Source organism: Nostoc sp. DedQUE07, assembly GCF_034530975.2.
In the GTDB taxonomy this organism is placed as follows: Bacteria; Cyanobacteriota; Cyanobacteriia; order Cyanobacteriales; family Nostocaceae; genus Nostoc.
Window position 1 is genome coordinate 1 of the sequence record NZ_JAVRCC020000004.1, and the last position, 57,671, is coordinate 57,671.

Annotated in this window: 53 protein-coding genes (1 of these 53 running past the window's edge); 23 read left to right on the forward strand and 30 right to left on the reverse strand. The window is 42.2% G+C overall.

Features of this window, described 5'->3' with window-relative positions:
• Positions 1-276: 276 nt before the first annotated feature.
• The 3 genes from RMZ95_RS04100 (at position 277) to RMZ95_RS04110 (ending at position 3,907) form a co-directional block, all read left to right on the forward strand.
• Positions 277-2,115, forward strand: coding sequence for a bifunctional serine/threonine-protein kinase/formylglycine-generating enzyme family protein (locus tag RMZ95_RS04100; protein ID WP_322685502.1), 1,839 nt, complete (start codon positions 277-279; stop codon positions 2,113-2,115).
• Between the two features lie 26 nt (positions 2,116-2,141).
• A complete protein-coding gene (locus RMZ95_RS04105; RefSeq protein WP_322685501.1) occupies positions 2,142-2,603 on the forward strand; it encodes a hypothetical protein in 462 nt (153 codons plus the stop codon).
• Positions 2,604-3,217: 614 nt separating this feature from the next.
• Positions 3,218-3,907, forward strand: coding sequence for a hypothetical protein (locus RMZ95_RS04110; protein ID WP_322685500.1), 690 nt, complete (start codon positions 3,218-3,220; stop codon positions 3,905-3,907).
• Positions 3,908-4,157: 250 nt separating this feature from the next.
• Here the strand turns inward: RMZ95_RS04110 and RMZ95_RS04115 are convergent, their stop codons facing one another.
• The 18 genes from RMZ95_RS04115 to RMZ95_RS04200 form a co-directional block, all read right to left on the reverse strand.
• Positions 4,158-4,793, reverse strand: a complete 636-nt coding sequence (locus RMZ95_RS04115) for a GNAT family N-acetyltransferase (RefSeq protein WP_322685499.1) — start codon at positions 4,791-4,793, stop codon at positions 4,158-4,160.
• Entirely contained in the window at positions 4,771-5,334 is a 564-nt protein-coding gene (locus RMZ95_RS04120; protein ID WP_322685498.1) for an NUDIX hydrolase, read from the reverse strand. Before RMZ95_RS04120 ends, RMZ95_RS04115 begins: the two co-directional genes overlap by 23 nt.
• Positions 5,335-5,424: 90 nt before the next feature.
• Positions 5,425-6,183, reverse strand: a complete 759-nt coding sequence (locus RMZ95_RS04125) for a hypothetical protein (protein ID WP_322685497.1) — start codon at positions 6,181-6,183, stop codon at positions 5,425-5,427.
• A gap of 11 nt (positions 6,184-6,194) precedes the next feature.
• Positions 6,195-6,581: an oxalurate catabolism protein HpxZ gene (gene hpxZ, locus RMZ95_RS04130; protein WP_322685496.1), complete on the reverse strand. Its 387-nt coding sequence runs from the start codon at positions 6,579-6,581 to the stop codon at positions 6,195-6,197.
• 65 nt (positions 6,582-6,646) lie between these two features.
• Positions 6,647-7,900, reverse strand: coding sequence for an MFS transporter (locus tag RMZ95_RS04135; RefSeq protein ID WP_322685495.1), 1,254 nt, complete (start codon positions 7,898-7,900; stop codon positions 6,647-6,649).
• 27 nt (positions 7,901-7,927) lie between these two features.
• Positions 7,928-8,704: a sulfite exporter TauE/SafE family protein gene (locus RMZ95_RS04140; RefSeq protein ID WP_322685494.1), complete on the reverse strand. Its 777-nt coding sequence runs from the start codon at positions 8,702-8,704 to the stop codon at positions 7,928-7,930.
• Positions 8,704-9,357: an HAD family hydrolase gene (locus tag RMZ95_RS04145; protein WP_322685493.1), complete on the reverse strand. Its 654-nt coding sequence runs from the start codon at positions 9,355-9,357 to the stop codon at positions 8,704-8,706. Before RMZ95_RS04145 ends, RMZ95_RS04140 begins: the two co-directional genes overlap by 1 nt.
• Positions 9,358-9,444: 87 nt before the next feature.
• Positions 9,445-10,338 carry a DMT family transporter gene (locus RMZ95_RS04150; protein WP_322685492.1) on the reverse strand — a complete coding sequence of 298 codons (894 nt, stop codon included), beginning with the start codon at positions 10,336-10,338 and terminating at the stop codon, positions 9,445-9,447.
• Between the two features lie 319 nt (positions 10,339-10,657).
• Positions 10,658-12,037: an LLM class flavin-dependent oxidoreductase gene (locus RMZ95_RS04155; protein ID WP_322685491.1), complete on the reverse strand. Its 1,380-nt coding sequence runs from the start codon at positions 12,035-12,037 to the stop codon at positions 10,658-10,660.
• A 68-nt stretch (positions 12,038-12,105) separates the two neighbouring features.
• Positions 12,106-12,699, reverse strand: coding sequence for a glutathione S-transferase family protein (locus RMZ95_RS04160; protein ID WP_322671866.1), 594 nt, complete (start codon positions 12,697-12,699; stop codon positions 12,106-12,108).
• Positions 12,700-13,078: 379 nt separating this feature from the next.
• Positions 13,079-13,993, reverse strand: coding sequence for a TauD/TfdA family dioxygenase (locus RMZ95_RS04165; protein ID WP_322685490.1), 915 nt, complete (start codon positions 13,991-13,993; stop codon positions 13,079-13,081).
• A 63-nt stretch (positions 13,994-14,056) separates the two neighbouring features.
• The gene (locus RMZ95_RS04170) at positions 14,057-14,857 is read right to left on the reverse strand and encodes an SDR family oxidoreductase (RefSeq protein ID WP_322685489.1); all 801 of its coding nucleotides are present in this window, start codon (positions 14,855-14,857) and stop codon (positions 14,057-14,059) included.
• 29 nt (positions 14,858-14,886) lie between these two features.
• Positions 14,887-15,261, reverse strand: a complete 375-nt coding sequence (locus tag RMZ95_RS04175) for a hypothetical protein (RefSeq protein ID WP_322671863.1) — start codon at positions 15,259-15,261, stop codon at positions 14,887-14,889.
• Between the two features lie 105 nt (positions 15,262-15,366).
• Positions 15,367-16,314, reverse strand: coding sequence for a zinc-binding dehydrogenase (locus RMZ95_RS04180; RefSeq protein WP_322685488.1), 948 nt, complete (start codon positions 16,312-16,314; stop codon positions 15,367-15,369).
• Between the two features lie 368 nt (positions 16,315-16,682).
• Positions 16,683-18,068 (reverse strand): DUF4157 domain-containing protein, encoded by a 1,386-nt coding sequence (locus RMZ95_RS04185; protein ID WP_322685487.1) that lies wholly within the window; start codon positions 18,066-18,068, stop codon positions 16,683-16,685.
• A gap of 239 nt (positions 18,069-18,307) precedes the next feature.
• Positions 18,308-19,363 carry a magnesium-protoporphyrin IX monomethyl ester (oxidative) cyclase gene (gene acsF / locus RMZ95_RS04190; RefSeq protein ID WP_322671860.1) on the reverse strand — a complete coding sequence of 352 codons (1,056 nt, stop codon included), beginning with the start codon at positions 19,361-19,363 and terminating at the stop codon, positions 18,308-18,310.
• Positions 19,364-19,747: 384 nt separating this feature from the next.
• On the reverse strand, positions 19,748-21,499 hold the full coding sequence (locus tag RMZ95_RS04195) for an ABC transporter ATP-binding protein (RefSeq protein ID WP_322685486.1): 1,752 nt from the start codon (positions 21,497-21,499) through the stop codon (positions 19,748-19,750).
• A gap of 246 nt (positions 21,500-21,745) precedes the next feature.
• Positions 21,746-22,393, reverse strand: a complete 648-nt coding sequence (locus tag RMZ95_RS04200) for a hypothetical protein (RefSeq protein ID WP_322671858.1) — start codon at positions 22,391-22,393, stop codon at positions 21,746-21,748.
• Positions 22,394-22,796: 403 nt separating this feature from the next.
• Here RMZ95_RS04200 and galE point away from each other — a divergent pair, with 403 nt between their 5' ends.
• A complete protein-coding gene (gene galE / locus RMZ95_RS04205; RefSeq protein ID WP_322685485.1) occupies positions 22,797-23,795 on the forward strand; it encodes a UDP-glucose 4-epimerase GalE in 999 nt (332 codons plus the stop codon).
• Between the two features lie 198 nt (positions 23,796-23,993).
• Here the strand turns inward: galE and RMZ95_RS04210 are convergent, their stop codons facing one another.
• On the reverse strand, positions 23,994-24,695 hold the full coding sequence (locus tag RMZ95_RS04210; RefSeq protein WP_322685484.1) for a hypothetical protein: 702 nt from the start codon (positions 24,693-24,695) through the stop codon (positions 23,994-23,996).
• Entirely contained in the window at positions 24,670-25,941 is a 1,272-nt protein-coding gene (locus tag RMZ95_RS04215) for a sulfite exporter TauE/SafE family protein (protein ID WP_322685483.1), read from the reverse strand. The genes RMZ95_RS04210 and RMZ95_RS04215 overlap by 26 nt, the downstream gene beginning before the upstream one ends.
• A gap of 371 nt (positions 25,942-26,312) precedes the next feature.
• On the opposite strand from RMZ95_RS04215, the gene RMZ95_RS04220 reads away from it, so the two are divergent.
• The 5 genes from RMZ95_RS04220 (at position 26,313) to RMZ95_RS04240 (ending at position 32,898) form a co-directional block, all read left to right on the forward strand.
• Positions 26,313-27,677 carry an ABC transporter substrate-binding protein gene (locus RMZ95_RS04220; RefSeq protein ID WP_322685482.1) on the forward strand — a complete coding sequence of 455 codons (1,365 nt, stop codon included), beginning with the start codon at positions 26,313-26,315 and terminating at the stop codon, positions 27,675-27,677.
• A 45-nt stretch (positions 27,678-27,722) separates the two neighbouring features.
• The gene (locus RMZ95_RS04225) at positions 27,723-28,634 is read left to right on the forward strand and encodes a sugar ABC transporter permease (protein WP_322685481.1); all 912 of its coding nucleotides are present in this window, start codon (positions 27,723-27,725) and stop codon (positions 28,632-28,634) included.
• 3 nt (positions 28,635-28,637) lie between these two features.
• Positions 28,638-29,522, forward strand: a complete 885-nt coding sequence (locus RMZ95_RS04230; RefSeq protein WP_322685480.1) for a carbohydrate ABC transporter permease — start codon at positions 28,638-28,640, stop codon at positions 29,520-29,522.
• Between the two features lie 163 nt (positions 29,523-29,685).
• Positions 29,686-30,777 (forward strand): ABC transporter ATP-binding protein, encoded by a 1,092-nt coding sequence (locus tag RMZ95_RS04235; RefSeq protein ID WP_322685479.1) that lies wholly within the window; start codon positions 29,686-29,688, stop codon positions 30,775-30,777.
• A 1,071-nt stretch (positions 30,778-31,848) separates the two neighbouring features.
• Positions 31,849-32,898 (forward strand): M28 family peptidase, encoded by a 1,050-nt coding sequence (locus RMZ95_RS04240; RefSeq protein WP_322685478.1) that lies wholly within the window; start codon positions 31,849-31,851, stop codon positions 32,896-32,898.
• 136 nt (positions 32,899-33,034) lie between these two features.
• Here the strand turns inward: RMZ95_RS04240 and RMZ95_RS04245 are convergent, their stop codons facing one another.
• Complete coding sequence (locus tag RMZ95_RS04245) at positions 33,035-33,487, reverse strand: hypothetical protein (RefSeq protein ID WP_322685477.1); 453 nt, start codon at positions 33,485-33,487, stop codon at positions 33,035-33,037.
• 501 nt (positions 33,488-33,988) lie between these two features.
• On the opposite strand from RMZ95_RS04245, the gene RMZ95_RS04250 reads away from it, so the two are divergent.
• The 4 genes from RMZ95_RS04250 (at position 33,989) to RMZ95_RS04265 (ending at position 38,903) form a co-directional block, all read left to right on the forward strand.
• Entirely contained in the window at positions 33,989-35,659 is a 1,671-nt protein-coding gene (locus RMZ95_RS04250) for an alpha/beta hydrolase (RefSeq protein WP_322685476.1), read from the forward strand.
• Between the two features lie 1,373 nt (positions 35,660-37,032).
• The gene (locus RMZ95_RS04255) at positions 37,033-37,719 is read left to right on the forward strand and encodes a DUF6875 domain-containing protein (RefSeq protein WP_322671836.1); all 687 of its coding nucleotides are present in this window, start codon (positions 37,033-37,035) and stop codon (positions 37,717-37,719) included.
• Between the two features lie 323 nt (positions 37,720-38,042).
• Positions 38,043-38,507 (forward strand): CYTH domain-containing protein, encoded by a 465-nt coding sequence (locus RMZ95_RS04260; protein WP_322685475.1) that lies wholly within the window; start codon positions 38,043-38,045, stop codon positions 38,505-38,507.
• 18 nt (positions 38,508-38,525) lie between these two features.
• Positions 38,526-38,903, forward strand: coding sequence for a hypothetical protein (locus RMZ95_RS04265; protein WP_322685474.1), 378 nt, complete (start codon positions 38,526-38,528; stop codon positions 38,901-38,903).
• 235 nt (positions 38,904-39,138) lie between these two features.
• On the opposite strand, the gene RMZ95_RS04270 is transcribed toward RMZ95_RS04265, so the two are convergent.
• A complete protein-coding gene (locus RMZ95_RS04270) occupies positions 39,139-40,521 on the reverse strand; it encodes an aminopeptidase P family protein (RefSeq protein ID WP_322685473.1) in 1,383 nt (460 codons plus the stop codon).
• Positions 40,522-40,568: 47 nt separating this feature from the next.
• Entirely contained in the window at positions 40,569-40,835 is a 267-nt protein-coding gene (locus tag RMZ95_RS04275; RefSeq protein ID WP_322685472.1) for a hypothetical protein, read from the reverse strand.
• A 173-nt stretch (positions 40,836-41,008) separates the two neighbouring features.
• Here RMZ95_RS04275 and RMZ95_RS04280 point away from each other — a divergent pair, with 173 nt between their 5' ends.
• Complete coding sequence (locus RMZ95_RS04280; protein ID WP_322685471.1) at positions 41,009-41,809, forward strand: PhzF family phenazine biosynthesis protein; 801 nt, start codon at positions 41,009-41,011, stop codon at positions 41,807-41,809.
• Between the two features lie 8 nt (positions 41,810-41,817).
• On the opposite strand, the gene RMZ95_RS04285 is transcribed toward RMZ95_RS04280, so the two are convergent.
• Positions 41,818-42,282, reverse strand: a complete 465-nt coding sequence (locus RMZ95_RS04285) for a DUF29 domain-containing protein (protein ID WP_322685470.1) — start codon at positions 42,280-42,282, stop codon at positions 41,818-41,820.
• Positions 42,283-42,507: 225 nt separating this feature from the next.
• Between RMZ95_RS04285 and RMZ95_RS04290 the strand changes: the two genes are divergently transcribed.
• Positions 42,508-42,948: a DUF4332 domain-containing protein gene (locus tag RMZ95_RS04290; RefSeq protein WP_322685469.1), complete on the forward strand. Its 441-nt coding sequence runs from the start codon at positions 42,508-42,510 to the stop codon at positions 42,946-42,948.
• 111 nt (positions 42,949-43,059) lie between these two features.
• Here the strand turns inward: RMZ95_RS04290 and RMZ95_RS04295 are convergent, their stop codons facing one another.
• The gene (locus RMZ95_RS04295) at positions 43,060-43,674 is read right to left on the reverse strand and encodes a TetR/AcrR family transcriptional regulator (RefSeq protein WP_322685468.1); all 615 of its coding nucleotides are present in this window, start codon (positions 43,672-43,674) and stop codon (positions 43,060-43,062) included.
• A gap of 150 nt (positions 43,675-43,824) precedes the next feature.
• On the opposite strand from RMZ95_RS04295, the gene RMZ95_RS04300 reads away from it, so the two are divergent.
• From RMZ95_RS04300 to RMZ95_RS04320, 5 genes are all read left to right on the forward strand, one after another.
• Positions 43,825-45,537: a pitrilysin family protein gene (locus tag RMZ95_RS04300; protein ID WP_322685467.1), complete on the forward strand. Its 1,713-nt coding sequence runs from the start codon at positions 43,825-43,827 to the stop codon at positions 45,535-45,537.
• 35 nt (positions 45,538-45,572) lie between these two features.
• Entirely contained in the window at positions 45,573-47,090 is a 1,518-nt protein-coding gene (locus tag RMZ95_RS04305; RefSeq protein WP_322685466.1) for a pitrilysin family protein, read from the forward strand.
• Between the two features lie 318 nt (positions 47,091-47,408).
• Complete coding sequence (locus RMZ95_RS04310) at positions 47,409-48,056, forward strand: Uma2 family endonuclease (RefSeq protein WP_322685562.1); 648 nt, start codon at positions 47,409-47,411, stop codon at positions 48,054-48,056.
• 359 nt (positions 48,057-48,415) lie between these two features.
• Positions 48,416-49,360, forward strand: a complete 945-nt coding sequence (locus tag RMZ95_RS04315; RefSeq protein WP_322685465.1) for a hypothetical protein — start codon at positions 48,416-48,418, stop codon at positions 49,358-49,360.
• 48 nt (positions 49,361-49,408) lie between these two features.
• Complete coding sequence (locus RMZ95_RS04320) at positions 49,409-50,611, forward strand: alpha/beta hydrolase (RefSeq protein ID WP_322685464.1); 1,203 nt, start codon at positions 49,409-49,411, stop codon at positions 50,609-50,611.
• Between the two features lie 45 nt (positions 50,612-50,656).
• Here RMZ95_RS04320 and RMZ95_RS04325 read toward each other — a convergent pair whose 3' ends face one another.
• Entirely contained in the window at positions 50,657-51,292 is a 636-nt protein-coding gene (locus tag RMZ95_RS04325) for a hypothetical protein (RefSeq protein ID WP_322685463.1), read from the reverse strand.
• Between the two features lie 140 nt (positions 51,293-51,432).
• Here RMZ95_RS04325 and RMZ95_RS04330 point away from each other — a divergent pair, with 140 nt between their 5' ends.
• Entirely contained in the window at positions 51,433-51,864 is a 432-nt protein-coding gene (locus tag RMZ95_RS04330) for a biotin carboxylase (RefSeq protein WP_322685462.1), read from the forward strand.
• A 141-nt stretch (positions 51,865-52,005) separates the two neighbouring features.
• Here RMZ95_RS04330 and RMZ95_RS04335 read toward each other — a convergent pair whose 3' ends face one another.
• The 3 genes from RMZ95_RS04335 to upp form a co-directional block, all read right to left on the reverse strand.
• The gene (locus tag RMZ95_RS04335; protein ID WP_322671822.1) at positions 52,006-52,275 is read right to left on the reverse strand and encodes a YggT family protein; all 270 of its coding nucleotides are present in this window, start codon (positions 52,273-52,275) and stop codon (positions 52,006-52,008) included.
• 129 nt (positions 52,276-52,404) lie between these two features.
• Positions 52,405-52,758, reverse strand: a complete 354-nt coding sequence (locus RMZ95_RS04340) for a hypothetical protein (protein ID WP_322685561.1) — start codon at positions 52,756-52,758, stop codon at positions 52,405-52,407.
• 75 nt (positions 52,759-52,833) lie between these two features.
• Entirely contained in the window at positions 52,834-53,484 is a 651-nt protein-coding gene (upp, locus tag RMZ95_RS04345) for a uracil phosphoribosyltransferase (protein WP_322685461.1), read from the reverse strand.
• Between the two features lie 613 nt (positions 53,485-54,097).
• Here upp and crtH point away from each other — a divergent pair.
• On the forward strand, positions 54,098-55,588 hold the full coding sequence (gene crtH, locus RMZ95_RS04350) for a carotenoid isomerase (protein WP_322686378.1): 1,491 nt from the start codon (positions 54,098-54,100) through the stop codon (positions 55,586-55,588).
• 305 nt (positions 55,589-55,893) lie between these two features.
• Here crtH and RMZ95_RS04355 read toward each other — a convergent pair whose 3' ends face one another.
• Positions 55,894-56,526: a DUF1003 domain-containing protein gene (locus RMZ95_RS04355; protein ID WP_322686377.1), complete on the reverse strand. Its 633-nt coding sequence runs from the start codon at positions 56,524-56,526 to the stop codon at positions 55,894-55,896.
• 524 nt (positions 56,527-57,050) lie between these two features.
• Here RMZ95_RS04355 and RMZ95_RS04360 point away from each other — a divergent pair.
• Positions 57,051-57,671: the start of a serine hydrolase gene (locus RMZ95_RS04360; protein WP_322686376.1), read on the forward strand. It continues 783 nt past the right edge of the window; only the first 621 of its 1,404 coding nucleotides appear in the window; the start codon lies at positions 57,051-57,053; the stop codon falls past the right edge of the window.

The window sequence follows — 57,671 nt, forward strand, 5'->3', positions numbered from 1 at the left end:
AAAAATCCGGTTCCCTCCCCTTTGCAAGGGGAGGGTTAGGGTGGGGTAAACTAAATATTTGATACACTACCACAAACTTTTCAAACATCCTCTAATGTAACTCTCTTAAATTTTGAATTTTGAATTTTGAATTTTGAATTATATTCATCCTTATGCCCTCGTGTAAACATAGTTTTAAACACATGAATAAACTTCCGTGTTCGCTTCTCTACATAACTGTTTTCAATTAGATAATATTGGGGCTAACTTTGGAGAAGATGCTATTTCCCCCTCATTATGCAAATCTGCCAAAATCCCAATTGCTCAAATCCATTCAACTCTGATAGCAATAGATTTTGCGTGAGTTGCGGACAAAGCAACTTTGGCAAACTTCTCAGAAACCGTTACCGCGTATTAAGACTCTTAGGTGAAGGCGGATTTAGTAGAACGTATTCTACAGAAGATGTAGACAGACTAAACGCCCCTTGCGTCATCAAGCAATTTTTCCCCCAGTTCCAGGGAACAGGACAACGCACTAAAGCCGCAGAATTTTTCAAAGAAGAGGCTTTTCGGTTGTATGAATTGGGAGAAAATCATACCCAAATTCCCAGATTACTAGCTTATTTTGAACAAGGTACTAGCTTGTATCTCGTACAAGAATTTATTCAAGGAAAAACTCTTTTACAAGAAGTTCAGCAGCAAATTTATGGCGAACAACAAATTTGGGAACTTTTAGCTGATTTATTACCAGTTCTAGAATTCATTCATACCCATAACGTCATTCATCGCGATATCAAACCAGAAAATATTATTCGCCGTGCAAGTGATGAAAAACCTGTCTTAATTGACTTTGGTGGTGCTAAACAGGTAACACAAACCAGTATCGGAAGACAAGCTACGGTAATTTATACCCTTGGCTATGCCCCAACAGAACAAATGGCTGGGTTTGCTTGCCACGGCAGTGATTTGTATGCTTTGGGTGTAACTTGTGTGCGTCTTTTAACTCAATGTTTGCCCTTGCAAGATGCTTCTGGACAGATTAATGACCCTATTTATGATGCCATGAATGCTAAATGGTTGTGGCGCGAACATTTACAGAAAAAAGGTATTACTATCAGCGACGACTTAGGGAAAATTTTAGATAAATTACTCAAACATCTACCGAGTGAAAGGTATCAAACAGCAGTTGAAGTCATCAACGATGTCAAGTTTGCCACATCGAACATTGAACCTGTTGCCTTAAAAATTGTTTCGATGCCTCAACCTATATTATCGCCGCTACCACAAAAAGTAATCGTCCCATTACCGCCATTAGAAACCTTTGAATTTGATGTAGTGACAGTAGACACAGGTGGTAGAGAAGTAAACCGCATGAACTGTAATACCAACTTCTTTGTTGAAGAATTAGGTAAGTCTGTCACATTAGAAATGGTATCAATTCCTGGTGGTACTTACATGATGGGTTCACCAGAATTTGAAGGAGATGCTGACGAACGTCCACGACATCAAGTTACCGTTGAACCATTTTTTATGGGGAAATTTCCTGTAACTCAAGCACAATGGAGAGTAGTAGCAGCTTTACCCAAAGTCAAACAAGCTTTAAATCCCCATCCATCGAAATTCAAAGGTTTAGATAGACCAGTGGAAAATGTATCTTGGTATGAAGCTGTAGAATTCTGTCTCAGGCTATCAGAAAAAACTGGACGCGACTATCGTTTACCGAGTGAAGCTGAATGGGAATATGCATGTCGGGCTGGAACTACAACGTCTTTCCACTTTGGCGAAACCATTACCCCTGAGTTAGTCAGCTGCACAATGGAACCAAAAAGCAAATTCCGTAAAGAAACAACAAACGTCGGTAGTTTTGAAGTCGCCAACGCCTTTGGATTGTACGATATGCACGGGCTAGTTTGGGAATGGTGTGCTGATTCGTGGCATAACAATTATAACGACGCACCCGTAGATGGAACAGCTTGGGAAGTTGGCGGTGATATAAATCGTCGGGTGCTACGCGGTGGTTCTTGGAGTTTCAGTCCAGAACTGTGTCGCAGTGCTAGCCGTAGCTGGAATGAGTCAGACGGTGGACTGAGGGTTTGTGGCTTTAGAGTAGTATTTTCTGTAGAGGAAATTATTTAGTAATTTAAGACCAAGCTATATAAATTATGAACAATAGAATTGAGAAAGGTGACATAGTAGTTATAAATAAAAGTGGAAAACATTATCAGCAAGTGGGTGAAGTTAGTCAGGTAGATTACAATATTTTCTTTGTCAAAATAGTCTTAGTAAAATTAGGTAATCAAGAAGAAGCCTTTGAAGAAAAAGATTTGCAATTAAAAACTAAAAAGCCAAATCTACAAGAAGTTATTACATCAATAGACAAAATTTTAGAACAAGTCGATCAAATTCAGCACTTGCCGAAACAAGAGAAAGTAGAGTTACCCAACCGTTTGAAATATCTGAAATTAGATATTCCTAAACTAGATAAGCAATTGATTCAAAAAAACTTCGACAGTATAGATAAAATACTCGCAGTAGCAAGAGAGGTAGACTCTTCAGCCAGCTTTTGGCAGGAAATAGATCCTAATTTGGAGAAAATAAGCTGGTGGATTAGAACAAGTCTGTGAACTAAAAAGTAAATCGGCGAGAAAAAATCAGCTTTCTCTAGTTCTCAGCTAAGTCTGGGAATACCTATTGTAAAAATACGCCTCCTAAATTTCCAACAGAACCGCTTTTAAGGCATTACCTCTGGCTGGAAACGAAAATTTTCTCTTGTGTTTTGGTTGAAGTTGATATGTATGAGCATTGCTGTGCTTTTATCAACGTATTTATATCATTTTTTTATCATTATTACACTGAAATTATATAAGACAGTACTGCAACTCTTAATTTAAACTTATCAATAATTAAAGGTAAGCTTATGTTTGACCACTTCATAATTATTAGATTGAAGGGTAAATAATTGGTAGTGGACATAATTAAACGTAACTATATTTTTTTCATTTTCTATACTTAAAGCTTTATGTTTCATACTTTATACTTCATTCTGATGATTGATTTTTATTTGTACCTACTTACTTAACTTGGGTTTTGAAATGCCTGGTTTAAATATTGTTATTAACTGTATATTTACACAAACTTAACTTTTGCAAATATTTTTTTAGAGTAAATTTTGACTTTATAGATTAATAAAAAAGATTTTATTTTCTAAAATAAAATAAGAAGATCATCAGAAATATATATGCATTTTTTTCAGTTTGCAGGAATTCTTGGTTGTACTACAGCAGCTTTCATCTCAATAGCACCCATACAGGTAGAAGCTGCAACTTTTAAAGTGATATCTGGAGTCACCAGTATCGATCGCGATCACGAAGAGATCCTTAGTAGTATTGGGCTAAACTTGACAGGTACTAATCAGACAGTTGCACCAATTCCTAGCAATTATTTAGTTGGCTTCAACATCGACTCAGCCACTAACTTCACGTTCAGTGACGAGGGCGGTTTTACTCCGCTCTCAGGTACAATCGAGCATACTGGTACTGTTACATTCAACAATCAAATTACTGTTGGTAACTTTTCAATCGGTTTTGCTCCAGGACGTACTGTCACAGGTGCCAGCGGACTTGTTTTAAGAGATACGTTTTCTTTAAATACAATTTTGTTTGATTTGAGCGCTCCAGGACTTGTGGCATTTGATGGCCACAATTTAACCATCCCTGATGTGAAATTGTTGATTTCTCCAGAGTTTGCTAATATATTAGGCGACTCTAAATTGACCGGTTTGTTTGCTGGAACTGCACAAATTGATGCTCAAGTTGCTGCCGTCCCCGAACCTAATAGTGTACTAGCAACTTTAGTAGCAGGTGCGGCTCTTTTAGCAACTAGATTTTATACTCAAAAAATTAAATGCACCCGATCTTTTGAAGCATAGCCAACCAAAAGTTCGCTCTACAACCTAACGCTTCATCTTTTTAAAATCTCGTTCCTAGTCTTTGCTGGAATGAGACAACCCAATTATCAGGAGTGCTGAGTGAGGAATCTTACTTCTTTACTCAGCACAGGCTAAACGTCCCGCTAACGCTCAGTAAAAGTGCCCTACGATCCAAATACTTTCCGTTCTCATATTGATGCAATGGCTAACTATGTTTCCGTGAGCAGCCTCAACGTTGGTACAGAGATTATTAAACTTCTCTGCTTCTGAGATTACTTATTGTAAGAAGTTTACTTTCTGAGCGCTGCACAGCATATATATAGTGCGGTATGTTTCGCCATAGTGTCTCCTGAACGACCTTGAGTCCGTTCTTTTCAGCGACACGGCGAGAGGGGATGTTCTCTGGGCGAATCAAGGAAATGACGCGATCGCAACCCAGTACGTTAAAGGCGTAGTCTTGGCAAGTATACGCGGCTTCGGTGGCGTAACCCTGCCTTTGTTGGTCGCAGCGGACATGATAACCAATTTCAAGTTCTCGATGTCCCTCGACCTCCTGCCAAACCAGTCCGCAGTCGCCAATTACCTCGCCCGTTGCTTTAAGAACCATCGCCCATAAGCCTACGCCATGCTGTGCGTAGTTGTGGCGATGTCGGTCAATCCATTTTTCCACCATCTCGCGGTCAAAGGGCTTTGGGTAGTAGCGCATCGACTCTGCATCGCCGAGGACAAGCAGTAGCGCGTCGAGGTCAGAAACCGTCATTTCCCGCAGCAATAGGCGTTGAGTTTCCAATATCATTAGTGAATCCTCCTTTATGTCTGGTACGTAGTAAGGACTATTGACAAAGGCAACTCTAGCCAGATGACTAATAAAATTGCACTTTACCAAGTTTTTTGAGAGCGAAGAATAATGAACTAATATGTAATGTTTGCAGTAATATATTATTCTCAATACCTTCAATTACCTTTTCTAGGGGTAATAAAACTACATCAATTTGTTCTGTAACGTCTAACTTTAAATCAGCTACACATTCCACATCTGTTGCTAAAAAACAATGGGTTAAATTGGTATGAGTAGCTGGGTTTGGTGATAATATACCAGTTTCAATAAAATGATTGCTCGTGTAACCAGTTTCTTCTAATAATTCGCGTTTTGCAGCTTCTACTGGAAAAAAATCTTCAGTCTCTACAGTACCACTGGGCAATTCTAGAATTGTTTTTTTCAGACCGTGGCGATATTGCTTTACTAAAATAAGTTCTTGATTTTTGGTTAAAGCTACAACATTTACCCATGTTGGATATTCCAGAACATAATAGGGTTCAACTATTGTTCCATTAGGCATTTGGCAAGTATCAGACCGTACTGAAATCCATCTGTCTTTTACTATATGTCTAGATTTTAATAAAATCCAATCAAATGGACTTACCATATTTAAACCTCTGTTTTTCTACTTTTTACAATAATTATTTCATTGGATGCGTGTTGCTAAAATTACTGCATTTTTTGCCGTCACGCGGATTTATGTGGCAGTAATCTGATTCACCAAAACTTCTCGCAACACAACTGCTAAATCTTGCAATGCACGTTCACCATCTCCCACAAACGTTGAACCATGCATTGTCGCCAGTGTACGCGGCTTGAGAGCTGCTAATTCTTGGAGAATGCGTTGGCGCAGCCCGCCGCAGGCATCGCTATGTGTTGTATATGGTATGTAATTGGGAAAAGGACTTGCTTCATAATTGACGATTGTTTGACGGAACCGTTCAATTACATCAGACTCAGTTTTTGCTTCCACATCTCCAAAGTGGTGGAAAAGGTCTGAGCAAAACAGTGTCTTATGAGTAGTTTCAAAGAATAATCCTGCATCCCAACCGTGAGGAACTTGGGGTGTATGGTGAAACTGAAAATTATATTTACCAGTGTTTAAAACTTCAGCTTGTTGCATAATTTTGGATGGACGAATTGCAAAATCATCTACACTCACAAAGGCTGCTATAGGACTACAAACTGTCTGAGCATTTGGCGCAATGGACAGCCATTCATTCAGCGATCCACATTCATCAGCTTCAAAATGGCTAAAGCTAATCCAGCGAATTTGTGATGGGTCAATAATCTTTGCCACTGCATCATGTACTATTGAAAACATCCCCTTTAGACCCGTATGAAATAATAATGGTTCTTCATCCTTCACTAAAAACTGGATGAATTGCATATCTATTTTTGGGTCATAGGTTGAGATGCGATAGATATCTGGGGCAATTTCGGTAATGCTAGTCATAGTTTTAAAATTCACACTGGCAATAATGAAACATGGGCTGATACCACCTTCCAGCCTTCAGTAAACCTGTACCAAGTCTGGCTTTGTCGCCCGAAACGCTCTACACCATCGATAATTCGGCGAAACTCTAAAGTCACTGTTGCTGCATCTTTCCCAAAGGTGACAACCTTGAGATTCGAGATTTCTCGCTCTATTTTCGGGTTGGGTCGATTCTGACGAAAGTTACGAATTTCATCGCTACCATAGAGGTTTTCTGTGATTCCAAAGCGCACGACTTCAACCGCATCCCAAAACAAGCTATCCATCACCTCCAAATTGTTATTAAAAAGGGCTTTTTCATATTTGAGATATAAATCAGTTACTTCAGCTACAACAGTAGGGTCATTTATAGTAGTCATTGTGTTACCAATTTTTGATGTTATGGCTGATTATGCACTCTTTTAAATAGCCAGAGCTATTTTTTTTAAGCTCCTTCAGTAGGTAAATTCAGACGAACTAGATCGCGAAAGGTGGAGATTTGCTGCATAAAGAAAATTGAGCCTGCAATACAAACACTTGCACCAAGGATAACAGTATTGTTACTACCAATTTTGCTTGCTAGTGCGCCAGCTATTAAGTTACCTATAGGTACTGCGCCTGTAGATGCCATAACATAAAGACCTGTAATTTGTCCGCGATTTTCATCGCTCACCAATAACTGAAGCAAAGTACGTCCGGCAATTATTTGCAAAATAAAGCCGAAACCAGCCGCTAATAATGAAAGCAGCGAAAGCCAGAACACGCGGGATAGGGCAAAGACAATTAAGCTTACTCCCATAAAACCTATACCCAAAGCTAGAACTTTACCCGATTCCAGTACATTACTATGCTTCGTTAAATAGATACCACCTGCTAAGGTTCCCAAACTGGAAGCTGTCATCAAGAAACCGAAGGTGTTAGGGCCACCTTGCAAAATCTCCTTGGCAAAAATCGGCCCTAAAGCTAAATAAAATCCCCAGACGCAGCAAACTAAAGCCGAACCAATTAAGACTGAGCGAATTGGCAAAAACCCAAAGGCATATTTAAAACTAGTTTTTAATTCTTCTAAAGGTTTGCGCTTGGAAATAACTACTTTTCTAGATGTCAGTTGTATTGCTAGCAGGGCAATAATTACAGCGAAGTAACTGATGCTATCAATCAGGAAACACAACCCCGATCCCAGCGCTACAATCAGCAAACCTGCGATCGCAGGGCCTACCATACTCGTCACACTCACCAAGGAAGAGTATAAGGCAAAGGCATTACCGAGATTTTCCTTACTAACTGTTTCTGGAAGAAATGCCTGTCGAGTCGGAATATCGAAGGCGTTGATAATCCCTTGCAGCACACCAAGAATTGCAATGTACTCGATATTAATCGTACCGCTTAGGGCTAGCCACGTTAGAGCTAAAGACTGAAGCATTCCTAGAATTTGGGCAACTAGTAAAATTTGGTGACGATTCCAGCGATCGGCAATGATTCCACCCAGAGGAATCAACACAAGTGTGGGAATTTGGCTGGTAAAGCCCACTAGACCAAGTAACCAAGCGGAATCAGTGAGGCGATATACTAACCAACTAGTAGCCACTTGAGTCATTGATGTACCAATCAAAGAAATTGCCTGGCCTGTGTAGTACAGGCGAAAATTTCTAGAACTAAAAGCACGCAGCATGACTTGTGATTTGTTTGATGCTTCCATACATCACCCCTGAGTAGTTCCCAGTTCTTAACCGTGAATAAAAAAGTAGGCAGTCATGCTGAAGGCAACAATCATGACAAATTTCCGAATTAAGTGGGGTTCAAGTTTACGAGCATAATGGGCGCTTAAGTAACCACCAAGAGAGCCACCGACTGCCATCAAAATAGCTTGATGCCAAGCAATCACACCAGCAAAAAGAAATGGAACGATCGCAATACCATTGATACAACTCCCTAAAAATGTCTTAAAAGCATTCATTTTGTGGATACTTTTGATACCTAAAAACGTTAGAGCTGCCAGCATTAAAATTCCTATACCTGCGCCGAAGAAACCACCATAGATGGCGATCGCTAGTTGAGCCAGTACCAAATTAAACAACGGTACAGATTCCGGTGATGTATTCTGGTTTTGACGCTGCAACCACTTTTTGAACGGTTCGCCAAAGGTAAATACAACTGTTGCTAGCAGCAATAGATAGGGAATCAGCTTTTTAAAGACATCTGGCGATGTATACAACAAAGCTATGGAGCCAATCATGCCACCAACTAAACTGACACCACATAAAAGTAAAAAATCTCGTCGCTCAATGCCCAAATCTTGACGATATGCTCCAGCACTGGCTAGGGAAGCCACCCAAATTGCAGTATTATTGGTGGCGTTAGCTGCGATCGGGGCGACACCCGTAAAAATGAGAGTTGGAAAGGTGATAAAGCTTCCACCACCCGCTACAGCATTTAAGCCGCCTGCAATGAAAGCAGTACTAAATAGAAGTAAGCTATGGAAAAGTGTTAAAGATGGTGGCATTATTTACGAATTATTAATTTGGGAATATCACTTGGAGAATGGGCAATCAAGTCAGCACCATGAGCTTTTAATTCTTCCTCAGATCCATAGCCATAGGTGACACCAATTGAGGCAATTTGATGGCGCTTGGCTCCGATGATGTCATGTGAGCGATCGCCTACCATCACCACAGTAGAGGGTAAAAGTTTTTCTGTTAATAAAATATGGTGAATTAAGTCACCTTTTATGCTCCGCGTTCCGTCAATTTCACTACCATAAACACCATCAAAAAGCAATGATAAGCCAAAATATTCAATAATTTGCGTAGCATAAATATATGGTTTAGAAGTCGCAACAAAAGTTTTATAACCAGCAAAACGAATGACTTTTAGGACTTCTGCAATCTGGGGATAAAGGGAATTTTCAAATAATCCAATTGTGGCAAAGCGACGACGATATAGGGAAAGAGCCTGTTCAATTACTGTGCCATCCAAGGTATTGAGTAATTGCGAAAAGCTATCTTTCAGTGGTGGGCCAATACACCAATTTAATTCATCAGCATTTGGTGGTTTGTAACCGAGTTCAGATAGCGCATACTGAATACAACCAGTGATGCCAGGTTTCGGATCTGTTAAAGTCCCGTCAAGATCGAAGAGTATAGCGGAGAAAGGCATATTTTAATTCGTAATTCGTAATTCGTAATTAAGAAAGTAACGTTCTAAAATTACCCCATGCCCCATGCCCAATTCCCAATTCCCAATTCAACTCCTAATTTTGAGCGATTTCACAAAGCCTTCTGCACTAAGTAACGCGATCCCCAATGTGACAACACCAATCCCTATACTCTGAATCACGTTTAAAGTTTCGTTAATGGTTATCCATGCCACTAACGCCGTCAAAGCTGGACTGCTAGAGCCGATTATGGAAGCGGTAGATGCGCCAACCATCCGAATCCCGACATTGTTTAAAGTGTGTCCCAGAAAGCTAACAAGACCCGAAAAGATGCTACCAATCCATAAAGGTGTCCAGTCAAGTTGACTGCTTTTAGCTGGCCAGAACAGTAAGCTAATACCGGAGAGCAGTAGAGTGGAGGCAAAACTGATCCACGTAAAGGGAATTGGATGGAATTTTTCTAAACATTTTTGAGCAATGATGCAATAAAAGGCGTAAACGATCCCAGCGCCAAAACTAGCGAAAATACCGATCGCAATGGTATGACTGCTGTAGGTAGCAGAAGATTGGGGAATGGTGAGAGCGCTTCCCACCAGAATAATAGCCATTACTAGCCAACGGAACAATGTGGGGCGATCGCCAAAAAACTTCCAAGATAGCAGCGCTGTAAATACGGGATAGGTGAAGAAAAGGGTCAAGGCAATACCTGTGGGAATCAAGCCAATAGCAATGTAGAGTGAGGCAATATACACAAACATCAGCACCCCACAGCCAAGAGCTTGGATTAGAACATCCCTGCGAACACGGGTAAACAAGTATTGGAGTTCTGTCCAAGCAGATGGATATAGCTTGAATGATAGAGATGCCATGAATGGAACCACGAGCAGCATTCGCATGAACATCAGCAAGAATGAATTCTGCAAATCCGGTTTAAGGTATCCACCAAGTAAAAATAAACCTAGTACGAGATGTTCTGAAAACAAAACTCGGACAGTAACGTTGTGAAACGTCAAAACAAAGGAGGATAGTAGAACCGTTAAGATGCCCAACACAATAAAAAGTTTCCTTAGAGACGACTTGATTGTATTGTTAAAACCACTGGAATAACAAACCAGATGAAGTTTGAGGAAATCAAAGCCGTCGCTTCAAAAACGCTGCCAGTTGTTCAATAGACTTCTTGGAATTGTGGGGAAAAGGGTAAGGGGTAAAGGGTAAAGGTATGGAATTTTCCCAAACCCAGTAACCTTTAACCTTTCCCCAACATCTTGGCAAAAGTTACTTTTGCAAGATGTCTAATCAAAACTATGCCAAGGAACCGACGCCCACAGGTTCAGGAGCAGTCCTTGTGGTGAACTGGTTCACCGGACGGGGCAAACCAAGATTTTCACGCAAAGTACTACCTTCATACTCAGTACGAAATATTCCTCGGCGTTGCAATTCGGGAATTACCAAGTCCACGAATTCCTCTAAACCCCCAGGTAGCCAGGGCGGCATAATGTTAAATCCATCAGCCCCACCATTAACAAACCAATCTTCTAACTGATCGGCAATGTGTTCTGGTGTTCCAAGAATCGTTCGATGTCCCCGCGCTCCTGCAATCCACAAATACAGTTGTCGGATTGTTAAATTCTCTCTGCGGGCAAGATCGGTGATCAACTGCAAGCGGCTTTTGCCACCGTTGGTATCAGGCAGATCCGGCAGGGGGCCATCTAGGGGATATTTGGACAAATCATGGCCACCCACTAGCCCAGAAAGTAGGCCTAATCCGACTAAGGGATGAATCAACTCCTGAAGTTGCTCATATTTATCCTTAGCTTCCTGCTCAGTTTTACCAATTACCGGGAATACCCCAGGCATAATTTTGAGATGGTCAGGGGAACGTCCGTATTTAGCCAATCTCCCCTTGACGCTAGCGTAGAAGGCTTGAGCTTCTGCCAATGTCTGTTGTGCAGTGAAAATCGCCTCTGCTGTTTGGGCAGCTAAATCCTGTCCAGCCTCGGAAGATCCAGCTTGTACGATTACTGGATATCCCTGTGGTGGACGCGCCACATTGAGCGGGCCGCGCACTGAGAAATATTTACCCTTGTGGTGGGGAACATGCAACTTTTCTGCATCGAAGTAAATACCTGACTCCTTATTGTGAAGGAAAGCATCGTCTTCCCAACTGTCCCAAAGTTTGGTGACAACATCCACAAACTCCCTCGCCCGTTCATAGCGTAGCGAGTGTTCTAGGTGGTTTTCTTGGCTGAAATTCTGCGCTGCGGCTTCAGCAGCAGAGGTTACAAGATTCCATCCGGCACGACCACCACTTAGATAATCCAGTGATGCAAATTTGCGGGCGAGATGATAAGGCTCATCATAAGTCGTTGATGATGTCGCCACCAACCCGATATTTTCTGTCACCGCAGACAGAGCCGATAATAAGGTTAAAGGTTCAAAATGGACACTGAATTGTCCCGAACGGCTAAAAGCCTCAGCCCCTTGTCCTCTATCCCAGACGGCTAAACCATCTGCGAGGAAAAGCATATCAAATTTACCCCGTTCAGCCGTTTGTGCCAGCTGCTTATAATGTTGGAAGTTCAGACCTCCATCAGCCGGGGTGTTGGGATGTCGCCAAGCTGCAACATGATGGCCACTCCCAGGTAAAAATGCTCCGAGTTTAAGTTGTTTTTTTGTACTCATGTTTATATTTGCGAGGGCGTACTTATGCTTTTTTCGTTCTCCAGTTTGGAACAAGAAAATGTTAGTTATTAAGACTCTGGTCTTGTTGCTTGGATGGAAGGTCGTTTAGAGAATTCATCGTACCAACTAGCAAGTTTTGGATATTTCTGCCGCCATTGCAGATTGGGAAGGCGGATTTCTAGTCCAAGTGCAGAGGCGAGGGTTATATGAGCAAGTTTTGGAGTTTGGTCGAGTTTATCTGATATCTTCTCGAAGTATTCCAAAATTCTCAACGCTCGCTCACGCTCAAACTCGATCGCCCCAGGAGACTGTTCGCTGTGGGGACGCCTTAACTCCCGTACCCAGACAGCAATGCCATCTATGAACCCACCAGTCATACCTTCAAGTTGCTGTAAAAAGCCATTAGATATGTCAGCAACTAGTTTAATTTCAGGATTTAAGTGATTCAGATAGACGCAAATTATACGTGTTTCACTCAAGATAAATCCGTCGTCAGTCGCTAGAGTTGGTATTTTACCTGTAGGGTTGTAATTCAGTAGGTCGCTGTTCGGATCTCGTGCAATGACTTTTTGCGTTTCGATCTGATTGCTGAGATTCAATTCTATTATTGCTACCCGTGCAATGCGTGCATAGGGCGAGTTAGGTGTATAGAAGAGTTTCATAAAAAAGCGCGATCGTCATTACTCAGCAGAAGGTTAAGCCAGTAAAGGGCAGGGAACAGGGAAATGGAGTTCAAAGGCTCATTAATGAAGCTCAAAGCCTCATTAATGGAGTTCAAAGACTCATTAATGAAGCTCAAAGACTCATTAATGAAGCTCAAAGACTCATTAATGGAGTTCAAAGACTCATTAATGAAGCTCAAAGCCTCATTAATGGAGTTCAAAGACTCATTCACGAATATTAAACACTCGTTCACAAGTATCAAAGACTGATCTCTCTCTTATTCCCAATGCCCAATACTTCTCTACGAGAGGCTGCGCCAACGACTTCGCGGTAGTTGAGCGTAGTCGAAACTCAGTACAAGTGCCCAATGCTCAAGTACTACGCAGTCACCGCCTGACGACGGTTGTACTCAGAAGCATCTCCTTTGATAGCCTCACTTTGTTTACCATCGATGCCAACTGGGAGATCGCCGACAATTGTGACTCGTTGAACGTGGCGGGGCTGGTCGCCGTAATCTGCGATCGCATAATGTTGAGTAGCCCGATTATCCCAAAAAGCTACGTCACCAACTTGCCAACGCCACCGGACTGTGTTCTCAGGACGTGTAATATACGCTTGCAACAGCCGCAGAATATCATCTGATTCAGTTGTTGATAAGCCACGGAACTGGCGCACAAATCCGCCGATGAATAGCCCACGCTCTCCAGATTCGGGATGGACGCGTACAACTGGGTGCAGAGTCTCGTACACAGTCGAGGTGAAGACAGCCCGATAAGCCTTGGCATCTTCAGGTAAGTCAAATGCAGTTGCATAGTCGTATTTGTTGCTATGTACTGCCCAAAGTTGGTCTGCGAGATTACGCAGATGAATAGGTAAATCTTGGTATGCAGTCACCGAGTTTGCCCAGACTGTATCGCCACCAGTTGGCGGAATATCAAGCGCTCGTAAGATAGAACCGAGAGGAGGACGGTCTACGAATGTAACATCTGTATGCCAGCTATTAGCGCGGGAAGTGGTGCGGCCATAATTCAGGTCTAAGACTTCTGGATTTTCTGGCAGCGATGGTACAGTTGGGTGGGCTGTAGTGACTTCACCAAAACGACGAGCGAAAGCAACCTGTCCATCAGCATCAAGCTGTTGCTGACCGCGGAAAAATATCACTTTGTATTTGACTAAAGTCTTGCGAATATCGCTGATGATGTCATCACTAAGATTAGAACTCAGATTAACACCAATAATTTCAGCACCGATACGTCCTGCAACTGGTTTGATATCAAAGTATTGGGAACCCATGTTTTTATCTCCAAGAAGTTTATGTTTTGACAAAATGTAGAGACGCGATTCATCGCGTCTCTACTAAACACCAGGGGTAGATCCGCCATCAACGATAATCTCTGTTCCTGTAATCGATGCAGCAAGATCGGACACCAAAAATAGCGCCAGCGCGGCAATTTCTTCTGGCTGGGCGATTCTTTTTAAAGGAATACTTTGGATATTTTGTGCCTTCACTTGCTCAACAGTGATGCCTTGCGCTTGGGCGTTTTGCCGCGCTAAAGTCTCGGCACGCTCAGTAGCTGTAGCACCAGGGGAGATAGCGTTAATGCGAATGTTGTACTCGGCTAGCTCTTTAGAAATGCCCTTTGTGAAGTTCAACAAAGCAGCATTGCTTGTACCACCAGCTAGGAAGTTCGGACGAGGTGTCCGTCCTGCACCGCCGACTATATTGACAATCCGCCCATCACCGCGACTTTTTTGATGGGGAACGACGGCTCTAACTAAGCGGATATAGCCCAATAATTTTAAGTTCCAAGCATCCAAAAATAAATCATCAGTGGATTCTAGGAAAGATCCAGCACGGGCTGAACCTGCATTATTAATTAAAATATCAATCTGATTAAATTGGGACAATGTTGTGGAAACAACTTTCTCAACATCCTCTGCTTTAGTCAGATCGGCGCTGATGGCAATAACTTTAGCGCCAGAAGTTGGTAAAGACTGGATGTTAGCTACTGCATTTTCTAGTCTTTCTTGATTGCGGGCTGCGATCGCAACATTCACACCCTCACTATAAAGTGCTTTGGCAGTAGCTAAACCAATTCCCGCACTTCCTCCTGTAACGATCGCAGTTTTACCTGATAGTTTTAGTTCTAAACTCATACAAACTTACCCTCAAAAATCTAAATAATTTAATTGCGAACCAATAATATTGCTGATTGAGAGCCTGTATTGTGGACATCCAAGATGGTTTGATTTTCCCCAGAAGTGCAGCCCAGAAGTATTTTGATTTCTGTATCCCGTTTTTCCAAGTCAACACTACAAATGACGGCGGTGACTTTTTTACTAGACAAACTACCTATCCAAACATCAATATCGGCTCCATCTCCAGAGCGAGTGTTTTCCAAGTATCCATAGTCCAACGGATAAACAAAGGATGAATAACGTGGATGTGATGTCCCTTTTGGGCGATCTATCTTGAGATTACTAATGGCTACAAGCCGATCTAGTTTGAACCAAAAATCAGCATAATTCGTAGTTTTTAATTCATCATTCGTAATTCTCACCTCACAAATAAATCTGCCTGATTGCAACAAGGAAAAACATTAGTCTTTCTGAATAAATTAGTGCATGAAAAAATTAATTACGAATTACGAATTACGAATTACGAATTATTTTGAAATGTGCAATACAGCCTTGCCAGGAAAACGCCTGTCGAGTAGTTGTTGTGCTACATCAGCTATTTGTGTCCAAGAAGCTTCTAAATCAATGTGAGGATGTAACTCATCTGCTTCTACTAGACTCAAAAGCCTTTTTAGACCGACTGCTGCTGATTCAAATCTCAATTCATCGAACAGACGTAAACCATACAGGCTGACGCTACCAGTCCCAAAAAATTGAGCCGCATTGAATGTCACTTCAGCTCCCCCAGATACTCCATACAGCACAGTTTTCCCATCCTGTGCCAGTAAGCCAAGAGCTACCCCCAAAGTCTTGCCACCCACTGACTCTACAATTAGATCGTAGGGGCCGTACTCGCTGGCGGGTGAAAGGTCTTCGCCAATCACCACCGATTGCGCCCCAGCTTCTCTAACTAAAGTTTCATAGCCAGCTTGACGAATATGTGCCACAACTTGCGCTCCTGACAGTTGCGCCAACTGGATAGCGAAGTAACCTACGCCTCCTGATGCGCCTGTAACCAGAACTGTCCGACCCAAAAGTGAACCACCTTTTAACACCGCATGGTATGCAGTTAAACCAGCTACAGGTAGTGTGGCGGCTTGAGCAAAAGATACCGATGACGGCACTACTGCTAAGGCGTTAGTAGGAACAGACACGAGTTCTGCCCAAGCACCGGCCCGACGCAAGCCAACTACACGTGCCCCTTGGAGAGGCCCCGAACCATCGGCGGCGGGGATTTCCACTACACCTGCTAAGTCCCAACCAGGTTGCCAGCCAGCCTCAGCAGTCGTTGAACGTTTTACCTCTCCCCGATTGAGGGAAATTGCCGCTACCCGCACTAGAGCTTCATCTGGGGCAGGCTTTGGTGCAGTCACTTCACTCAGTGCCAAACGCCCCGGCACATTGGGATCAACAATCACAGCACGTATTTTGCTCATAAGGTTGCCCTGGCTTAGAGATTAATTTCTAGTTTGTTGGTTCGCAATGTATTCCCTGCAATAAATAATCTCGATAGATTAGCTATTTATTCTTAACTCCCAATCTGTGTAAATAGGTTAACGAGATTTAAAAACAACGGTATCTTGATAAGATTACAGTATTTTATGGTTTGTACAAAAAAAACTATCACAGACAGCCAGAAGAATCAAGCACCTTGTGGAGAAATTCGCCGTTGACACTTCTTGCACTGTAGTCAAGCCAAGTAGCTTCCCTATGATTCGGAGTTCTTTTTGTAATTTCTCAATTTGACTCCAAACAGTGTAAATGCGAAAATGATTAGCAAGTTTACGTTATGGTGTTTTCGCCTCTATTGTTGAGTTTGAACCTCTACCTTTGCATCCGATTCATCTCCACTTTGAGAAACTTTTTCTGGGCCGCACTGTACCGGAGTTACTCCTGTACCTTGAGTGAGTCCGTGTTTCGTTGTGGTGTCGTAAGCATTATTATCAGTATTTGCTTGGGCGTAAGTATCGTTAAAAATCTTGTCAGATGCTGAGGTTGTTTTGCCAAGAAGCTTTTTGTGTAAATCTTTAAAAGCCTTCTCATCAATACTAATGTGCCCATTCTCGTGTGTATCAAGAGCGCTATAAAACCTTGCCCATTCTTTTTTAACAGGTTCGCACTGTTGATCGAGTTCCGTCCAGACGGGCATTGCCTTAGTTTCTGTTACTAAGACATCTGCCTCATAGACAATTTCATCGGATTTATCTTCTGCTTGGTAAGTTTTGACATCTTTTGCGGGGGCACAAGTAACACTGCCCGCTTCGCCCTTTCCTTGTGATGTTAAGTTTGTAATTGCTTCGGTAATATTTTTTCCCGAAGCAGTAATTGTGGCATTCTTTTTGTCAATTTTAGTTGTCCCTTTTTTGGGCGGCATACCATTAGATGTCTGTTCAACAGGGGCTGGTGCTGTAGATGCATCACTTTGTTTCTGCACTTTGCCTGTCTGCTGTACCACATGGGTTAACTCATGGGCTGTCAACTCGTTATTACCAGGTGATTTCTCGGCGCTAAAGTAAACATCACTACCATGAGTAAAGGCCTGCGCTCCCAACGACTTACTCATCTGCGTAGCATTGGAGTCAGTATGTACTCGCACATCGTCGAATTTACTACCAAAGCGTGGTTCCATAAAGTTTCGCACTTCAGGAGATAACGGGCTTCCTCCACCCTTACTATTATTTAACTGACTCTCAATATTATCTTGGGTTTGGACGCTGCGATCGCTAACGCGTTGTAGTGACAACTCGGTTTGTACTTCTTGTTCTTCTTGCTCACAATCTGCACATTCTCGTTGTACTATATGTGAATCTATTGCACCGATATTTATATTTGACTTAAGTCTAGGTAGAAGCATAATCTGGTCAGCTGACTGCTCATACTGGTCTTTTGGCTGGCTACCTATAAGTTGCGGCTGTGGACGACGCAAAGATATCCGACTAATGTCGTGAACAAGAGGTTTTTCTTTAATAGCTTCTGGTTCTAATAATTGCTCGTTAGCAGACGTGGCTTCTTGAAGGTCGCCATTGAGCGCAGTATTATTATTTGTTGGTAAACCAAAACCGCGTGTTGGATTGGCCAATGTGGGAATATTGGATGAGACAAGCGATGGATTCGTAAAATTTGATGTTCCCGTATTGGCTCGCTTCCATGTGCTTAAAGGCAAAGCGGCTTGTCTTTTAATGTCGCTCATCTCTCAATTCCTACATTTTCTAGATTAATTAGTAACCTCTTATCTATTGCATTCCAGTATTTTCTATACAAAAATATAACTATTTTATTGACATTCTTATGTATAGACTTTAGACTTTAGTCTAGTTTTGCCATTATTCAGCTAGCCAAATATTCAAGAATTGACATTTGGTGAAATTAATTATGTGTTCTGAATAACGCATAATTAATTTCACAAGCAGATGTCTGTCTAATAAATAGTTAACGAACCGTTCCCCGCAGGGCTTCAGTATCAATTGGTTTGATGAGGTAAATTAACAGCAGATTCCAAACAATTGCTGCAATCAAAGGTAGTTTGCGAATTAGCTTCATCAATTTCGGGTTATAACTGCCTTCAATCTCTGCAATTTTCAAGTTGTAACCTGCACAGCGTTGCAGACGTGGGAAAAACTGGGGATGTTCGGTATTCAACATTACAGGAAAAGCCCGTCCTGCGGTTTCATTGGTGTTGCGGACAACTTGGATATCAAATTCTGTGGCATCAAGTCCCAATGATTTGTAGAACCCAGAACGTTCATGAACTGTCAGGGTGTGAGTAGCAAATACTGACAGCAAGAAAAAGCGACTCCACAGCCTAGATTTCCAGGTGTTCCAAAGTTGCGGTTGAGAACGCAATAATGCCTTGAATATATCTCCGTGGCGGTTTTCGTCTTGACACCAGCTCTCAAAATAGCGGAATATCGGGTAAAACTGGTTTTCTGGGTGCTTTTCTAGATGCCTGAAAATAATAATGTAACGCCAGTAACCGATTTTTTCTGAGAGGTAAACGGTGTAAAGTACCCATTCAATCGGGAAAAATGTATAAGTGCGGGTTTTAGTAACAGCGCCCAAATCAAGGGAGAGTTTAAAATCAGCCATTGCTTTGTTGAGAAATCCGGCGTGGCGGGCTTCATCACGCGCCATCATTTGAAAGATTTCTGCTAGCACTGGACTACGATTTTTTAGCTTGCGGGATAATTCCTTGAATAGCAAGAAGCCGGAAAACTCAGAAATGCAAGAACGTTCCAAATACTCTATAAACGCCTGCCTTGCTTCACCGTCAATGTGTTCCCAAGACTGCTCAAACGCTTCATCTCGGACAAAATGGTGCCGATTGTAGTCTGTCCGCATTTCTGTCAACATTGCCTGCAATTCCGTTTCCTGGGCAGACAAATCCAGCTTGGCTGCGGTTTCAAAATCTGTAGTGTAAAACCGGGGGGTAAGTACAGTTTCTTTGCTGGGGGTTTTAGTTTCTGGCTTGGGTAGGGTGTTAACCATGAGTGATGAGGCGAGCGAGTCAATAGTTCTATAACTATAAAGCTATGACAAATGCAATTATTTTGCTAGACCTAATTTACAATCCTTCAGTAAAATCGGAATTTCTGAATTTTTCTTCAACGGGTTGCGCCCAAGAAGGATTCTCCAATTTCAGCCAAGCGTAAAAGGAACTGGGGACTGGGGACTGGGGACTGGGGACTGGGGACTGGGGACTGGGGACTGGGAAAATATTTCAAAATTTGCTGTGGGTAATAGCCCCGAACATCATTTTTGAGCTGATTACCCAATCCCTAATCTCCATTCAAATCTTCCCAATCCCTAGTCCCTAACTCAATCATAATTCTTTCCTTCTGCCTTCTGCCCCCCTGCCTTCTGTCCCCTGCTTCACCGCAGTAATTCCTCAACTTGATGTTGGCTCCACAAATTTCTATATAAGCCCTGTTGTTGTAAAAGTTCCAAGTGATTTCCGACCTGCACAATTTTTCCCTTTTCCATGACAAAAATTCGGTCAGCTGCCGCCGCCGCTGATAATTGGTGCGTAATAAAAATTACTGTTTTGCGTTCAGTACCACTGGAGAGATTTTTGAGGATTTTCGTAGCTGTTTGATTATCTACACTAGAGAGAGCGTCATCCAAAATTAACACTGGAGCATTGACCAACATTGCTCGAGCCAAAGCAGTACGTTGCCGTTGACCGCCAGAAAGATTAATACCGCGTTCGCCAACAATAGTTTCATATTGCTGGGGAAAATTCTGAATTTCTGATTCAATTTGGGCAAGTTTAGCGACAGATTCTACCTGCTGTTGTTCGCCAACTGGATCGCCGTAGCGAATGTTATTTTTGATTGTAGTGCTAAATAGAAAGCTATCTTGAGGAACGTAGGCGATCGCACCTCGTAAATCTGTCAAAGCGATCTTAGTAATATCTACTCCATCTAAAAACAATTGTCCTGATTCAATATCCAACAAGCGGGGTAAAGCATTGGCCAAAGTAGATTTACCCGAACCAATTGCCCCAACAATCGCAACAGTTTCTCCAGGAGCAATGGTAAAGTTAACATTTGCTAAAGCTGAAGTCGTGGAACCAGGGTAATTATAGGTGAGATTTTTAGCTGTCAGTTCGCCTTTGAGTTCAGCCACTGGCAGATGTATGGCATCGGCTGCATCTTTAATTTTTGGTGTGACAGAGAGAATAGCTTCAAGCCTATCGATACTAACTTCACCGCGTTGGTAGGCAGTAATTGTAAATCCTAAAAGAGCAGTGGGGAAAACTAGACGCTCTACATAAATTAACAATGCTAAAAAATCGCCAACCTGAAGTGTCCCAGCAGACATCCGTGCCGATCCTAGCCAGATGATCACCAGTGAACTGATATTAGCTAGCCCACCAATTAGCGGAAACAGTGTATTGCGGAGTTTTGCTAGTTCCAGGTTAGCAGTCAATAGCTGCTGATTTTTCTTGGCAAAAGCTCGACGCTCGTTAGCTTCTTGAGCATAGATTTTAATTAAGGCAATGCCACTGATATCCTCTTGGATGAGTTCGCTGATGTCAGAGAGTTGCTCTTGGACTTTTGCTTGTTGTTTGCGTAAGCGATCGCTAAACAGACTCACCAATAAGAGCATAAAAGGGTATACTGCCAGGGCGGCTAGGGTGAGATCCACACTAATTGTCAGCATTACTGGCAGTGTCAGGGCGTAGGCAAACATCGTATTTGCCAAACTCAAGACCGCAAAACCCAATAACCGCTTGATATTGTCCACATCACTAGTAGCGCGACTAATCAAATCGCCAGCAGTATTACTGGCAAAATAACCAGGTTCCAGTTTCAGTAAGTGTTCAAAAATCCGTTGTTTCAGGTCAAATTCCACCTGCCGTCCCACCCCAAATAGCCAAATGCGTGATGCCATCCGCATTAGCCACATTGCCGAACTGAGCAAGACAATAACTACTACGTAATGTAGTATTTGGTTCCATCTGAAGGTTGTCGAGAGTTTGTCAACACCAGCACGAATCAACCAAGGGATATAAACACCCAGTGCATTGACAGACAACAAAGCGAGAATACCCAAGGAGGCTTCCCGCCAATGGGGTCGTAGGTAAGCACTGAGTTTAGCGATTCGTTGAGATTTTGCCATTAAAGCAATTGTGCAACTTTATCATCTAGATTAACTGCTAGTCCAAGAAGGCAGCTATGAAGAGGGAATATCGCTTGTGATAAATTCAGCTGTTGTTACCTCTTTTAACTGGATAGTTATTGCCATTCATTACTAGTAGTCCATCACAGCAACTTTAATGAAGAAATAAGTTCGTAGTAAGGACTTTAGTCCTTTGATTAATGGCTCAAGCGCTTACTACGAACCAAGTATTGTTCTCTTGCCTGATTACCGCTGAACACGCAAGAACCTGTAAATTTCAAGGAGATAACTTTCCCAAGTTCTTGTTGTCAATTGCAATGTTTCCGAATTTGGTACAAAGTCTTCAAGTCGTAAACCGCGTGTGCGAATATCTTGAGGACTTCCTTGTAATAAATAGGGAGGCACTCTCAAATTATAAGAAAGAATGCTATCCCCCGTTACATCTGAGATGTTCGTTGTGGTGGGTTGCCCTAATGCCACCAGTGTCTCAGATGTTGTAGCACTTGCGACAGACGTTTCGCCCGTCATTGCTAGAGGTGCTCTATAAAGGAAATAGGCGACTGCTGGTGTACTTGCTAACAGCAAAATAGTCAGTGCCCAACCGATCAAGTAGCCTCCTGGTTTGTCTATTCCACCTCCTTTGATTTTCTGAGCGGCAAGAATCATCAGTAAAACAGAGGCTCCTAGAGGCTTGAGTGGAAAAGATAGCATCCTCCACAACGACGCCACAGCAGGTTCACTGGGGTTAAGAAATGATAGGGCTACGATTACCAAGATAACGACTAAGATTAATCGTCCGACAAAAGTTCCAGAGGGATAAAATCGCTGGAACAGAGAATAAACGATAGTGCCAATCAGCAGCCACAGCAGTACCCGGCTTAACAATAGAAACATAGACTAACTCTCAAATTTTCTGGTGCAGTGAGCCAGTGTGGTGGTGTTCGCGTAGCGTCTCCGTCAGGAGAGGCAGTCCGTTTCGATTGGGGTTGCCCCCAGAAAAGACTGCCATGCAGGGAAACCATACATAAAACAACTGGCGACTTCTTACTGATAGCGACGTTATAAACGTCACCCGTAAGGTTCAACCTAGAGGTTTCGGGAAATGGATTTATTTTATTGTCAAATTGTAATCGTACTGTTTGACTTAAAATTTCTCAAACCTCACACCCAATGACTACCGTCGTAGTGATTTTAGTGCAATTTTTTGACACTGCGTCTATTATTTATAATTTTCCAGAAGAGTAATCTAGTACCGGTAAACTAAATTAATTAAGTAATCTACTCAAAAGGAAAAACTATGTCGCCTGGAAAGCCTACTATTCTGGTAACAGGGGGAGCTGGATATATTGGTTCTCATACAGTGCTTGCTTTGAAGAAAGCGGGTTATAGCGTTGTCATACTTGATAATCTGGTCTATGGACATCGCGATCTAGTAGAAGAAGTTTTACAGGTAGAACTAATAATTGGGGACACAAGCGATCGCGCCTTGCTCGATCGTGTATTTAAAACCCATGATATTGCCGCAGTGATGCATTTTTCTGCTTATGCCTACGTAGGAGAATCGGTGAGCGATCCGGCCAAATATTACCGCAATAACGTCCTTGGTACTTTGACGCTGTTAGAAGCGATGCTGACAGCATCTGTAAAGAAATTTGTCTTTTCTTCTACCTGTGCCACCTACGGGGTACCAGAATTCGTGCCCATTCCAGAAACCCATCCCCAAAATCCGATTAATCCCTATGGCGCTACAAAGCTGATGGTAGAAAGGATTCTCTCTGATTTTGACGTTGCTTACGGTTTGCAATCAGTGCGTTTTCGCTACTTCAATGCTGCTGGTGCTAATCCCGATGGCTTACTAGGCGAGGATCACAACCCCGAAACCCATTTAATTCCCTTGGTGCTAATGACAGCTTTAGGCAAACGAGAATCCATTTCAATTTTCGGCACTGATTACCCCACGCCCGATGGTACGTGTATTCGTGATTATATTCACGTTAACGACTTAGCAGATGCCCATATTTTGGGATTGGAATATTTATTAAAAGGTGGCGATAGCGAAGTTTTTAATTTGAGCAATGGCAGCGGTTTCTCCGTCAGAGAAGTCATAGCCGCAGTCGAAGAAGTGACAGGAACTTCGATACCAGTAGAAGAACGCGATCGCCGTCCTGGCGATCCCCCAGTTCTCATTGGCACCAGCGATAAAGCCAGAACAGTCTTAGGCTGGCAACCTCAGTATCCATCCATCAAAGATATTGTTGCTGACGCGTGGCAGTGGCATCAGAAGCGACATAAGTAAAAGTTAGGAGTTGGGAGTTAGGAGTTGGGAGTTGGGAGTTGGGAGTTGAGAGTTAGGAGTTAGGAGTTGAGAGTTAGTAAATTTTAGATTTTAGATTTTTCTTCAATCCAAAATCCAAAATTCAAAATCTAAAATAGTTAAGTCTTGAATTCATAACTCATAACTCATAACTCATAACTCATAACTCATAACTCATAACTACTCCCCACCCCTCCTCATACTTTGCATGACGACAACTAAGATGCCGATAAATCCGAGAATTGGCAGTGCGATCGCCCAAGTTGGTAATTGTTGAGATTGACCTTCTACTAAATCACCATTGACATTTCGCAGGTTTTGTGTGTTTTGTGTAGACCCGCCTCCTGCCACTGTCACTTCAAATTTGAATTCAAAGGGTTTGAATCTTGCCCCAGAGGCAGGTTTGCCATTTAGTTGCAACTCATAAAGACCTGGCTTGGGAAAGACAACTTCTGCACCTGGAATGCCTTGATAACGTTCTGCTGACACAGGTTGTAACTGTGGTTCTAAAAGTGGTGGCTCTCCGGCTGCATAAGGTTCGGCATAAACAGCCAATTGACAATTACACTGTGACAGAGGAATTACCTTTCCACCTCTGCGGGTAAGTGCAAACCAGGCTTGGCTTGGCTCTCCAGCACGGGGATTATCGTTTGGTTCAATGTGGAGAGTGCCGCCAACATCTGAGGCTACTTCTACCTTATGAGCAAAAGCAGGGTAAAGATTAGTTATTGATATAACTAAGCAACTCAAGAATAATAAATACTTTATCGTTCCTTGGTTTTTCCAGAAAATGCCTTTGAGGGGGTAACGCTTCTGTTTTTGACTCGTTGAAACGGAGCCAGAAAAAAAGGATGATTTACCGCGATTTGGTTGGGGGAACATAAAACTTTTCTACGGCTAACTTTGACCAAAAAAAGCGCGAGCGCACTAGCAAGACACTGAGAGTAATCATTACCATCAGTACTGCCGCTAATTTATTTCCCCAAGTTGATTGCAAGGAACCCAGGTAATGGGAACCAATCAACACAGTATGAATGGCACTCAAGAGCAAGGCTGGCACACTTAATAGATGAATCTGTCGCCAACGCTTGCCCAAAGATTTTTGCAACGATTCCCAACTTGTAAAAGCGGCGGGGGACATTAATACCAATGCTACAGCACCCGCAGCCATCCCCCACTGAAATTCTGGTGGCAGAAACGAAAAGGCGGCAAAATTCCATTGTAATGAGTGTTCTATCATGTGGAAGGTGTGAACCACAGAAAGCACAAAAGATCCCACACCTAAGCCGCGCCGATAACGAAGTGGTGAAGCCCACAACCCACTAATCGGACGCGCAATTAAGGCCAAAATTAAGCAGATTAAGGCGGCGTGTCCGGTGTAATCTACCATTGTGTCACCAGTCCGCAGCAAGGTGATAACGCCAATGGTGAGTGTTACCCAACCGCCTAATCGAAACAATTGACTGCGCCTGTCTTTACTTACCAAAGATGTGGAAACGCCTACACCTAGCATCGTCGGCAAGGTTCCCAAGCCAAAAGCCAGCATAGTAGCTGTACTCATCCATAAATTGCCAGTTTCAGCGGCTTTAATTTGGGCAGCATACAGGAAACCACAGGGCATTAAACCCCAAGTCATCCCTAAAAGCATTGGCGTCCACCATTTGGTTTTTAAGGAAAGCTTAACCATTCCGTTGCTGAGGCGATCGTGTAAATTACCTTGCAATAGGGGATGTAACACCGGAATTCGCGGTAGTAAATCGGGTTTTACTTGTCCTAAGCCAAACCAAATCAACATCACGCCAGTCAGAATAGCCATCCAGCGCCGGAAGTCGCTGCCAACACCCGCTAGCTGTCCACCTTGCAGCAATACCGAACCTAGCGCCCCAATGCCAGCACCGACTAGAGCATAGCTCAACATCCGCCCCAGGTTTAGCAAAATATGAAATTTTAATTGCTGTTGCCAAGTATCGGGCTTTTCTAAGGTTGATGTCCGTCCCAAAGAGACTGTTTTTGGACTTTTCGGCTGATGAGACAGAGAAAATGCCACTGTTAGAGGGCCACACATCCCAAAGCAGTGTCCAAAACTCCCCAGGAACCCCAGGATTGCGATCAGCAACAAATCTACCATAAAAAAGTTCCGAGTTCTGAGTTATGAGTCCTGAGTATCCGAATAAAGATTTTGAAGAAGTAATAAGAAATTTTTTCTTTTCTTCTTTACTTAGTACTCAAAACTCCTCTAGTGCGGAACTGTAAGTGAAGTTGCGATCGCTGTCAAAAGACAAAGCGTCAAACTTGATGTTTTCTCTATTGAAGAAGAATTCAGAAGTCAGAAGTCAGAATTCAGGAGCAAAGCTAAAGACGCTCCTAACTCCTGAATTCTGTTCGATAAATTAATTTTACTTATAATAAACCGTAAAAAAATAATACGAAATAATCTTTTTGGAAATGTTTTATGTTTTTATTTCCTAAGAATTACTACTAGCGATCGCTACATTGATAATGTTGTACCGAAAGCCAATAAACAATTTGCAAAAATTCATTCAAAAACAAAGTTACTTGCATATAGGGGTTTTTCTGGCAACTCTCTTGAGCATCATATTGTTCAGTTGGGTAGCACTTTCGCAGCAACCAGTTACCCTCAATCTGTTAATGACTGCTCCTGATGCCCAACCTTGGAGGCAGGGTTTAATTAGAGACTTCGAGGCTGAGAACCCAGGTATTCGCATTAACCTAGTTGAAGGGCCCAATGCCACAAATTTGCTCGAAGACTTGTATACCTCATCTTTTATCTTGGGTGAATCTCCGTATGACCTGATCAATATGGATGTGATCTGGACATCCAAGTTTGCTGCTGCTGGATGGTTGCTACCTTTAGGCGATCGCATTTCTAAAGAAGAGTTGGCAGCATTTTCACCCCAGGATGTAGAAGGGGGACGTTATCAAAACCAGCTGTACCGCATTCCAGTGCGTTCCGACGTGGGAATGCTCTACTATCGAGAAGATTTAATCAAACAAGCAGGATTGCAACCACCAGAAACATTTGATGATTTGATCCGAATTTCCCAAGTTTTGCAGAAGAAAAAGCAGGTGAATTGGGGCTATGTTTGGCAGGGTCGCCAATATGAAGGGCTTGTGGCGATGTTTGCGGAAATCCTCGATGGCTTTGGTGGCTTCTGGGTTAAACCCGACACCCTTGAAGTTGGACTAGATCGACCAGAAACATTAAAAGCCATTGAGTTTCTACGTAGTACCATCAGCGAAGGCGTTTCTCCGCCTGGAGTCACAACCTATCAAGAAGAAGACACCCGCCGTTTGTTTCAAAGTGGTCAAGTAGCGTTTTTACGCAGTTGGCCATACGCATGGCCTTTAGCCCAAGCAGAAAATTCGCCAATCCGGGGCAAAATTGCGATTAAACCGATGGTTCATGCTCCTGGGAAGACGGGAGCGGCTTGTCTTGGGGGCTGGGGTTTAGGGATTGCGAAATCTTCTCAACATCCTGAAGAAGCTTGGAAAGCAATTCAGTATTTTACCAGTCGAGAAGCACAGCGCCGATTCATTTTCAGTGCAGGTTATGTGCCCAGTCGCCGAGAACTGTTTACAGACCCAGGGATTGTTGCTAAATACCCCCACTATCCGCAGTTATTGCAGGTCGTGGACAATGCAGTTTTACGTCCACCGATCGCGCAATATGCTCAGACATCAGATATTTTGCAGCGTTATCTCAGTGCCGCGTTATCCGGTCGAATGAATCCTGAACGAGCAATGCAAGCTGCTGCTGCGGAAACGCGGCGATTGCTGGCGGCAGGGGGGCAGAGGGGCAGGGGGGCAGGGGAGCAGGGGAGCAGGGGGAGAAGAATTACATAGCCAGTTCCCAATGACAAATGACCAATGACCAATGACAAATGACAAATGACAAATTTACACACACTCAGAAATCGAGAACAACAGACAGCCTGGATTTTACTAACACCCGCATTGCTGCTGTTGTTGTTTGTATTTGCCTACCCGATTTTACGAGCATTTTGGTTAAGCGTATTTACTAGAAATTTGGGAACAGAGTTACAACCTGTATTCTCTGGTTTGGAGAATTATGTGCGGATGGCGGGGGATGGTCGTTTTTGGCAGAGTTTGTGGGCGACAACCGTATTCACAACAGCATCGGTCATCTCAGAATTACTGCTAGGACTGGGGATTGCCCTAGTTCTCAATCAGGCGTTTGTTGGGCGAGGCATAGTGCGTACAACTGCCATTATCCCTTGGGCTTTGCCTACTGCTTTGATTGGTCTGGCGTGGGCTTGGATTTTTAACGACCAGTTTGGGGTTGTGAACGATATTCTGCTGCGCTTGGGGCTGATTAAGACTGGGATTAATTGGTTAGGAGAGCCAACGCTGGCGATGATCGCAGTGGTTTTTGCTGATGTTTGGAAAACTACGCCGTTTATCAGTATCCTGTTGCTGGCTGGGTTGCAGTCGATATCACAAGACCTCTATGAAGCTTACTCGGTTGATGGGGCAACTGCTTGGCAAAGTTTCCGTAATATTACCCTGCCATTGCTGCTGCCGCAGATATTAATTTCAGTGCTATTTCGATTTGCTCAAGCTTTCGGAATTTTTGACTTGGTTGCTGTGATGACCGGGGGTGGCCCTGGTGGCGCTACGGAAGTGGTGTCATTGTACATTTACTCCACGGTGATGCGCTACTTAGATTTTGGTTATGGAGCAGCCCTGGTAGTAGTGACATTCTTAATATTAATTGCGGCGGTGGCGATCGCTAGTTTCTTACTTAACAAATACCGTGCCAAAACATCAGGAGCCATTTAACCGATGAGTGTAACTCCCCAAGCAGTTCCAACGACTCCAAAACGAACAGGGGGAACCAAGTTTTCTCTGAAAAAAATCTTGCTGGGCATCATAGTTGTATTAATAGTGCTATTTAGCCTAGCACCAGCTTTATGGCAATTGCTGACTTCGTTTAAAGTAAATGACGATATTGCCGCCGTTCCTACCGTCTATTTCCCCACAAGATTCACTTTCAATCACTACATTGAGTTATTTACTCGTCGGCCATTTTGGCGCTATATCTTCAACAGCGCTTTTGTGTCGATTACTTCTACTGCTGTAGCTTTAGCGATCGGCGCACCTGCGGCTTATGCTCTGGCACGGTTACGCCCTTGGGGTGAAAAAGTTATCCTCGCCAGCATTTTAATTGTTACCTTATTTCCTGGAATTCTCTTGTTCTTAGGATTATTAGAAATTATCCAAGCTCTGAAACTGGGTAATAATTATCTGGCGCTAATTATACCCTATACTGCGATCAATTTGCCGCTAACAATTTTAGTACTTAAAAGCTTTTTTGAACAATTACCAAAAGACTTGGAAGATTCTGCTAGGGTCGATGGCTACAACACTTTTCAACTACTGTGGCAAATCGTGCTACCCATGACCCTTCCCGCCTTAGTGACTACCGGAATCCTTACCTTTATTTTTGCTTGGAACGAATTTATTTTTGCTCTGACGTTTATGACGCGTGAAGAGTTGAAGACAATTCCCGTTGCTGCGGCTCAGTTGGGTGGTGCGACAATATATGAAATTCCCTATGGCCCGATCGCTGCTGCAACTGTCATCGGGACATTACCCCTGATTTTACTAGTTTTGTTTTTCCAGCGCCGGATTGTTCAAGGTCTTACCGCTGGTGCTGTCAAGGGATAAGGGGGAGCAGGGGGAGCAGGGGAAGCAGGGGGAGCAGGGGAGCAGAGGAGCAGGGGAGCACGGAAGCAGGGGGAGCAGAGGAGCAGGGGAGCAGAGGAGAATAACTAATGACAAATGACAAATGACAAATGACAAATGACCAATGACAAATGACAAATGAAAAATGGCTAAACTCGAACTCAAAAACTTGAATAAAACCTACAGTCCTAAAGTTGTCCCTGTCAAAGACGTTAGTTTAACTGTAGATAACCATGAGTTTCTCACTTTACTTGGCCCTTCTGGCTGTGGCAAATCCACCGTTTTACGCATGATTGCGGGTCTTGAAGAACCGACTCGCGGTCAGATCGAAATCGGGGATATAGATGTCACCTATAAACGAGCAGCCGATCGCAATATTGCAATGGTATTCCAAAGCTATGCACTCTATCCCCACATGACGGTGTACGAAAACCTCGCTTCTGGACTGAAGCTGAAAAAAGTACCACCGACAGAAATTAAACAGCGAGTGGCAGAAGTGGCAGAAGTTTTAGGATTAGCAGAGTTAATGAACCGTAAGCCTGGTCAAATGTCTGGAGGTCAACGGCAACGGGTTGCTGTCGGTCGTGCTTTGGTGCGTAATGCCGATGTCTACCTGCTGGATGAACCTTTAAGTAACCTGGATGCACTCCTGCGGGAACGAGTCCGAGCCGATATCAAGCAAATTTTTGCCGCTCAAAAAGTGCCAGTTGTTTACGTCACCCACGACCAAACCGAAGCGATGACGCTCTCCACGAAAGTTGCCTTGCTCAACGATGGCTATGTCCAGCAACTCGATCCGCCTGACCGTATCTATAACCATCCTGCTAATCTATTTGTGGCTGGATTTGTTGGTAGTCCGCAAATGAATTTGCTGACTCTACCTTGTAAGGGAAAATACGCGCTCCTGGGTAATTTCCAAATACTTCTCCCAGATATACCAACTGTACCACCGCAGATTGTTCTGGGAATCCGCCCAGAAAATGTCCGCATTGCTCAACCAGGTGATACCCAGACTATTCAAGGGCGAGTATTTTTAGTGGAAAATTTGGGTATGCACTATTTGGTCAGTGTCAGGATTGAGGGTTCACAAACCGGAGCGATTACGGTACGTGCTTTGTTGCCAACAGACCAAAATTGGAGTAATGAGGATATTATACTCGCATTGCCCCCTGAAGATATTCACTGGTTTGATGTGCAATCTGGCCATGCTGTTGTTAAAAGACAAATGTTAGGTTAACGCAAGCAAGAGAGGCGATGAATCGCCGTCTCGACAATAGACCTCTTGCATAAATAAAAAACAAAGAACCCCACCCCGCATTTGCTAACACAAACGTTCCCCTCCCCGCAAGCCTACGGTGTACACACAAGTCTGAAGTTGTTCAAGAATCTGGGTTTTACTCCACCCTAACCACTGCTTGAATTCAATGAACGACCACCCGAATTCAATAAACAACCACCCGAATTCAATAAACGACTACCCGAATTCAATAAACGACTACCCAAATTCAATAAACGACCACCCGAATTCAATAAACGACTACCCAAATTCAATAAACGACCACCCGAATTCAATAAACGACCACCCGAATTCAATAAACGACCACCCGAATTCAATAAACAACCACCCGAATTCAATAAACGACCACCCGAATTCAATATATTTATTGCATAAATTCTCAAAACCTCACCTGAAAACTGATTTACTAAGGTTTTAGCTTTAGTTTTACCCCACCCTAACCATCACTGCGATTAAGTAGGTAATCTTTGGGATTTAAGAAGAAATTCGACTTGTGTGTACACGGTAGCCCCGGAAGCGGGGAGGGGTTGGGGGTGGGGTGTTAGGGACTTTTGCAAGGGTCTAATAAGCTGTTCCACATTTAAATTGCATAAGCTGGGCAAGCAAGATGCCATTGGTGTCAACTTAAGCTGGAAATAGCTTAACTGTTGGCTTCCATGCCCGCCCGGAAATAAATTTCCGGGCTAATAGGCTTAAGTCTACTGAAGTAGACTGGAGATTTTTGGCGATATTTAGTCATCTTCAGATGACTTTAGCTATGAGACGGGAATTTCAATTCCCGGCGGACAAGCGGTTTCACGTTAAGTTGACACCAATGGCAAGATGCCCACCCCACAAGAGTTATATTTAATTCAATTATGCAAATTAGATGTTTCTTAGCTTAATCAGATTTATCGCGTCTTTGCGATCGATCGCTAGAATTTTCATCAAAAAACCTTAACCAAAGCAATCCTGGAAAGTGATGCTTGGGGATTTGCGCTACCCTAAGTCTGGAAGCCAAGGATAAATCAGATGAGAAAATGGATTTGGCTGATGCTGTTGGTGCTGATGACGGTTGCCGTGTTGGGTAGCAGAGGTAGCACGTTTTTTGAACAGCGTCCCTCACCGACAATTGTTGAGCGGATTCCAGTGGAAACACCCGAACCACAGCCATCAAGGGAAGTTGATATTACTCCCCAAGTGTCTACTGACAAGCTGTTAAACCATATCCAAAAGTTGAATTTTCAGCGCTACACCACAAAAGAGCGATCGCTTACTCGCACTTATATTACAACGGAACTGAAAAAATTCGGCTGGAAACCTAAATTAGAAAAGTTCTCTGATGGTGTGAATATTTTTGCCGAACGTCTAGGAACTAACAAAGCTGCGAAAGCAATTCTTGTAGCAGCGCATTACGATACTGTTGCCTCTTCCCCTGGTGCTGATGATAATGCCAGTGGTGTAGCTGTAGTGCTGGAAGTCGCTCGGTTGCTCGGTTCTCGTCCTACGCCACGAACCTTACAGCTAGCTTTTTTTGACCAAGAGGAAGCAGGACTTTTGGGGAGTCAGGCTTTTGTGAGTAAGACAGCACGCTTGCAAAATTTAGGCGGAGCGATCGTTATGGATATGGTAGGTTACGCTTGTTACACTCCTGGATGTCAGAAATACCCGGCTGGATTGCCTGTTACACCACCTAGCGACAAGGGCGACTTTTTGGCAGTAGTCGGTGATACAGAACATTTGTCTTTACTGAATGCCTTTCAAAACTCACAAAATACCCCCTCAACCGCCCTGAATAAACAGGAATCAATGCCAGCAGTTCTAACATTACCAATTCCTTTTAAAGGTTTACTGACACCAGACACCTTACGCAGCGATCATGCACCGTTTTGGTACCAAGGTGTGGGTGCTGTGCTGGTGACAGATACCGCAAATTTACGCACTCCGCACTATCATCAACCTAGCGATGTACCAGCGACTATCGAGCGATCGTTCTTCACCGGAGCAGCACAAATTGTAGTTAATGCGACTAGTGCTTTATTAGAGAAAAACCAGATTTTGGAAACTCAACCACCAAGCTAACTTATGAATTATCTTGACCAAATAATTACTAATTCGTAATTAAAGAGGGTACAGACCCCCACTAAATATGCAGATTTAGTGGTCAACAAGACAGTGGTAGGTTAAAGCCACATTAATTGTAACTACGAATTACGAATTACGAATTATTTTGACTAGCTTTTGGTTCAGGGAAAGTCAATGTCCAATTATTTTTATTATTGACCTGAGAATATAAACCTTGAAGAATGAGCCGCAGAGTTTTTCGAGTTCTAATAGGCTTCTTTACCAGATAAGTTCCTGGTTCAGCAAAGATATTATCAAAGTTTTGTTTATAACCAAATTGTTTTGAACAGTAACTACCAGCACCTTGGACTTTTAACACAAAAAATGGAGATTGTTTGTATTCATCAGGAATCATAAAGATGCCATATACATGATGACGACCACGCCACGGCTGAACACTAACCTTAGTAGCATGTACTTGAAATTTTGTAGTTTTTGATGCGATAAAAGCCTCGAAATTGCAATCAGAATCATTCACAGGCCACCACAGTGTAATAATACTCAAAGAGAGCAGAAAAATTAAAATATAGGGTAGTCTGCGACGCATAAAGCCAAGAAAAATTGTTGACGCGGCTGGGGGAATTTGATGAGTAACGATTGTGCAGCTACAGCAATCAGACTATTCACCTGCAACACCTCTGCAAAACGTTTGAAACAGCAAAGACAAAACATTAAGCAGTCGGTTAAATTTTTCTGTGAAAAAAAATTGCAGATTGTAGATGCGTAGTTTACCGCCGCAGGCATCGCTTTCCCTGTTCTAGTAGCTCCGTTACAGTCTTAAACGTAGCTGAGAAACAATCGAGCTTTTGTGGCTGTTAACACTGATTTATGCTCAAATTTTTGGCTGTGATGAATTCTACAATTCGTTACTTTTGTTATCCTTGTAATATGGCTCTGTTTGCATTGGCAGATGCTTTGAGGAGATTAGAGCATAGACGTAGCCATCAAGTTAAGAAAAAATTTACTTTTATTTCTAATCAATTATTGGGGTAGTCAAATACACAAATATCCGTTATATTCCCGTAAGTAACAGTTGGTATAAAAATTTATGGGAAAAATTTGGAGAAGTCTTAAGACAGTTGCGGGTTTATTTAGCGCGTTGGCTTTGCCCGCCGTAGGCATCGCACTTACACAGCTGGGGGCAAATACTTCGGCTATTGCAGCTGACACAGTTGTTGTGCGTTTCGGTTTATTTACAGAATCCATCTCTGTTACTGAGTTGCAAAAGGCTGTAAAAACAGGAAAATTGCCTGGGAGTTTACAGTCTTTATCTGAAGAACAACGCCGCTTCTTCTTGGGGGCGCTGGGTATGAATATACCGATGAATGTTGTCACACTTGATAAGTTAATTAATACCCAGATTGGTACAAGTATTCTCAGTGACTTTGCTACAGCCTTAGCCCGAAAGGACAAAGCTGGGGTACAAGCACTCAGATCGGGCTTGGTATTAGGTTCTACTGCACCGCAAGGTCTTTCTATACTGAGTTTTATTGCTGCTTATCCCAGTAAACGCTTAGAAATTGATTTACCAAAGGCTTGGGTTGTTACAAAAAACTTAAATACAGCTTTTTGGCGTACCCAGCAATTTATGTTAGCGATCGCTCCCCAACTTGACCCTATAACAGCACATCCGAGAACACCGCAGATTGCTTTCCCTTTCGATCCCAGCCAACCAGGAAGCGCCCAAGTAAAAGTACTCAATTTAAGTCTGAACGATCAAAAGCGCGATCGCAAAATTCCAGTTGATATTTACTGGTCAACTGCTGCAACTCCCGACAAACCCGTAATTGTCTTTTCTCACGGTTTCGCGTCAGTCCGCACGGACTTGCGTTACTTAGCAGAACATTTAGCATCCCACGGTTATGTAGTAGCAGCTTTAGAACATCCCGGTAGTAATGCGGCAAATATTGATTTAGCATTACAAGGCAAAACCAGAGTCATGAAGCCTCAAGAGTTTTTAAATCGCCCTCAAGATATTAGTTTTGTCCTCGACGAATTAGCAAAACTCAACCAAACAGCTAATTATCCCCTACAAGGGAAACTTGCAACTACAAACGCGATGGTTGTTGGCTATTCTCTTGGTGGTGGTACAGCTTTAGCACTTGCTGGAGCCGAGTTGCAACTAGAACATCTCAAACAACGCTGTAAAAAGAACCTGACTATCTTAAGTTTGGGAGAAAATATCCAGTGCATCGCTCAAGAACTACCAGAAAATAGTTATCAACTACGAGATCCCAGAATCAAACAAGCGATCGCTTTCAATCCGACAACTTCTCTAATTTTTGGCGAAACTGGGTTAACTAAGATACAAGTTCCTACAATAGTGTTAGCAGGTTCCGCCGATAAAACCACCCCAGCTTTAACTGAACAGATTGTGGGATTTGACAAAATTCCATCCCCAAAATCGCTAGTTGGTATTATTGGGGCTACTCATCTCAGTGTAAAAGACCCCAGCACTACATTAGATCAGGTTGGACAACCAAATACACCGATTAGTGGCGGTGAAGTTGTCGGCGAACAAGCAGCAGATGTTCGCAAGTATGTTAAAGCTATAACTTTGGCCTTTGCTTTCCAGATGACTCCAGAAGCTAAAAACTATGCTATCTTCCTGACACCAGACTATGCTCAGTTTGCTTCAACTGCGGCATTTCCCTTCCGTCTAATTACCCAGATTCCTCCTGATGCTATGGCAGTGGTGAAAGAATTTGTTGATAAATAATGGACTTTCAATTAAACAAATATAGGAATCCGATTTGATTAATGAACATATTTGCGTAGGGAGGGAACTCTTAACTGGAAAAAAGGGATTTAGGAGTGTACTGAGTTTTTTCAGAAATCAAATATGAGTCCTATATAGGACTTACGTATCATACATATTGACTATACTAATTTTGGGTTTTTGAACCATTTCTAATACCCAGAACAGTAAATATGCAGCAAAATCGGGGTTGCAATCAGCACCTGAAATATAAATTTGACTTAAAGCATATTATGGTTAATTGGTATAGTACCGGAAGTCCTAAAATATTTAATTTTGTGAGTAGCTTACTTAAGAATAGGGGTATGGGGAACGGTAGAAGTCGCCGCTTATTCTAACTATCCCTACTATTTTTATTTTGAGACCAAATAAAGCCTAAAATACCGATATTCGCTACAAATACCTGACGTTGAGATCGACCAATCGAGAATATAGTATTTTCATCTAAGTGGATGTCTGAAAACTTTTTGGTGTTGTATTCGAGACTTGTAGATCCCCCTAAATCCCCCGATAAATTGGGGGACTTTGATTCCAGTTCCCCCCTTTTTAAGGGGAGCCAGCGCGGTCTTGGGGGTTTCCCCCATGAGCGACTGGCGTGGGCTAGGGGGGATCAAGCGAAATATTGAATACTTCTCAGACATCCTCTAAGTGGATTAACTACCTCACTCTATCAAGCATCCTCCCCAATCTATTTGGGAGAGTGTACTTTATTAATTTGGAATTCGCTGTAAGTATTATAAAACTTATAAAATTGACTTATACCAATTCTGTGTAAACTTTTTACTTGCTATAAGTATACTGCCTTGATAATAGCCCTAAAGTTGCTGTTAAAACTACACTAAATTTTTACAGTAAAAATAACTATTTACACATAAAATTTATAATGTATTCGTAAAAATAACAGAAGTTTAACAGTGTAAACAACTAGGAGTAGATGCCGAATGATGGTACATACGTATCCTATAAAAATCGTAAATTCTTTTTGAAAAAATCTGTCAATTAATTGTAGAGTGTGTTACCAAAATGTAGCATATCTTACAAATATTTCAAGATTCCAATATTAGTTCTGAAGCTAAATATTACAAACTAATTTCAAAACAAATGAAAACAAGTTATTTGATGTGAAATATGTTTGTGTATGTTTTGAAGTAACTTACTTGAAGTTCACAGAACTAAATGAGAGAGCATTGTTATCTTCTGCAAGCTACCGATTAACCAAAAATCAACAACAAAGAGCTTGTTTTATTTACTTAAATAATTAGTTTTACAATACACCTGTATGTAAACTAATTTGGGATTCAGAATTAAACAATTATTCCATTTAACTCAAGCTTATGCAACTCTATACAACTCGTGAAATTGAACAACTCCAGCAACACGAAGACCTTTCTACCTTAATTGAAATTATGGAATGGGTGAAAAACTTTTTAGGAAGGCCTCATCCTGGCTTAGGTAGACCCGGCGCAGTTTGCCCTTTTGTACCTTTCTCTCTCAAATCAAACAGTATTCGTCTAGCAGTTATTCACACAAAAGATTTGTATCCAGAAAAATTAGAAGAGATTGTTGGACGCTATCGAGATATATTTCTGCAAATAGATCCTCAAGAGCAGGAATTAGCAATTAATAAAGCTTTTTTACTTATTTTTCCTGACATCTATATAGAAGACGCTACTAATGTAGTAGATAGTGTCCAACAAAAACTTAAACCTTTGTTTGTTGAGTCAGGATTAATGATAGGAGAATTTCATAAACGTAATGAAAGTCCTGGTCTACACAACCCAAACTTTCGTCCACTTCGTAGCCCTATCCCCCTGTTGGCTATTCGGTTCATGGTTGAAGCTGACCTCCCTTTTCTTCAGAATCCTGCCGATCCACACTTACGTATTCGATATTTGGAAGCTTATTTAAAGAATTTTGAGCATAAATTTACAGATGAAATAAAGTTTAAAAATGCTCGTCAAGCATTGGCTTTAGCAAAAGAACAAATTAAACAAGAAAATTTGGTGAGTTCTTACATATAACAAATGTTTTAATTACAGGTTAGTGATTGAGCATAGGTATGGAGAATTAAAAGTCTTTTAAATTCATTGCATCTGGAAATAAGTGAGATAAAAATCACGAATTTACTGCTACTTGCAATTGCTTATTGCAGATAGTATCAAATCGTCATCAGTATGTAAATTATCGGACTACAGTAGAAGCGATCGCTAATTATCAATTAGTTAATATGAATACTTCAACAACTTAACTCTGATTTGTAATCATTGCGCACACATTTTTGTGAAAAAATTTCGGATTACTCTATTATTTGTGATATAAAAAAGCAAATAATTTGGTAAATAAAATGGCAAAAGAAATAGAGCGTAAATATTTAGTGAGAGGAAATAGCTGGAGAGGATTAGCTGAAGGTAGTGTATATCGTCAAGGATATATTGCTACACAAGATAAAGTAACTGTACGCATACGTATAATAGGAGAAAAAAGTTATTTGACCATTAAAGGCCCCAATATAAAATATTCGAGATTAGAGTTTGAGTATCCTATTCCTGTTCAAGATGCTCAAGAAATACTTGAGACATTATGTCAACGTCCCTTTATAGAAAAAACCAGATATAAAATAGAGTCGGGTGGTTTAATTTGGGAAATAGATGAGTTTGATGGTGTTAATAAAGGACTGATATTAGCAGAAGTTGAACTCACTGATGAAAATCAACAAATTGAATTACCAAACTGGATTGGACAAGAAGTTTCTGATGACTCTAGATATTTCAACAGCAATTTAGTAAAATACCCTTTTTCACAATGGTAATAGAATGAAATCAAAACTATGCGAATAGCCAAACGCAATGATTGGAAAACAGAACCTATGCCTTCTGTATGCAAAAATATAACGCTAGAAAAAGTTTACTCGCAGGAAGAATTCGACCGAATTGCTGCTGGAGTAATTCCAGAGCAGATGGAAGATAAGTGGTTCATTTTCTATGAGGCTCCTTGGCTATACTTGCATCGTAGTTGGACTGGTTTTTGCATTTTCAAAGTGCGTTTTGAGGTGATTGCAGAAACCGTAAAGATTGCAGAAGTGCAAGTAAATCGAGATCCAGCCCAGTACTCTAACACTGACGATCGGCGCGATGCTTCTATGTTAGCGATCTTGCTGGATTCACGATCTGAACGTGGTGTGCGAAATCATATCAAGTCGGGGTAATTAGTTATGATACCCACAGTCATTGCACCCCACCCCCAGCCCCTCCCCGCCTGCGGGGAGGGGAGACAAAGCGTAGCTTTGGCGGGGTGGGGTTCTTGGGGTTTAGTAAGTAATCAAGCGGACATGATATCAAATGCTTAACTGGATTAAAGATCGATCCAGTAATTCAGAAAAACCATAGTAGTACGCAGCATCACACTGCAAATATTTACAAAAGATGCCTGTGAGTATGAACTCAGCCATTGACTAGATTTTCTACAGTATCGGCATCGTTTGGTAATGCAGCTGTTAAAACTTCGCTGCCTTCTGTAGTAACTAAAACATCATCTTCAATGCGAATTCCCCGGACATCAGCGAATTCAGATAAACGCTGCCAATTCACCACATTCTGATATTTTGAACGCACATTGGCATCATTTAAAATTGCTGGTACTTGATAAAAACCAGGCTCAATTGTGACTAACATTCCTGGGCGCAGGGGACGATTTAAACGGAGATAGCTTAAGCCAAAGCGATCGCTCCTTTCACGTCCTTCTTCATACCCGGCTAAATCGCCCAAATCTTCCATATCATGCACATCTAAACCCAGTAGATGGCCGATACCATGAGGAAAAAACAGTGCGTGGGCATCCATTTCTACTAAATCTTGGGGATTTCCTTGTAAAATGCCTAACTCCACCAAACCTTCAGCGATCGCTGTAGCCGCTAGCAGATGAATATCCCCATACTCAACACCAGGCTGGATTTTGGCAATACAAACATCATGGGCTGCCAACACTACATTATAAATATCTCTTTGGGTAGATGAAAACTTACCCGAAACTGGCCAAGTGCGAGTCACATCACCCGCCCAACCAGTCTCAGTCTCAGCACCAACATCAGCAAGTAGTAAATCACCTGGTTGCAAACTATGGTGATACTGCTCGTTATGCAAAACTTCACCGTGAACGGTGACAATACTGTTGTAAGAGGTAGTCATATTGTGGGCAATAATCACCCCTTCCATCGCTGCCCGAACTTCTGCTTCTAATTTGGCTTGGGGTGTTGCTGCCATCCCGGCTTTGTGAGCTTTGACAGTGACAGCCGCAGCTTTTCTCAACTCGGTTAATGCACCATCATCGTGGGTGAGGCGGAGTGAAACGATCGCCTTCGCTAACTCCAAGTCAATTCCTTGGGGAGGACTTTGTGGTAAAACCCATCTATTTAATAGCTGCGATTGCTGCGTCCAAGTAGCTGCATCTTGGACGGCAAGTGTAGCGGCATCTTCTAGCCAAGACTCTAATTCTGCCATTGGCCCTGCCACATCCGCCCCAATCTTCTCGGCTATTTCTTCGCGCGTTGGCATTTCTCCATGCCAAAGGGCGCTACTGGGTGACGGATCGTCGATGAATAGTTCTAGTTTTCCCGCTTCTAGACGAATTGCCGCCTTTGCTAATGGCATTCCGGCGAAATAAAGGAAATGACTGTTAGCCCGAAATGGAAAGGAATTTGCCGGAAAATTGCGCGGATTATTGCTACCCGACCACAGAATTGCCGGAAAATCAATCAGCTTGGCTAGTTGTTGCCGTCGGTGGCGTAAAGTATTGGCGAGGGAAGTAGAAGTTTGTGGAATAAGCATAAATGTAAACTCAAAGAAAAGGATAAAGGTGATAGTTTTGCCTGTATTTAGTCGTTATCGTCTTTATCGTCATCTTGTTTATTATTTTTGCGATCGCCATCTTTTCGATCGTTTTTGCGATCGTCATCTTTGTGGTCGTCATCTTTGTCGTTCTGGTTAGGTTGTAACTCTGGTTTTTGTTGCTCAATTGGTGCAAGTGGCTGCGGGGCTTCAACAACACAACTAACTAATCCTCCAGAAATTAGCGCTAAGTTGACAGCAGCAAAGATGCTTCTGAAGATTTTTATCCTCACGTTTTCGGTTTGCTTTAACATTGATTCTAGTTTTTGGAGATTGTATTCCTAATTTCTAAGGTACTGTATATAGTGGTTCTCATTTGGATTAACACAGGGTAGAGCGCACGATATGTAATCGCAACGGTCAGCATAAATTTCTAACGCACTCCTGATAAATAATATATTGCTGTCTAATTTTCAAGGCGACTCTAATGAGACAAATCATTACTCAAGTTGATGCTTTTACTAATAAACCTTTCGCAGGTAATCCTGCTGCTGTCTGTGTTTTGCCTACTTCCCAAAACGATCGCTGGATGCAAAACTTGGCGCAGGAGATGAATTTATCTGAAACAGCTTTTTTAGTTAAGCAGGATGATGGCTTTAATCTGCGTTGGTTTACGCCTACGGTGGAAGTGCCGCTTTGTGGTCACGCAACTTTAGCTAGTGCCCATGTACTTTGGTCAGAGGGACATTTGTCACCTGATGAAGTTGCACATTTTTATACTAAAAGTGGAGTGCTAATTGCGAAGTTACAAGGTGAGTGGATTGAGTTAGATTTTCCTGTAAATCACTCACAAGCTGCGATCGCACCTCCAGAACTAGGCCAAGCTTTGGGTGTACCCTACAAATCTGTCTTGCAGAATTCAATAGGTTATCTAGTGGAATTGGAATCTGAAGAATTGGTGCGGCAAATACAGCCTAATTTTCAACTGCTAAAAACCTTACCGATTCCTAATGTCATTGTCACCAGCCTCACACAATCTGATTCTCAATATGATTTCGTCTCTCGCTTCTTTGCGCCAGGATTAGGTGTTAATGAAGACCCCGTTACAGGGGCGGCTCATTGCTGTCTCGCTTGGTTCTGGCGCGATCGCTTGCACAAAAATGAGTTTTTGGCTTATCAAGCATCTAGTCGCGGTGGGGTGGTGAAGGTGTATTATGACGGAGGCGATCGCGTCTTTCTCGCTGGACAAGCGGTAACTGTGATGCGAGGCGAGTTAATTACCGCATAAACCTAATATTAAAAATCAATAATATCTGGCAAAAACTCACTATCAAGAACTTGGACAATGGAATAAGGACATTCCACTGGAAAGGTATTTATTGGTAGTTCAGTTTCATTACTAGCAGCTTTCAATCCCCGATGATAGCACTGGGCTAAAACTTCTTCGGGATAAGACTTGAGGCTGGGACTCTCTTGCAGTAAATCTGCAATTTTGTAGCGCTGCTCATCAATCGTATTTCGCCAAGAGCCACTCCGCAAACTAGATTGATATTGCCACTTGAGCAAATGCTGTAATAATACTTCCAAGCGGCTTTTCAATTCTCGTCGTTCTGACCGTCCCAAGCTTTCAATCTCCTCAATCACAGCATTCCAGTCTACTTGTCCAAATTGTCCAGCACGAATGAGTTGTACAGTTTTTTCTGTCCATGCTGCAAAGTCTGTTTCATACAACTGGGCTGCACTTTTCGGAATCTGGGTCATGAGCTTTTTGCAATCTACCGTATACTAGCTAAATTGGAGATACTGTACGCCCATTTTAACGTCAACAAAACGATCGCATCTTTTTTGTTTGTTAGGGCAAACAATCGCATTGCAGAAGGTTGGCTTAAAATTGCACATCAATACAAACACTAAACCGCAAAAGCGTTCTTTTGCGAAGAAGCAACTGTCACAATATTTAAACAAGCCTATATTTTAATTTCAAAAATGTCTGCTAAACACAAATATAGTAGAACTAGTATCCAATCTCGTGATTGGCCAATTGAGCAATTACCTGGACTGAGCCATGAAGAACAATCTCAACTCCAAAATTGTGGGATTACTAGCACAGTAGCGCTAGTCAAACAAGGGAAAACTCTAGAGTCAAGACTAGCGTTAGCAAATAAACTACAGATTCATCTTCAGTATGTAAATAAATGGATGGCTTTAGCTGACTTGGCACGTATTCCCAGTGTCGGGACACAATATTGTGGTTTATTGCTTCATGCAGGTATTGGTTCTGTAGTGCAGTTAGCTCAAACTCCCACTCACAGATTGCACCAACAAATCATGCGCTTGCAAGTAGCAACAATGCAGCGACGAGATTTGTGTCCAGCACTTGAGCTAGTACAACAGTGGAGTCAGCAAGCGAAAACAATCATTAGTTAGGAGTTAGGAGTTAGGAGTGAGGAGTTAAAACTCATAACTCATAACTCATAACTCATAACTCATAACTCATAACTCATAACTCATAACTCATAACTTATAACTCATAACTCCTCACTCTTTAACCAAGACACCATTAAGAAAAATATCAGCGAGTCCTTCGGCCATTTCCTGCATTTGTTGGGGAGAGGCATCAGGTTCCATGAGGGTGTTGTTGGAAAAACCTGCGATCGCAAACATTCCTAAGAAAACTTTCGCAACTAACTTTGCGTCCCCTTGACGATAAATACCTTTATCCATTGCTGTTTGAAAGAATGCTTCGCCGACATCAGTCATTTTAGTAATGACTTCTAATTGAATGCGATCGCGCAAATCGGGGTGAAATTGCACCTCCATAAAACAAACGCGCATCAAATCGGCATTTTTTTGAAAATTCCACATCCGACGGCGCATCACTTGAGCGACGGCTTTATAGCTGCCCATTTCACTCAATTCTGTGAGCAAATCTGTAAGAATCTCTACCCAGCCATTCGTGGCTACTTCTACCAAAATTGCTTTTTTATTCGGAAAATGACGAAATAGAGTACCTTCAGCTATACCTGCCGTTTGTGCTAAGTCGCGGGTGGTAGTGCCGTCAAATCCCTGAGAGGCAAACAACCGTTGCGCTGCCTGTAAAATCCGGGTGCGCGTCTGAGCCTCTGAGGGCGGGGAAGAATTAAAAACTCGCATAACAGTTATGGTTAGATATCCGTAACAAGACTTGTAGCATTATTGTCTAACATCAAGTGAAAGAGCCACTGAAAGCTTAATACAAGATTAACGCTCTTTTGCTAAGTATCCTGTTATTTAGGTAATGTAACTTTATCTTACTTCTCGCTTATGAACCAGAGCAGTCGGTCAATTTTAGATTTTAGACTTCGGCTACGCTCAGTCGAACGATTGGGGACTTCGACTTCTCTCCGAGACGCTACGCGAACGCTCAGTCGAACGATTTTGGATTGGTCAGATCGAGTATCTGTAATATTGCGGCGGTTGTTTATCATTTTCTTGACTTTAATTATCTTCTCGTGGGGATTGCTGCCAGAAGTCGCTCTAGCTCAAACTCAGACAGCACCTCCTCCTCAAGAAACCAAAACTCCAACCCCGCCAGTTGAAAGTTCAATCCAACCTTATCTCGATCGAGTTATTAAGCAGTTAACGGAGTTTCGCCTCGACAATGGTTTGAAATTCATTGTCTTGGAACGACATCAAGCGCCCGTGGTTTCTTTTCTCACTTATGCGAATGTGGGTGGTGTGGATGAGCCAGATGGTAAAACTGGTGTAGCTCACTTTTTGGAACATTTGGCGTTTAAAGGCACAACGCGCATTGGTACACAAGACTACAAAAAAGAAAAACCACTACTAGATACCTTAGAGCAGTTGAATGCTCAAATTAAAACAGCGAAAGCCAATGGCAGAAAAGCTGAGGTTATTAGGTTACAAACTGAGTTTGAGCAAGTGGAAGCGCAAGCAGGCAAGCTTGTCAAGCAAAATGAATTAGGGCAAATTGTCGAACAAGCGGGTGGCGTGGGTTTAAATGCCAATACTTCAACCGAAGCGACTCGTTATTTTTATAGCTTTCCTGCCAATAAGCTAGAACTTTGGATGTCGTTGGAGTCAGAGCGATTTCTCGATCCGGTAATTCGTCGTGAGTTTTATAAAGAGAAAGATGTAATTTTAGAAGAACGACGGATGCGGATAGAGAATTCACCTATTGGACTGATGGTGGAAAAGTTTATCGATACTGCTTATAAAGCCCATCCCTACAGGCGTCCGGTGATTGGTTATGACGAAGATATCCGCAATCTGACACCAGAAGATGTCCAAAAGTTTTTTGATACTCACTACGTACCGAGTAATTTAGCGATCGCTATTGTCGGAGATGTCAATCCCACTCAGGTGAAAAAACTGGCGCAAACTTATTTTGGCCGCTTTCAAGCCAAAACCAAAGCTGTTGAACAAATCCCAGTAGAACCGCCACAACAACAAACACGGGAAGTTACTTTACAGCTACCTTCTCAACCCTGGTATTTAGAAGGTTATCATCGTCCGGCAATTACTCATCCAGATAATGCCGTCTATGAAATCATTGGCAGTTTATTAAGTGATGGGCGCACATCGCGGCTATATAAGTCTTTGGTAGAAAAGCAACGTTTGGCGCTAAATGCTCAAGGTTACAGTGGATTTCCTGGAGATAAATACCCAAACTTGATCTTTTTCTATGCTCTCACAGCTCCTGGTCATACAGTTGATGAGTTGGCGGTGGCTTTGCGTCAAGAAATTGACAAATTAAAAACTGAGCCTGTGGCGGCGGTTGATTTGCAACGAGTGAAAACCCAAGCACGGGCGGGTTTGTTACGTACTCTCGATTCCAATATGGGCATGGCTCAACAATTGTTGGAATATGAAGTGAAAACTGGCTCTTGGCGGAATTTGTTTAAGCAGTTGGATGACATTTCAGCAGTGACGACGGGTGATATTCAACGGGTGGCAAAGGAAACTTTTACGCCGAAAAATCGCACGATTGGGAAGCTGTTGTCGAAAGCAGCATGAACAACAAATCGCAAAGGGCGCACAGGAAAATAGATATGCAGAAGTACAAGGTGAAAGCTAAAAGGCAGATAGCGTTGAAAATTCAAAATAGCAAAGGGTTGATTTATGCTTTGGTTGCTGTTTTTGCGTGCTTACTTTTAACTTGTAATTTTTCTCTGGCGGCGACGGCTGAGGCAAAACATTACACAGAATTGCAGCTACCACCGCTACCTGAGATTAAGTTACCCAAGTATGAGCGGTTTGTGCTGCAAAACGGCTTGGTTGTCTATTTGATGGAAGATCGCGAGTTACCGTTGGTGAATGGTACAGCGTTTGTACGGACAGGAAATCGCTTGGAACCAATGGAGAAAGTTGGGTTGGCTGGTTTTACAGGCGCGGTAATGCGAACTGGAGGAACTAAGAACCATTCGCCTGATGAACTCAACGAGATATTAGAACAACGGGCAGCATCTGTGGAAGTTGGTATTGGTGAAACTTCTGGAAGTGCTAGCTTTGACGCATTGAGTGAAGATTTAGAGACAGTGTTTGGGCTATTTGCTGAAGTGCTGCGATCGCCTGTATTTGCTCAAGAAAAGCTAGACTTGGCGAAAACTCAAGCCAAAGGTGGCATTGCTCGTCGAAATGACAATCCAGATGGGATTGCTAATCGGGAATTTAAAAAATTAATCTATGGGAAAGATAGTCCTTATGCTCGCACCATAGAGTATGCAACGGTGGATAAAGTTGAGCGTGAGGATTTGCTCAAGTTTTATCAGCAATATTTCCACCCCAATAATATGATTTTGGGAATTGTGGGCGATTTTGAGAGTAAGAAAATGCGATCGCTCATTCAAGCTAAGTTTGGCGATTGGCAGCGTAACCCAGGTATTGCTAAACCCACATTACCAAAGGTTTCGCCAGCTAATACAGGTGGAGTCTTTTTTGTCAATCAGCCCCAACTGACGCAAAGTAGTGTGCTTATCGGGCATTTGGGCGGACGTTTCGACAATCCCGATTATGCAGCGCTGGATGTATTGAATGGAGTGTTAAATGGATTTGGTGGACGCTTATTTAATGAATTGCGATCGCGTCAAGGTTTAGCTTACTCTGTCTACGGCCAGTGGAGTCCCCGTTTCGATTATCCTGGCATATTTATCGCTGGTGGAGAAACGCGATCGGATGCTACTGTCCAGTTTGTCAAAGCCTTACAAGCCCAAATCAAGCGCACCCAAACTCAAAGAGTAACAGCAAAAGAACTGGCTTATGCCAAAGAGTCTACACTCAACTCCTTTGTATTCAACTTTCAAGACCCCAGCCAAACCTTATCACGCTTGATGCGATACGAATATTACGGCTATCCTGCTGATTTTCTCTTTCGCTATCAAAAAGCCGTCGCCGCCACCACAGCAGCCGATGTCCAACGGGTAGCACGAGAATATCTCAAACCAGAAAAGATTGTAACTCTAGTAGTGGGAAATGAAACCGCTATTCAACCGCCATTGACACAGTTAGCAAAACAGGTGACACCAATAGATGTAACGATTCCTGGTTCGCAGCCACAGGCGAAGAATTAATAGCGTAGATGGGTAGATACTCAGTATCCAAATAAAATCGCAAGGCTCAGATCCCCGACTGTCTAAGAAATCGGGGATCTTGTTTTTAAAATAATTATCTCCATTATCAGGAAATGACCGAGGACAAATTGGAGTAACAAGTAGAAACTAAATCAGGAACCAAAACCTCTGGGAACTCCAGAGGTTTTTCTCTACTCTATTCATCTTTATAGAAGCGATCGCTCCAGCATACACTTCTATGAAGCAGTAAAATTGTCGCCCCTATCAGGTCAACTAGAGTAAGCTAAATTTAGGTTTTAACTATCGGGAGTGGAGATGATGTTGTTGGAATTAAAGCGCATCCATGTTCCACCAGGACAAAGAGTGCTACTGCGAGATGTAACCTGGCAGGAATTGGAAGCAATTCTAGAAGATTTAGGGGAACACCGGGCTGCACGAATTGCTTATGATAGGGGGATGCTGGAGATTATGGCACCACTGCCAGAACATGAAGACGATAAAGAAATTATTAGCGATTTAGTCAAAGCTCTTTTGGAAGAATTAGACATTGAGTTTAGATGCCTTGGTTCTACTACTTTTAAAAACCAAGCAATGGCTCAAGGTATAGAACCCGACCAGTGTTTCTATATAAAAAATGAATCTCAGATTCGCGGCAAAAAGCGGCTAGATTTAGCAGTAGATCCTCCTCCAGATTTAGCTCTAGAAATTGATATTACTTCTCGCACTCATCCTAATATTTATGAAGCCCTAAAAGTACCTGAGCTTTGGCGTTTTGATCGAGGTAAGCTCCAAATTAATGTTCTGCAAGACGGACACTATGTAGAATCTCAACAAAGCTTAAATTTTCCTCTATTCTCAGTAATTGAAGCAATTCCCCAATATCTAGAGCAAAGTACAACAGCAGGTAGAAATGCAACGCTCAAAGCTTTTCGTCTTTGGGTACAAAAACAGATACACCAGCAATAACTTCTGCTGTCACCAGAATTCACAACAGACAGTGGATTTCAAGTTAGTGAAGTACACAAGCCAAGTTTCTAATTTAAGTAGAATTCAATAGGTTATAAGCCAAAAACCCAGATGTAGAGACGCGATTTATTGCGTCTTGCAAGACCCTTATTTCATCAAACTCATTCTCGATTACGCGAACGGTGAGCTATAACTAGATCAAATGAAGGAGTGTGAGGAGTAGAGAGTAGATTAATGCTGGCATATTTGATGGCGCTAGGCACAGAAGAGTAGTTGAGGTTATTCTTTCTTGGTTTATTATCTAATTGGTAAACGCGTAATATTTCTATCTGCTAAAGCGTTCTGGAGCTACAAATAAAATGACTGTTTTATTATTTGCCATCCTGTTGGCAATTAACTTAGGTGCTGGATGTTATTTGACTCTAGCTAATCCTCTAAAAGTCTCAGAGCAAACATCAACTAAACTTATTTTTATTATTCGACCAAAAGTATTTTTAGGTGTGGGAATATTTTTTAGTCAATTGTTTGTTTTATTTTTATTTGCGTCTATTGTATTTACACCTATTACACAACTTGTCTGCAATCGTTATCCAAACAATATATCTACTTCAAATATTGATTTGAGTGCGGGACAAAATACTCTAACAGTGATGTGTAAGTTAACAAAAAATAATTGGTTAGGTCGAGAACAGAGTCAAACGCTAGTTTCTGAGTTACTAGAGGCTAAATTGGAAACTCAGATTGATACTGATGGTCAGGCTAAGTATTATAAATATAATATTTTACTATTAAATGATAGAGATAGTTTTCCTTTTTCACGCGCAGGATATCCAAAATTGAACCTTGAAAAATTGCAATTAATAGTATCAAGAATTAATAATTTTTTGAAAAACCCTATAGAGAATAATTTAGCGGTTATACTTGATGAGACTTTTACGGGTTACATTTCTGTCATGATTACTGTATTCTGTGGAATATTAGCGTTGCTAGTAGCGTCACTAGGTTTATTTATCACTTGTAATTTTGACAAGGAAACAAATACTGTAAAGCTTAGTCGTTACAGGTGGTTTGGAACGTTAGGAAAAACAGTTTTTCAATATTATTTGAACGAAATTACTGATATTAAGCTTGAACGGATTGATACTAGTATAGATGAATACTTTTTTAGGGTTATTTTAGTATTAGAATCGGGTGATAATCTACCATTAACGCCTAATTATACTTCAAATTATATAAATGGAGATTCTATAGTTAGAGTAACTAAAGATTTTCTGGAACTAAAACATAAAGATAGTGCTAGATAAAAGCGTGAGATTGGTTTCTTTGAAGTCATTACTACCGCATTTTTATTTATGTTTGTTAAACCCAAAATATTTTTATCATCGCTTGCATTATTACTCAGTTTTGCAAGTCTATTTCTTAGCGCTTGGATTCTTCTTCCTGCTCCAAATATGTTTTTACTCACACTAGCAGTAGGAGCGCCAGAAGTCAGTCCTTGGTTATTTTTATTAAATTTGCTCTTTTTATTGCTGTCTTTATTCTATATCTGTCGCCGTCAACTCCAACGTTTAGTTTACATTTTCAGTTTAATCGGATTGCTAATTTGCGGATGGGTGCTAGTGAATATCCCACTAACTCAAATGCAGATGGCTAAAGCGATGAAACAAGGGTTGGAAGCAAATTATCTAGAGCAAATTCCAGTCCAAGTAAGGGCTAATATGCAAACCCATCCTTTTAACTTAATTAATTTCTTTCGGGGTATTGCATTAGGTAAAACGCGTCATCAAAAAGATATTCTCTTTGCTTCTCCTGGGGGAATGCCTTTAAAAATGGAAGTTTACCAACCCCCAGAGGTAGGGAAATATCCAGCAGTGGTAGTAATTTATGGTGGAGCATGGCAATATGGCAATACTCATGCCAATTCTGAGTTTAATCAATATATTGCTAATCATGGATATACGGTATTTGCGATCGACTATCGACACGCACCTCAATATCAGTTTCCCTCTCAATTAGATGATGTGCGTACAGCCCTAAATTTTATTCGCAAACATGCAGCTGAATATGAAGCCGATTCAGAACGTATGGTACTTTTAGGACGTTCTGCTGGGGCACATTTAGCAATGCTAGCGGCTTATCAACCCGATGCACCACCCATTCATGCTGTGGTGAACTATTACGGGCCTGTTAACTTAACTGAAGGATATAAAACACCACCAAATCCCGATCCTATAAATTCTCGCGCTGTTTTAAAAGCATTTCTTGGTGGTTCTTTAGAAGAATTGCCTAATCGGTATGAAATTGCTTCACCGATAAATTACCTAACGCACCCTTTACCGCCAACTTTATTAATTTACGGCAGTCGCGACCATTTGGTGCAAGCGCGATTTGGCAGACAGATGTATGAACGTTTACATAATTCTGGCAATACTGCGGTTTTTCTCGAAATTCCTTGGGCAGAACACGCTTTTGATGCTGTTTTCAACGGTGTGAGCAATCAATTAGCGTTGTATTATACTGAGAGATTTTTGGCTTGGGCGTTGTTAAAGCAATGATTTGATTCGCAGACTCATTCACAAGTATTAAAAACTCAGCACTCCTTACTCCTTTTGAGGCCAGCGCCAGTTATAGCGATTCCATTGATACATTCCTTGAATTTCATACTCAGCGCCGTTTAAAAAGCGGATGACACAATTAGTAGAGGAATCATCGCTGCATCTACGCCCGTCGTAGACATCGCTAATTTCCTCAACCTTAATTACCATACAGGGGAACCATTCCCGCTTACAAGGGCCATCTTCTTGCACCCATTCCCATAGTGCATTGGAAACTTCAATGCGATCGCCTACTCTTAACTTTAATGCATCCTCAAAATAAGAATACTTGTCAAAATGATATGACTCAACCCGATTCAACCACTGTAAACCATAGCGTTGGCGAATAAACTGTACCGTTCCAGAGTCCTTTTCTAGTAACCAGTCGTTGAGTAATTGCACTTTCCAAGTACGGTTGCGTTGTTCTTCATCCTTAACAAATTGTAAAAATGCTTCCAACTCCTCTGGGGTAAGTTCGTCTAAAGGATTAGCAATATTTGACTTCTCAGAGGTAGAATTTCCCTGAATTTGCTCAACCACTTGCAGTAATATCTGTTTCTGCGTGTCAGTGAGAGGACAGCTTGCTGCATCACAATCATTAAAGGCTGCGAACATAGCTACTTCAATCTCATCTGGAGTCATAAGTTCATAGCAATTGAGGGGTTATTCCCCTAATTATTACAAATGTTAAATTCAAGTCTCCAATCACCCTGTAGTTAAATTCAGGTAAGCTGAGGTTGTAAGTTAAATATTGTTTGCTAAATTAACTCACGGGGTCTTTTATGCGGTTGCGTTCACTCACGGTCGTTTTTATTTCATGTCTCATTACCCTTCTATCGTGGGTGATTATTCCCCCAGCTGTAGCCCTGACACAGATTAAACTATTTGATGTCTCTTATAAAGATTGTCCACCAGAACTAGCACAAGGGGCTGTTATCAGTAGTGGTAGCGCTGCTGCCAATTGTTTTCTTGTCGTTGGCAAAGCCGAAAATGGCACTAATAAAACAGTCTACGACGCAGATATTTTTGGACGCATCTATGATGCTAATAATGACTCGGTGATGCAAAACCGCACTCGCTTAGGCTCTATTACCGAGGTACCACCAGGTATTAGCGATTTTGAATTGAGAATTTCTGTAGCTGCGAATCAGCCTACTCCGTTGAAGCTAAAACAGTTCAAGGCTGCGGGGTTTAGCGGTCAAGTGCGTAAGTAATTCGTAATTCGTAATTCGTAATTCGTAATTCGTAATTCTTAGTACGGCTAGCTAATTAGAAACCGTGTAAAAAATCGTAGAGACGCTTGTATACTTAACGTCTCTACACAATTCTTTACAAAGGTAATAATCAAAATCCTTCTATAAGGGCAGGCTAGCTGGAATGGCACTCAGAAGACTACTAACTAGATTGAGTGCTAAGAAAGCTAAGATCGGCGAAAAATCCATACCGCCCAATGGGGGAATAATTGAGCGGAATAGATTCAGATAAGGATCGGTTATCTGGGCTAAAGCGGCAAATGGCTGGTTATACCAGTTGATTGTCGGGAACCAGGTTAGCAAAACCCGGATAATTAGCAAATAGCTATAAAAGGTGACAAAGGTAATTAGTGTCGTAATCAGTAAACTCATGGATAGCTTTGTTTCCTACTAGGTGTCAAACGCGGTCTTATGTTTTAATTTTAATTTAGTCCAAAGTCAAAAGTGTTTGCGGATTTCACGTTTACCACACTTGACACTTTCACCACGCCTGAACAAACTTCAGGAGTCTTTAGTGAGGGAGCGGTCATTGGTTGCTTGGGGTGAACCGCCATTAACATTTCCCAGTTGCTTTCGCACTTCATCAATTGTGGCATTTAGCTGGGCAATTTTATCTTCTAGCGATCGCCTGGCCGTCTCTATACCAGCACTCTCACTTTCTGAGGCTTTCATCTGACGCCGCTTTGCTGCTATTTTTTTCGCTTCGGCTTGACTATCTGTCAGTTCTGTCTCCTCTTCTATTAGCAATTCTGGTTCGCGGCGAGAAGCAATCAGTGCCCCGATAACACCGCCAAATACGCCACCAACAAAGGCCCCTGCTACAAAACCACTGCCAAAACCATCTCGCTGACTCATATCTTTACCGCCTTCAACAAACCTTGCAACTTTTACAGTAGTTATGCTATTTTCCTGCCCTAGCTGCATACTAGCTTAAGTCCCAAAGATGCGATCGCCTGCATCTCCTAACCCCGGTACAATATATCCCTTACTGTCTAGTTTTTCGTCAATAGTAGCGGTATAAATTATTAAACCTGGATAAGCTTCACTCAATTTTTGTAAAGCTGGTGGAGCTGCTACTACACAAACGATCCGCGTCAGGGCTGGGTCAGCACCCCGTTGTGTCAATTCTGCCATTGCTGCCATAATCGATCCTCCGGTTGCCAACATTGGATCGGTAACTAACACTCGTGTTTGGGGGTCAAATTTTTCTGGTAACTTGTTCAAATAACAATGAGGTTGCAGTGTCTCTTCATCTCGCGCCAAACCAAGGTGGTAAATCGATGCTAAAGGCAATAAAGTCTGCGCCCCCTCTAGTAATCCTAGCCCAGCCCGCAGAATCGGCACTACTGCCATAGGCACTTGCGGATCGATTACCGTTGCTGCACAGGTATCTAAGGGACTCTGTACTGTTGTTTCTTGGGTCGGCAACCAGTCTCGTGCAGCTTCATAAGTCAGCCATCTTCCCAACTCAGTCATGGCACTGCGGAACAATACTGAAGGCGTGCCTGCATCACGGGCAACTGCCAGCCAGTGTTTGATCAGGGGATGGGGTGGAACATAAACGCGCAATTGTAGCGTCATAGCCAGAAATAGGCGCCTTTTGATTGTATAAGAACTGAAACACCATAATACTCTTTCCTGCATCCGGCTGACAGCTTAAAATTAGCAATCTCAAGCTTATTGATAAATATTTTCATTAGTAGTTGACATTAATTCTCAATCAAGGCTATATTCATATACAGTGTTCTCCTCTCTTTTAAGGATCGGCAGACGGGATTAGCCAGCAGTAGCAGGCTCGTCCCTCTTTTTTTTGATTTGTCATTTGTCATTTGTCATTGGTCATTGGGCATTGGGCATTGGGTATTGGGCATTGGGCATGGGGCATTGGGCGAATGGCACTAAGAAAAGATAAAACCCCTGCTAGGGCTGGGTGTTGGGGGTAGGGTGTAGGGTGTAGGGAAAAAGTAAGAAAAGTACAATCCTCGTGCGAACATCAATGAACTTCTTGCTCACTACACCCCACACCCCACACCCCACACCCAAAAGCCTTACGAATAATAGGTTTGCCGTTAACAAGCGTGCCATGCGGCATTGGGCATGGGGCATTGGTCAGGTCATTAGTAAATATTGATTGACTCTAGACAAAGGACAAGGGACTCTAGACAAATGACAAAGGACAGAGGACAAATGACAAATGACAAATGACGCAATCGTAATTGGGTCTGGGATTGGCGGATTAGTGACAGCGACCCAGTTAGCGGCGAAGGGAGCGAAAGTGTTGGTACTGGAACGTTATTTGATTCCAGGCGGTAGTGCTGGTTATTTTGAACGCCAAGGCTATCGATTCGATGTTGGTGCGTCAATGATTTTTGGACTGGGACAGAACGGTACTACCAACTTACTCACCCGTGCATTATCAAGTGTAAATGTCAGCCAAGAAGCGATCGCAGATCCGGTACAGATTCACTATCATCTACCCCAAGGTTTAGACCTGAAGGTTGACCGGGTTTATGAAACATTTTTGCAAAATCTTACTGCTTATTTTCCCCATGAAGAACAAGGGATTCGTCGCTTTTATGACGAATGCCAAAAAGTATTCAAGTGTCTCAACAGCATGGATTTGCTGTCGCTGGAAGAACCTCGGTATTTACTGCGGGTATTTTTCCAGCATCCTTTGGCGTGTCTCGGTTTAGCCAAGTATCTGCCGCAAAATGCCGGAGATGTGGCGCGGCGGTACATCAAAGACCCGCAATTATTGAAGTTTATCGACATGGAATGTTATTGCTGGTCGGTGGTTCCATCAGATATGACACCAATGATTAATGCTGGAATGGTCTTTTCTGACAGGCATTATGGCGGAGTTAACTATCCTAAAGGCGGAGTCGGACAAATTGCCCAAAAACTGGTGGAAGGTCTAGAAAAGGCTGGAGGTCAAATTCAGTACCAAGCTAGAGTGACCAAAATTCTTACAGAACAGGGAAAAGCGGTAGGTGTGCAACTGGCTAATGGTAAAGTATATCGGGGTAAACGCATAGTTTCTAATGCTACACGCTGGGATACATTTACACAATTATTACCAGTAGAAGCAATGCCAGATAATGAGAAAAAATGGCAACAAAACTACCAAAAATCTCCAAGCTTTTTGAGTTTGCACATCGGGGTAAAGGAGTCAGTTTTACCTACGGAGACAGAGTGTCACCATATTTTGCTGGAAGACTGGGAAAAGATGACAGCAGCAGAAGGCACAGTTTTTGTTTCGATTCCGACATTGCTTGACCCAGATTTAGCACCAAATGGATATCATATCATTCATGCCTTCACGCCTCACTGGATTGATGATTGGCAAGAACTTTCTCCAAGTGAGTACGAAGCAAAAAAAGAAAAGGCAGCTTGGCGAATTATTGACCGCCTAGAGAAGCTTTTTCCGGGTTTAGATGCCGGATTGGATTATTTAGAAGTGGGGACGCCGCGCACACATCGCCGCTTTTTGGGTCGTGAGGATGGCACTTATGGGCCAATTCCCCGACGTAAATTGTGGGGGTTATTGAATATGCCCTTTAATCGCACAGCTATATCAGGACTTTATTGTGTAGGAGATAGCACTTTTCCAGGTCAAGGTTTGAATGCAGTTGCTTTTTCTGGATTTGCTTGCGCCCACCGTATTGCCGTAGATTTAGGATTTTAACTACAGATACAGCCTCCGCAAAAAACCTAGTAAGCGGATAGCGTTACTAGTGAAACTGGTAGCTACCCCAACACTCTGAGTAACTCTCAATACGTTTTGGTTAAGAAAGTTATCTGTTAAAACGAGTTCTTTGAGCGAAGGTAGAAGAAAGTGTTGGGGAAGCAAGAGTATTTAAATTTAATCTCTTCACTTTAAGTGCCTCCAAACCACCTTCCCAGCTTATCTAAACCGTATTGAGATGGGTAGCAAATACAATCAAAAAGTTACTAATTTTAGTACTTTTGCTAACACAATAGTAAGTGTTGTTACTCTTGGTCTGGTATTTTTTGGTTCCGAAAATTAGCTAACTCTGATGCTAAAGTCTCTTCTAATGCATCTAGAATCGCTTGGGGATCAACAGCTTCCTTCATTATTTGGGCCTGCGGATCGGAGCGATTTTTGACATTGGGAATATCTTGGCGTAATTCTTCAACTAAAGCGATAAGTTTTGCGATTTTCTGCTCAGAGAGCAGATTAAGCTGAAGGCTAAGTTGCGCCCGTTGCTCTGCTAATTTTTCCTGACGCTCTTGTTTTATCAATACCCCTGTTGTTACTAACAGGGAACCTGCGGTCAGTGAAAATTGTAGCCAAGAAAATGGCGGGGGATCGAATCTTGATATGCCTAAACGTCGTGGTAAAACATTGGGTGTTACCCACAGAATAATTCCTAACAGGATGCTATACAGGAATACCGGACGACCAAAAAAGGCTGTTACCGTTTCTACAAACCGTTGATGTTGAGGTACGTCTTTCTCATAACGTCTGTGCAGGTCAATAATAGTCTCGATATTTTGACTAATCGCTTCCGGCAATGGGGCAGTGGGCAAAATGGTTTGGCAAGGTGCTGAAGATGGTACTTGCGGTGAATCTTTTGGATTTGGTTTATCTTGGGAAAACATGGACAGTTTACTTGCAGTACTGATTTCTCTAAATCAATAACTCAAGTTTTAGCTATATATGTATACTTTTAGGTAGAAAAATAGATAAAAGTACCTATAGACAGATTTTGGGAAATTGCTATTGCTGTTGGATCAAGCAGATATATTGAAACAGAATCATAGCATCAATTTTCTTGTTTCAATATTGTATTTGAGATATAGTGATTTGTTAAAACTATAGTTGATTATATACTTTTTAGATATGTCATTTTGATGTCAATGCTATGTCAGGATAACACTCATGTTTATGTGGTATGTCTATCGAATATCTAATGTAGATTTCGCAATAAAAGCTTTCAGTGACACAATTGAGGCATTGCGGCTCACGCCGGAGAAATAGTCATCAGCGGCGATACGCAAACGCATTCGTGCGTGGATGCAATAGATTACGCCACGCTCAAAATCGGTTCGGTTGGTTCTTTACCATGCCTTTTCACTGCAATTTACTAAACTTTTCATAATTGTGCTTTAATGGTGGGCGGCTTTTGTTCGTTCAAGAATTTTCCTCACACACAAAGCGATCGCTGATGCTACTCACACACAAAGAAAACATTGTAAAATTTAGCTGGCTTCTACCCAGCTTCTTAAGCTTGATCCTGTTTGGCTCCACTGTTAAAGCTAATGGTGCGATGCCTGCGGCGGGCGTAGGCATCGCTAATTGGCATTTTGATAGCAATCGCAATCATCTGGACTTCACCACAAATGAAAATGTTCAACCGAAAGTACAATTACTTACTAACCCGACTCGTTTGGTAATTGATTTGGCTGGAGTTACATTAGGATATCCACAGACTAGTCAAAGAGTGGGCCCAGTAATTAAAGACATCCGCATCGAGCAGTTTAATGCAGAGACTACCCGCATGGTAGTTACTTTAGCACCCGACTACACCTTTGATTTGGCACAGGTGCAACTGCAAGAAGAATCCCCCAATCATTGGTCTGTGCAGTTACCCAAACCCATACGATTGACTGCAACCCAGCCGCAATATTTAGAAATAACTCCGAGTATTTCTCCAAGAGTGAATGATAATAGCACTCTCTTTGCTGGCGTGGTTCCAATGCATTCACCGATGAAAGCGCTGGAACCTCAAATTAAAGCCTTGATG

What these genes read in the sequence shown, in the direction of transcription:
- RMZ95_RS04100 (WP_322685502.1), top strand. Translation starts at nt 277, where the DNA reads ATGCAAATCTGCCAAAATCCCAATTGCTCAAATCCATTCAACTCTGAT.
- RMZ95_RS04105 (WP_322685501.1), top strand. Translation starts at nt 2,142, where the DNA reads ATGAACAATAGAATTGAGAAAGGTGACATAGTAGTTATAAATAAAAGT.
- RMZ95_RS04110 (WP_322685500.1), top strand. Translation starts at nt 3,218, where the DNA reads ATGCATTTTTTTCAGTTTGCAGGAATTCTTGGTTGTACTACAGCAGCT.
- RMZ95_RS04120 (WP_322685498.1), bottom strand. Translation starts at nt 5,334, where the DNA reads ATGGTAAGTCCATTTGATTGGATTTTATTAAAATCTAGACATATAGTA.
- RMZ95_RS04125 (WP_322685497.1), bottom strand. Translation starts at nt 6,183, where the DNA reads ATGACTAGCATTACCGAAATTGCCCCAGATATCTATCGCATCTCAACC.
- hpxZ (WP_322685496.1), bottom strand. Translation starts at nt 6,581, where the DNA reads ATGACTACTATAAATGACCCTACTGTTGTAGCTGAAGTAACTGATTTA.
- RMZ95_RS04135 (WP_322685495.1), bottom strand. Translation starts at nt 7,900, where the DNA reads ATGGAAGCATCAAACAAATCACAAGTCATGCTGCGTGCTTTTAGTTCT.
- RMZ95_RS04140 (WP_322685494.1), bottom strand. Translation starts at nt 8,704, where the DNA reads ATGCCACCATCTTTAACACTTTTCCATAGCTTACTTCTATTTAGTACT.
- RMZ95_RS04145 (WP_322685493.1), bottom strand. Translation starts at nt 9,357, where the DNA reads ATGCCTTTCTCCGCTATACTCTTCGATCTTGACGGGACTTTAACAGAT.
- RMZ95_RS04155 (WP_322685491.1), bottom strand. Translation starts at nt 12,037, where the DNA reads ATGAGTACAAAAAAACAACTTAAACTCGGAGCATTTTTACCTGGGAGT.
- RMZ95_RS04160 (WP_322671866.1), bottom strand. Translation starts at nt 12,699, where the DNA reads ATGAAACTCTTCTATACACCTAACTCGCCCTATGCACGCATTGCACGG.
- RMZ95_RS04165 (WP_322685490.1), bottom strand. Translation starts at nt 13,993, where the DNA reads ATGGGTTCCCAATACTTTGATATCAAACCAGTTGCAGGACGTATCGGT.
- RMZ95_RS04170 (WP_322685489.1), bottom strand. Translation starts at nt 14,857, where the DNA reads ATGAGTTTAGAACTAAAACTATCAGGTAAAACTGCGATCGTTACAGGA.
- RMZ95_RS04180 (WP_322685488.1), bottom strand. Translation starts at nt 16,314, where the DNA reads ATGAGCAAAATACGTGCTGTGATTGTTGATCCCAATGTGCCGGGGCGT.
- RMZ95_RS04185 (WP_322685487.1), bottom strand. Translation starts at nt 18,068, where the DNA reads ATGAGCGACATTAAAAGACAAGCCGCTTTGCCTTTAAGCACATGGAAG.
- acsF (WP_322671860.1), bottom strand. Translation starts at nt 19,363, where the DNA reads ATGGTTAACACCCTACCCAAGCCAGAAACTAAAACCCCCAGCAAAGAA.
- RMZ95_RS04195 (WP_322685486.1), bottom strand. Translation starts at nt 21,499, where the DNA reads ATGGCAAAATCTCAACGAATCGCTAAACTCAGTGCTTACCTACGACCC.
- RMZ95_RS04200 (WP_322671858.1), bottom strand. Translation starts at nt 22,393, where the DNA reads ATGTTTCTATTGTTAAGCCGGGTACTGCTGTGGCTGCTGATTGGCACT.
- galE (WP_322685485.1), top strand. Translation starts at nt 22,797, where the DNA reads ATGTCGCCTGGAAAGCCTACTATTCTGGTAACAGGGGGAGCTGGATAT.
- RMZ95_RS04210 (WP_322685484.1), bottom strand. Translation starts at nt 24,695, where the DNA reads ATGTTCCCCCAACCAAATCGCGGTAAATCATCCTTTTTTTCTGGCTCC.
- RMZ95_RS04215 (WP_322685483.1), bottom strand. Translation starts at nt 25,941, where the DNA reads ATGGTAGATTTGTTGCTGATCGCAATCCTGGGGTTCCTGGGGAGTTTT.
- RMZ95_RS04220 (WP_322685482.1), top strand. Translation starts at nt 26,313, where the DNA reads ATGTTGTACCGAAAGCCAATAAACAATTTGCAAAAATTCATTCAAAAA.
- RMZ95_RS04225 (WP_322685481.1), top strand. Translation starts at nt 27,723, where the DNA reads ATGACAAATTTACACACACTCAGAAATCGAGAACAACAGACAGCCTGG.
- RMZ95_RS04230 (WP_322685480.1), top strand. Translation starts at nt 28,638, where the DNA reads ATGAGTGTAACTCCCCAAGCAGTTCCAACGACTCCAAAACGAACAGGG.
- RMZ95_RS04235 (WP_322685479.1), top strand. Translation starts at nt 29,686, where the DNA reads ATGGCTAAACTCGAACTCAAAAACTTGAATAAAACCTACAGTCCTAAA.
- RMZ95_RS04240 (WP_322685478.1), top strand. Translation starts at nt 31,849, where the DNA reads ATGAGAAAATGGATTTGGCTGATGCTGTTGGTGCTGATGACGGTTGCC.
- RMZ95_RS04245 (WP_322685477.1), bottom strand. Translation starts at nt 33,487, where the DNA reads ATGCGTCGCAGACTACCCTATATTTTAATTTTTCTGCTCTCTTTGAGT.
- RMZ95_RS04250 (WP_322685476.1), top strand. Translation starts at nt 33,989, where the DNA reads ATGGGAAAAATTTGGAGAAGTCTTAAGACAGTTGCGGGTTTATTTAGC.
- RMZ95_RS04255 (WP_322671836.1), top strand. Translation starts at nt 37,033, where the DNA reads ATGCAACTCTATACAACTCGTGAAATTGAACAACTCCAGCAACACGAA.
- RMZ95_RS04260 (WP_322685475.1), top strand. Translation starts at nt 38,043, where the DNA reads ATGGCAAAAGAAATAGAGCGTAAATATTTAGTGAGAGGAAATAGCTGG.
- RMZ95_RS04265 (WP_322685474.1), top strand. Translation starts at nt 38,526, where the DNA reads ATGCGAATAGCCAAACGCAATGATTGGAAAACAGAACCTATGCCTTCT.
- RMZ95_RS04270 (WP_322685473.1), bottom strand. Translation starts at nt 40,521, where the DNA reads ATGCTTATTCCACAAACTTCTACTTCCCTCGCCAATACTTTACGCCAC.
- RMZ95_RS04275 (WP_322685472.1), bottom strand. Translation starts at nt 40,835, where the DNA reads ATGTTAAAGCAAACCGAAAACGTGAGGATAAAAATCTTCAGAAGCATC.
- RMZ95_RS04280 (WP_322685471.1), top strand. Translation starts at nt 41,009, where the DNA reads ATGAGACAAATCATTACTCAAGTTGATGCTTTTACTAATAAACCTTTC.
- RMZ95_RS04285 (WP_322685470.1), bottom strand. Translation starts at nt 42,282, where the DNA reads ATGACCCAGATTCCGAAAAGTGCAGCCCAGTTGTATGAAACAGACTTT.
- RMZ95_RS04290 (WP_322685469.1), top strand. Translation starts at nt 42,508, where the DNA reads ATGTCTGCTAAACACAAATATAGTAGAACTAGTATCCAATCTCGTGAT.
- RMZ95_RS04295 (WP_322685468.1), bottom strand. Translation starts at nt 43,674, where the DNA reads ATGCGAGTTTTTAATTCTTCCCCGCCCTCAGAGGCTCAGACGCGCACC.
- RMZ95_RS04300 (WP_322685467.1), top strand. Translation starts at nt 43,825, where the DNA reads ATGAACCAGAGCAGTCGGTCAATTTTAGATTTTAGACTTCGGCTACGC.
- RMZ95_RS04305 (WP_322685466.1), top strand. Translation starts at nt 45,573, where the DNA reads ATGCAGAAGTACAAGGTGAAAGCTAAAAGGCAGATAGCGTTGAAAATT.
- RMZ95_RS04310 (WP_322685562.1), top strand. Translation starts at nt 47,409, where the DNA reads ATGTTGTTGGAATTAAAGCGCATCCATGTTCCACCAGGACAAAGAGTG.
- RMZ95_RS04315 (WP_322685465.1), top strand. Translation starts at nt 48,416, where the DNA reads ATGACTGTTTTATTATTTGCCATCCTGTTGGCAATTAACTTAGGTGCT.
- RMZ95_RS04320 (WP_322685464.1), top strand. Translation starts at nt 49,409, where the DNA reads ATGTTTGTTAAACCCAAAATATTTTTATCATCGCTTGCATTATTACTC.
- RMZ95_RS04325 (WP_322685463.1), bottom strand. Translation starts at nt 51,292, where the DNA reads ATGACTCCAGATGAGATTGAAGTAGCTATGTTCGCAGCCTTTAATGAT.
- RMZ95_RS04330 (WP_322685462.1), top strand. Translation starts at nt 51,433, where the DNA reads ATGCGGTTGCGTTCACTCACGGTCGTTTTTATTTCATGTCTCATTACC.
- RMZ95_RS04335 (WP_322671822.1), bottom strand. Translation starts at nt 52,275, where the DNA reads ATGAGTTTACTGATTACGACACTAATTACCTTTGTCACCTTTTATAGC.
- RMZ95_RS04340 (WP_322685561.1), bottom strand. Translation starts at nt 52,758, where the DNA reads ATGAGTCAGCGAGATGGTTTTGGCAGTGGTTTTGTAGCAGGGGCCTTT.
- upp (WP_322685461.1), bottom strand. Translation starts at nt 53,484, where the DNA reads ATGACGCTACAATTGCGCGTTTATGTTCCACCCCATCCCCTGATCAAA.
- crtH (WP_322686378.1), top strand. Translation starts at nt 54,098, where the DNA reads ATGACAAATGACGCAATCGTAATTGGGTCTGGGATTGGCGGATTAGTG.
- RMZ95_RS04355 (WP_322686377.1), bottom strand. Translation starts at nt 56,526, where the DNA reads ATGTTTTCCCAAGATAAACCAAATCCAAAAGATTCACCGCAAGTACCA.